We start from the raw sequence: 57,671 nt of genomic DNA, 5'->3' as shown, positions 1-57,671 counted from the left end.
TGATCTTATGATTACTAGAACAAATAAAGAAAATTAAATGTGCTGGCAATGAAGCATCCAATTGTCGGTTGAATAACATAAAAGAAAAGGTGTCGATTATGAAAATTGAACATGTAGCAATTTGGGTGAATGATTTAGAAGGAATGCGTGATTTCTATAAACAGTACTTCGGTGGTGAAGAAAATAGCTTATATCACAATCCGAAAAAGCAGTTTGAATCTTATTTTATAACTTTTGAAGGTGGAGCACGTCTAGAACTTATGAGGCAAGTAGGGATAGACGATAATAGACAAACACAAACAATAGGATATGCGCATATTGCTTTTTCTGTAGGTAGTAAAGAAAAAGTGAATGAATTAACTAATACATTAAGAGAAGCAGGATACCCTGTGTTAAACGGCCCACGTACTACAGGGGATGGTTACTATGAAAGTGTAGTAAGTGATCCTGAAGGAAACCAGATCGAGATAACAATCTAACTATTAAGGTAATAATTAGGATTTACAGTGAAATAAAACAACCTCATTTCTCGTTATAATAACGGGAAATGAGGTTGTTTTAATATGTAATGTTTTTTAATTGGAGTGCTGAAACGCCTTAATAATTCTCTCAATAACAGGAGGGAGATTACTAGGTAATTCATCAAGTGAAAAGAAGCGCAGTTCTTTCGATTCCGTTTGATCGCATACAAGCTCACCGTGGAATTCTCGGCAAATATAAACAGCGAGTACACCGTGTACTTGATCGCCGTTTGGATAGATTTGAAAGAAATCAGGTCCTGAGTATGTACGGAATAGTTCTGGATTTTTAATGATAAGTCCAGTTTCTTCATATACTTCTCGTTGTAAAGCGTCTTCTAACGTTTCGTTATATTCTAAGGCGCCACCAATAATGCCCCAGCGATTAAAATCTGTACGGAGCTGCAGTAATATTTCATTTTTCTCATTTAATATAATGGCGTGTGATCCGATTAAAATGAGTGGATGATTTCCTACTAGATTTCTCATGTCTTCAATATAGCCCATATGTCTTCTCCTTATATTTAATAATAATTAGGCAGTTCTTTTAACATTTTTTCTGTTTTACGTGCTGTAAATGCTAAGTTATGATCATCTTTTGTTCTAAAAAATAATGTGCGTAAAAAGATTTTAATGTTTGCGCATAAAATACAATACTCATTAAGGGAAAGGCGTTTTCTAATTTGAGGCAGCCTTTTTATTTTTTTATAAATAATTGAAATTAACTCATCTTGCGGGAAGTCATGATATAGCATAGATAGTAACGGTGTAACAATTCGTTCATCTTCATTATTATGAAAAAGATCCGATGGGATGAAAATTTTATTTAATAAACAATGAATTAATTCCTCGTACCATTCAAAGGTCGTATAGGAATTGTGAACAATTTCAGAAAAGGCATCAGATACGTGGGCAAGACAATGAGCCCATCCTTTATTTTCAATATAGCCTCGAAAATCCATTTCTAAGTTTGTGTATGTAATGAGTTTGTTTTTTATTTCTTCGATATCCTCCTCTGTAAAAAAGTAGTGCGAGTTAGCGAATTGGAGTATTAATGCAATTAACGAAACAGTATAAGAACGTGTGAAAACCCCATCTGTAAGTGGGGAGTGAATGTCACAATATAAATACTCATCACTTAAACAAGTTTGTAGAAGTAATTTCAGTTGATCGTCCATAAGGAATTCATGATGAATGAAATGTGCAAAACATTTATATATAAGTTGGTAACGAACGTAACTATCAGTTGTTCCGATATACTGAAGCATATTGAGCGTTAACTCATTAATATCTATATGTTGCAGTTGCGTATAGTCATTTTGTTGTATAAGCTCTAACTGTTGTTGCAGCGCTGTAATATCCAATGGAGAACCTCCTCCGCACTTTAAAGATGCAATGTTTTCTAGTATTCTATATATTCAAGGACAATCCTGCTCATGCAAGGAGAACAAGTAGAAATTCGAGTATGACATAGATGAGGGAAGTATATGATGACTATAGAACAGTTAGAAAAACATTTTAAAATAAGAAAAAATGCTTCTTCTATAATAATAAAAGAAAATGATGCAGAGGTTTTTACAGAAGAGCAATTAGAAGAGATAATGCAATATTGCGTTGCTGAAGCTGAAAAAGATGGAATAGAAGAATTGCAATTTGAGATTTCTTCAAAAAGCCCAAATTATGATGTGTATAAGAAATGTTTCGAAACGTATTCATTTGAATATATTACTGAAAACATGATTGTATTTAAGGATATATATGAAGTAGAAGATATAGAAAGTGAAATTGATTTTAAGCTTATTGAAGAGATAGGCGAAGCCGCTTTTTATTCACTGTGGAATGAAGTGACGGGAGAACAAATCGATTATGATCAATTTGTAAATACGATGCTACAAGAAATAGGTGGGCAATGGAAAGAACATTGTTTAACAGCAAGTATCGATGAAGAGCCAATAGGAATTGTAATCCCGCATATTGAAAGAGGTACGTTAGAAGAAGGAAAACTTATGTATTTCGCAGTCGCTCCAAATATGCGAAATAAAGGGTATGAAGCAGCATTCTTTACAGGGGCAATGTTTGTCTTGAAAGAAATAGGTGCATCTTATTATATTGGCGAGACAAATGTACAAAACGAGTGGATGAAGGATGTTTTTGAAAAGAACGGATGTCAGCAGCTGAGCTCTACTGAGCGATATGTGAGAAGGTTTTAGAAGGATGGATGGCTTACTCTCTCGAACTCATTTAGTGGGAGGGTTATATATGCTGGAAAAACAATTTCATTCTTTTGTTTTACTGTATCCAGAAATCTTGTTAGAAGGTTGGAACATCGAAAAAGTTTCAGAGCGTTATGAGGGTGAAAAGTGGGAAACATTTTGGTTTCAAGTTGTTACGCCAACTAGTATGTTTCGGGTAAAAGAGTTTTTCCTCGATATAATGGAGCCGGTATTTCCAGATAGTTGTATTTCTCAAGCAAAAGGATCTTGTTTTCAATATAAAGGGCTTGTGTATTGGAAAGGTGTAAATTATAAGGGAAAAGAAAGTTACGTTACATCTAAATGGAAAACGCAAATTGAAATTTCTATTGATCGTGGAAATGTAAACCAAGATGAAATGGAAAGATTTCTATTTGGGTTACAACCTGTAAATATGGAGTTTGCGAAAACGATATTACATACACCATTTCATTTATTAAGCTTTCAAGCAAAAAGAGGTGGAATTGGTGAAATAGGAAGATGTCGAGAGTGGAATTTTCCACATGACGCATCATATTCGAAATTGCCAATTCATGAAAAGTTAAGTTGGAAGCTCGAATCGATCGGATTAGGAAATGACGAAACGCAGTATGTATACTGGGATGAAAATAGTAAACTATATGCACTTTGGGTTTGTAGGCATAAAAACAAAGCGTACTATCCTGTTTCTTCATGGAAAACGAATTATAGCGTTAAAAAGATGATAAACGGGTTAGAGGTTTATTCGCACCCAGATCGTGGAACAGTTGTATATGAAGATTTAGGTGATGAGCAAATCGCATATGTATTTCGCGGGAATCCATGTACAAATTTTGAACAAGTAAAAGAACTTTTTGCATGTTTGTAAGATAAAAAGAAAAATCGAAACGACAAAGTAAGCTTTCCTATAATACAATAGAGAAGGATTAGACTATACGAAGAAAGCGTTGGTGAAAGTATGAAGCAACAAAGAAATTGGCTACAAGCAACTGTAGAACGAAATGAAGATAATACGTTACATATAAAGTGGGAAAATAATATAGAAGAAGTTCGTATTTACTGGAGTACTTCACCAGATCATATTGAAGAAAATGGAGGATTACTTGCAACAGTAAATGGAGAATCATCATGTACAATTGAAAACCCTAGTGAAAATGAGCGTCCATATTTTAGACTAGTAGGAAGTAATGGACAAGCAGTGACAGTAGCTGAGCGTAGATTGCCATTACAAGGTGCGTTTAACTTCCGTGATATGGGAGGATATGAAACGACTGAAGGCCGTAAAGTAAAATGGGGTAAATTGTATCGTTCTGAAGAATTAGCAGGATTAACAGAATGGGATATCGAGTATTTACAGAAGTCTAGCTTAAAATTAATTTGTGACTACCGTACAGACTTTGAAGTGAAGCATAAGCCGAATCCAGAGATTACAGGTGCTCGTCAAGTGTGTTTACCAGTTATGCAAGATTTAGCGAAAGACTTAAACATAAATGAATTTTTCCAAGTTGGTGACCTTTCTATGTTAGGGAAGCCAGGTGAGTATCTTGTGAAAATGAATCAAGATTTCGTAAGTGGTAATGAAGCATTCGTGAGTTTCTTAAACTTAGCGCAAAATCCAGAAAACTTACCATTAGTAAACCACTGTACAGCTGGAAAAGACCGTACAGGATTTGGATCGGCATTATTATTACTTTTACTAGGTGTACCAGAAAAAACAGTAATGGAAGATTACTTACTAAGTAACGGCTTCCGTGAAAAGTTAAATGAAAAAATGATGGCCTTTTTAGGTGCAAAATTACAAAACGATGAAAGTAGAGCGATATTAGGTGCGATGTTTGAAGCACGCGCTGAATATTTACAAGCTGCGATTGATGAAGTGAAAAAGCAATACGGTTCAGTTGAAGCGTATGCTGAAAAAGCACTTGGCTTTACGAAAGAATCGCTAGAAGAAATGAAAGTGTTATTGCTAGAAGATAAAGTGAAACTTTAATCAGTGGGGGGGTTCATCCCCACTGATTATTAGCCTTCACCAATCAGGCGTTAATGCGGGATAAATAATGAGGAGGGAGGCTAATTGGATTAGCCTCCTTTTATTATTGTTGCTATAATTTTGTTTATGAGGATTGTTGTGCACCGGGGAGAAAATGGATGAAAAAAACTTAAGAATCGGGGGATAAAATGATTCATACACGTGTAAAAGCAGAGGGGTTAAGAGGAAAGCTAGCAACAATACTAAGTCAAGATTATAAGGAACTAGCTGTTCAGGATTTAAAGGTGATTGGAACGGGAGTGCAAAATATTGTTTTTCGCGGAGATTCAGAAAAGGGAGCTTTAGCTTTTCGAGTGCCGTGGGAAAGAGAAGTAGAAAATATAAATGAAGATTTATTTAATAGTCGGATTTCATTGCAAAAGGAAACAGAGCTTTCTAAGTTTTGTTATTCAAAAGGTATTCCAGTGCCAAAGATACATGGATTGCATCTTTCTGCCGAACTTGATTTTTTAATATCGGATTATGTATCTACTGATCATATGCCAATTTCTGCATGTAAAATAGGGAAGTTAGTTAGTGAGCTTCATAGTATACCAATCGATGGTTTACAATATGAGCAGAACATTAGAGAGCCGATTAGTAAGTATATAGCGGAACGCATTGTGAAACGGATAGAAGGTTTTAATACAATTACGAACTGTGGAATTAAACTTCCAGAGACAAAAACAATTGAACATATTCTTAGTACAGCTGATCATATAAAGAGTTTATTGCATATGGACATTCGACCAGCCAATTTAATTGGATATAATGGAGAAATTAAAGCGATAGTGGATTGGGATAACGCTCTAATTGGTCATCCATTATTGGAGCTTATGAGAATAGCTGAAACGAATGAGGTGAATTGGGAAGAATTTGAAGAGGGATATAAGAATGATAGTATCTTTAACGATACCCCGCATATTGTTAGTTTATTTTATAGGTTAGATACTGCGGTCATGCTTGCAAACTTATTTATAGCACATTTGAAAATAGAAGATAAAGGTGTATTCTATAAAGAGCGAGTCAAAGCGCTTTATAATGAAATATATAAAAGCTTATAATTAAGCTATAAGAAGTGTTTAATATAGGAATTGAGGCGAACATCATGAAATACAAAGTAATACTATTCGACGTAGACGATACATTATTAGATTTCCCTGAAACAGAAAGAAACGCATTACATAACGCGTTTGTACAATTTGGCATGCCTACAGGGTATAATGATTATCTTGCAAGTTATAAAGAGATTAGTAATGGATTATGGAGAGATTTAGAGAATAAAATGATAACGCTAAGTGAATTAGCGGTAGATCGATTTAGACAATTATTTGCTCTTCATACTCTAGAAGTAGATGCGCAGCATTTTAGTGACGTATACCTTGAAAACTTAGGGGAAGAAGTACATCTTATAGAAGGTGCAGTGCAATTATGTGAGAATCTTCAAGATTGCAAGTTAGGTATCATTACGAATGGATATACAAAAGTGCAACAATCTAGAATTGGAAATTCGCCTTTATGTAACTTCTTTGATCATATTATTATTTCTGAAGAAGTCGGCCATCAAAAACCAGCGCGTGAGATTTTTGATTATGCGTTTGACAAGCTTGGGATTACTGATAAATCAAGTGTACTAATGGTTGGAGACTCGCTAACTTCTGATATGAAAGGTGGAGAAGATTACGGTATTGATACGTGTTGGTATAATCCGAGTCTGAAAGAAAACAAGACAAGTGTTAAGCCGACCTATGAAGTGGAGAACCTGCTACAAATTTTAGAAATTGCGGAAGTGGCGGAAGAAAAGGTAGTCTCATTTTAATCTTGTTAAGATTTGTCGAATAGTTGATATATTGTAAGTTACGGTAGATGTATTTGAAAATCGTGCATATAATTTCATATACTAAGATATGAGACAAAAAAGATGGCACCAAGTCAAAATAATTTTACTGAAAGAAAACAGAAATAAAATTAGAACCATTTAAACAAGCTGGAATTGAAATTGAGGATTAATGTGGAGAAGGTTTTGGAAAACAGAAATAACACTAAATAATATATTTAGCTGTTTGTAATTGGTCATTACAAACAGCTAAAAAAACGATTGCCTCTTAGGATCCAAGCAATCGTTTTTTTATTTTTTTGGGAGATGAAATTTGTATTTTTATACCCTATCTCCATCAAATTTAAAAAATGTTTGTTCCCCAGTAATGAAAAAAATGAATTTAATTCTCATAAATAACTGTAAAGTGGTAAAAATTTCGTTTTGGGTGTAATTTAAAATCTTAAGTTAATGGGTATGGGGTGGAACCCTTTCCTTGTTTAGACCGGATATCCGCCTGTTGGCGGTGGCCAAGCACTAAATAATCTGCGAATCAGCACAATTTCTCCTAAATGGTAGGAGTTATGAGATGCAATATTCCGTAGAACACCGCCAGGGGTTTCACCAGGCCATTCCTCCAATGTTTTGTCCAATTGAACAGTTTGGGCGATCGTGCATGCCTGTTCAATCCCTTGAAGAAAATACTGAATAATCTGTTGCCACTCTTCCTCACTGCCAGGGCATTCTTCTTCAGGCCAGCTCTCTTTTACATGGGCAGGCAATGTAGGCTTCTTCCCCTGAGCGGATAATAAGAGAAAATCTTGCCAATAGGTCATGTGTTTCACTAATTGATAAATAGAATAAGGCAGTTCCTCTCGGCGCTTTCCCGCAAGCGCCACGTCTATATCCGATAAAGCATTCTTGATGGGAAGATGTCCTCGTTCTCCTCTTAACGATTTTACTAATGCCTGGCTAAACGCTTTATTTGATTGCTCCATAATAACTGACTCCCATCCTGTTTTATTTTCTAATTTGCTGATTTTATGATTCCGTCTTTTTTATATGTACTAAATAAATTATAGAAGCTTTACGACTATTAAGAGAAAGTAAAATAAGGCAAGAATCACTGACTTCTTAACGTACAGGAAATCGTAGGTTTTTATTTGATTAGTACCTTAATGTACAATTGTATTAACAGATAAATCAAAGGTTCGAATGACAACATTCAGGTCTGCGTTAATGTCAGCCACTTTTGATTTTAGCTTTTCCGATCCCTCCTGAATTTTATCCAATTGATTTTATTGTGAATGAACTATGAGTTGATTATAATAATTAGAGTGAACTCTAAGTCAAGAAAAAAATAATAAAAGGATAGTTATTCTATTGTGAGGGAGTTCGCGAAGCAAAAATAGCGCTACTATACTAAGGTCTTTCACGTGTTATAATGCGATAATTAAATATTCATATATACATAGTTTCTCAGAGTGATGCGATGTCATGTATGAGCTGTGTAACAACTAGAGGTGAGTGAAGGATGTTAACGTTTTTATTTGAGTTAGACAAGGCTATCCCGCAGAAGGATGAGCCACGGTATGCCGCTTATGCAAATGGCTTTATTGAAGGGGATTTAACAATTCGCGTGAGTGACAGCGTATTTTTTCAGAAGTCATGCATGAAGGTTGCAGAGCTTGGCATTTATTTAGGACAGTGGATGGAACAAGTGCAACATGGACAGAAAGAACAATTGAATTATGAAACGAGTGACCGTGAGGAAGTAATTCTCGGATTCGTATATGAAGAGGAAGATCAGTGGAGAGTTTTTTCCAGTTGGCAGCAATTTGAACTTCAAGAGCGTATATCAACTACAACATTAGTAGAGAGCGTCGGGCGCTATTTATATGAGCTAAATAAGGAACTGCGCGCGATAGGATATCCTGTGACGTTTGATCAGTACTTAAGAGGAGAGCGAATGATGCAGCTTTCTTATAAACGACTGTGTGATAGTAAAGCGGATACGACTTCAATAGAGGTTTACAATGGAAGCAAACAAGAAGGCGTAGTACGGGGTTATTATAAAAATGCGTTGATGAAAGTGCTAGACTTCATTCCGAAAGTTGGTAGTAATATCAATTACGAAATAAAGGATAGTAAGGATAATATTCGGATCATCGCAAAGGATGTAAGTAGGCGGCGCCAAAGAAAGATTTTAGTAACGTACATCGATAATGATGATGTAGAGCATGAAATAATGGTATGTGACGGAAAATTATTGGATGCAAATTTCTTATTTACCTTTACATATAAGACAGAAGAATATGTTGTTCACAAAAATTCACTTGGGATTGGAAAGCTATTACGAAAGGGCTATGTAATCGCAGATTGGAATATTCGTCTTGAGGAAGATATGTATTACATCGAGATGAATGTATATGATGAGGATTATATAGAGGATCAATACTTACTGTTAGGCGTATTTCATGCGGTTTTGTATGGGTGATAAATGAAAAGTACTGGTATTCTTCATGGGAAGGATACCGGTATTTTTTTATGTGGTTCTGGAAAAAGTACGGTATTTTCGTTGCAACATACTGGTCGCTTTGATGAATGCAGTGATAAAAACCATAAAAAATAGGCGTATCAAGCAAAGTGTTGATACACCTTAAAACTACATTGTTAAACAACATGCGTCGTCTAGTATATATTTAATTACTTTAGATTCAGTATTATGTATTAAACTTGGTGCTCTTTATTAATCCTCAAAAATAAAAACCTCATCAATCGTACTATGTAGTGCCCTCGCTATATCGTGAGCAAGTTGTAAGGAAGGATTATATTTTCCTTTTTCAAGATGGCTAATCGTTTCACGACGTACACCAACCTTTTTCGCTAAATCTTCCTGCGTCATATGTACTTTGGCACGATATTCTTTTATCTTCGTTACGAACGCCATGGTGCATCTTCCATTTCATCAACTGGTTTATCGTAAAAGAACATAGAGAATCCGAATGTAAGAATGAGTGTGCTGAAAATAAGAGCAATATCAATCTCTTGTAGTGTAGGATTCGGAAATAACATTTCAATAAACATAATGATAGCGGTAGTTAATAACGTAACGATAAAGGCGTTGCGGCAAGATTTATTGACGATTTGTTCAAAAAGCTCATCGTGATGAACTTTTCTATACGTCGTGAAAAAGGAGAAAAAACAAAACATAGTAAACAATCCTTTTTCATAAAAAAATCCGAGAAACCCAAAGAAACCGAGAAAACCTAAATATTTTATCCAAGTCGTTTTCATGATAGATTCTCCTTTCGATGTTAGCCTTCACCAATCGGGCGTTTACGGGTAGCAGGGCTCCCACCTAACTTCTTTGCTCCAGCCGAATTTTGAGGTGGGGGTCTTACTGCTCACAAATAGCGGGATAAATCACTATATGTTATAAATATATCACATATGGAAATTCATAGTAATAATAGTTTTACGATTTATTTCATAATAATAGTAAAAAAGGTTAAATATTCTGTAAAATAAAAAGGGAAATATCGTAAAATGGATGTAAGGAGGGGGAGGAAGAAATGTTAACTGGGATAATGATTGTTATATTACTTGTAGTTATTACTGTAATTGGAACGGTGTTAATTGGGCGAAATGGTGATGCGAATTATAGTAAAGCGACAACAGGAAATATTAAACGACTTACGATGATTTATATAATACTAGCCGTTGTTTTAATCGTTGGATTAGGAATTTATATTTATTTTAAAGGTTGAAAAAACTGAAAAATATAAAAATCTAAAAATATAAGTATGCTATAATGTTAATATAGTTAATTGGTAATTAAGGAAAGGATTGGATGTAATGATCGAAATTTTGAATGTGTCAAAAAGTTATAATGGATCTAACTATGCAGTAAAAGATTTAAGTTTATCTGTACCGAGCGGAGAAATCTTTGGGTTTTTAGGACCGAATGGTGCGGGTAAATCAACGACAATTAAGATGATTACTGGTATTCATGGGGTGGACAAAGGAACCATTACAATCAACGGTAAAGATATTATGAAAAATCCGATGGAAGCGAAGAAAACATTTGGCTATGTTCCAGATAGCCCGGATATGTTTTTACGATTAAAAGGGATTGAATATTTAAACTTTATGGCTGATATGTATGAAGTACCGAAGGAAGTAAGACAAGAACGAATAGAGTCATTAGCGAAGAAGTTTGATCTGTACAATGCTTTATCTGATCAAATTCAAAGTTATTCACACGGTATGAGACAAAAGATTGTTATTATCGGTGTGCTCGTACATGAACCAGATGTGTGGATTTTAGATGAACCGTTAACAGGGCTTGATCCGAAATCTGCCTATATTTTAAAAGAAATGATGAGAGAACATGCAGATAAAGGGAAGATTGTATTTTTCTCGACACACGTATTAGAAGTAGCTGAAAAAATATGTGACCGCGTCGCGATTATTAATAAGGGAAATCTTCAGTTTAAAGGGAATTTAAATGAAATGAGAGACCATTTTGAATCCAATGAATCACTTGAAAAAATGTTCTTGGAGATGACGGGAAATGAGTAAAATTTGGACGTTAACGAAAGTATTATTGAAATTAAATTATGCAGATTTCATAACAGATAAAAAGAAAAGATGGGCGTATTTATTTTCATTTGCAGCCATTTTATTTGTAGGTTTTTTAATATTCGGTTCGATGACCCATGGAATATATGAAGGAATGATACACCTCGGACAGGATCCAGGAATTGTTATTGCGATGGGATTAGCAGTTGCTAGTATATGGGTATTTTTGATGAGTATTATGAACATTTTAACAGTGTTTTACTATAGTAATGATGTTGAAATGTTGCTACCGTTACCGTTAAAACCAGCGCAAATTATTTCGGCAAAGTTCTTTACAGTGTTAATTACACAATACGTAATGAGCTCGTTTATTTTATTGCCTATCTTTATTACTTACGGTTTAAAGAGTGGTGCTTTCATTACATATTACATTTATATGATTGTCATTTACTTATTCTTCCCGATCATTCCGCTAGTTTTAGCTTCGTTAATTATGACAATTATTATGAGGTATACGAATATAGCGAAAAATAAAGATCGAGGAAGTATATTTATTGGAATCGTAAGTATACTATTTATCGTCGGAATCAATGTATTTATGCAATGGAGAAATAAAAGTGCAGTATCTGGAGCTGGAGATTCGGTTGCGAATTATCTTGCAAATAATGAATCCTCACTTTTCATACAAATGACAAATTATTTTCCAACTACATATTTTGGAGCGATGGGATTAGTAGAAAATGCATCGTGGAAGGGAATATTATACGTACTAATATACATTCTTATTTCTATCGCATTTTTCGCGCTGTTTTACTACATTGCAGAGCGTACATATTTGAAAGGAGTTATTGGACTTTCAACGAGTACAGCAAAGAAAGAGGTAATTTCAGCAGAAGGTTTACAGAAATCAACGGTACAAAGTTCGCATTTAAAAGCATATGTGAAAAAAGAATTTAAAACGTTATTCCGCACGCCACAATTTTTCTTAAATTGTATTGTGCAAACTTTCGTTATGCCAATTATGCTGTTCTTTGTTTTGTTTGTACAAGATGGAAATTTGAAATGGATTACAGGGTATATTGATAATCCAGAATCAGCAGGTTTCGCAATTGGTGTTGGCCTTTGTGCATCCTTATTTTTAATGGGGAGTAACGTTATTGCAACAACGTCATTCTCACGAGATGGAAGCTCTTGGTTTGTGAATCGTTACTTACCAGTAAAGGCTTCGGATATCTTTTTTGCGAAAGCAATAACTGCTTGGTTAATTAATGTGGTCATTTTAGCAGTATTCGGTATTACGATGGCAGTTGTAGCAGGTATTTCGCCAGTCTTCATGATACTTTGGTTCTTACTAAGTGCGAACGGTTTATTGTTAATTAATTTAATAGGTACACGCTGGGATGCACAAACTGCAGATATTCATTGGGATACAGAACAGAAATTATTTAAAAGTCGATATACAACTTTGTGGAATTTTTTAGCTAATATTTTAATAGCTTTAGTTATTGTAGCAGGTGTAAGTGTATTATACTTCTTCCTTCAAGTAGGACTTTGGATTATGTTTATCGTTTTATTTGTAATGTTTACGATTGTAAATTATATCTTTATTAAAATTTTAAAATTAGGCGCTGAGCGTATATTGTCAAATATTCAATAAGAAGGTAGATCCTCTGTATTCGTGCAGAGGATCTACGTATAGATGGAGGAGAAAAGGTGAGGAAAATAGCAATTGTAACAGGGGCAACTCGTCTGAATGGAATTGGTGCAGCTGTATGCAAGGTGCTTGCTCAAAAGGGGATAGACGTCTTTTTCACGTACTGGCCTCGGTATGATAAAGCGATGCCATGGGGAATGAATGATCAAGAGCCCTTTTTGTTGAAAAAGGAAATTGAAAGTTACGGCGTTCGATGTGAAATGGCAGAAATCAACTTATCGCAGTCTTATTCGCCTAATCGTGTATTGTTTATGGTATCAGAACGTTTAGGTGATCCATCTATTCTTATTAATAATGCGGCGTATTCTACTCCTACGAAAATTGAAGAGTTAGATGTAGAACAGCTAGATAAACATTATACGGTTAATGTTCGTGCTCCTATACTATTAAGTTCATTATTTATGAAATATTTTTCACTCAAAACAAGTGGTAGTATTATCAATCTTACTTCTGGGCAGTCACTAGCGCCAATGCCAGATGAACTGGCATATGTAGCGACAAAGGGAGCAATAGAAGCATTTACTAAGTCAGTTGCACCAGTAGCTATGGAGAAGGGGATTACAGTCAATGCTGTTGATCCAGGACCGACGAATACAGGATGGATTACAGAGGAATTACAGCATCATTTAGTATGGAAATTCCCGCAAGGTAGAGCTGGAGAATCGGTGGATGCGGCACGTTTAATTGCTTTTTTAGTAAGTGAAGAGGCGAAGTGGGTTACTGGGCAAGTCATTCATTCGAACGGTGGTTATTCATAAAAATATTATGTTAACAAGTGTTGAGAAATAAAAAAATTAGTAATTATTTTGTTTTTTTTATAAATAAAATGTCAAGAAAGATAAAAAATTGATAGGGGAGTATGTTGTCATTTGTAGATTGTAAATCTTCATGTGACAACATACTCTTTTTCTTTTGCTACAGAGGAGGAAAATGTAGTAGAAAAAACTCGAATATTAAAATGAATTTATCGTTTTTTGTACGTATTATTATGAAGATTACTGTCGGAAAGATGGTGATTCGTATGAAAAGGGATTTTTTAAGGGGAAATAGAATCGTAAAGAGGAGGATAAAGTGAAACTTTAATTAGTGAGGGGGTGTTTATTCCCCACTGATTATTAGCCTTCACCAATCGGGCGTTTACGGGCAGTTGATCTCGCACCTAACTTCCTTGCACTATCCGACTTCTGAGGTGGGAGTCTTACTGCCCGTTAATGCGGGATAAATTATATAAACATAGGGGGATTTATATGAAAATGAAAAAGGTCGCTATCGCATCAGTAGCAATTGGTACAATGCTTACAATGGCAGCTTGTAGTACCTCCACAGATAAAGATGCAGCAAAGAAGGATCAGGCAACTGCACAAAATGAAGAGCAATCGAAAACGACAAGTGCAGATGAAGCGTCAAAAACAACGAAAGATACTGAAAAAGACACAAATACTTCTTCGAATGAAAAAACAGATAAGGATGCAAAAAATACAAAGGAATCATCAGGAACAGAAAGTAACGGCAAAACAACAAAAGAAAAAGAAACGACAGGAAAAACGAATGATCAAACTACTAGCGGGAAAACAACAGATCAAAGCACAAGTACAAACAATAACGGAAAGACAGCAGATCAAAGTACAAGTACAAACAATAACGGAAAGACAACGAAAGATCCGAAGAAAAGCGTTGCTGTGAAAACAAATGTAAAAGAAGTCGTTACATTAATTGAAAGCTTGGACAAGCAATTAGCTGCAAATCCTAAGTTAGAAACAGTTAATAAAATCGGAAAACAAATTAATGAGAAGTGGGATGTCATTGAAAAAGAGTTAGAAGCATCACATCCGACTGAATATAAAACAATTGGCCAAAGTATGTATCCGTTAATTGTAGGAGCGGAGAAAGAAAAGATAGATGTTAATAAAATGAAGTCATTAACGACGAAAACGAAAAAGGATTTAAATCAATTATTGACGAAGCTTTCATAGTTTCAAAAGCCTACTCGTGTGAGTAGGCCTTTTTAGTTTGTTGAGGTAGTATGTGAGGCTAAAGTTGTTTCAAAACAAATTAAACATGATGAAACGGTGAATGAAGATGGAAGGCAAAAATTAAATAGCGCCATTTCAAAGTTAGAGGTACTGATAAAAAACGCTATAAAATAGTTATTTAATAAAAAGTAGTTAGCTGTTGCTAACTGCTTTGCTCCCTGAAGAGTCCTCGTTATGTAATTTAGATGAAGATATTAGCTATTAAAAATATAGCTCCTATCAAAATTAGAGATTCAAATAAAATCAAAAATTGGTTTTTCTTTGGCTTTTGAAATTCCTTTATTAAGCCAAATACTGCACTTATACCGAAAACAATATATAGACAGATTATTATGGTTTCTAACATTTTAAACACTCCTAATATATAGATATTTTAATTATACACCAAAAATAAAATTTATGTAAGATTTTAACAAAAACCTTATTTGAGGGTCATTTAAAAGGGATTAGGGATATAAAAAGGCTGTAGAGGATAAGCCAACTACAGCCTGAATATGAAAAATTTCATAAATAATCCACTTTAATTCAATATTCATAGTATGAAACATGAAGACAAAAATATATGCAGAGGTGAGGTGAATAAAGAATGTTTTTCAATTATTTTTACAATGAAACGCAAATGCGCCCTTTAGGAGGGCAGGGTCCTGCGCAAAGCACTATTCAAGCTGTTCATCATGCTATACAAGCACAGCAACAAGCATTACAAGCGCAACAAATGCAACAAAGTTATTATCCACCACAGGTGTATTACCCATCACAATCATATTACCCGATGTAGATTACACAAGAATGGAATTTGTTTTCGATCGTTACCGTATGAAACTGTATATGTTTTATAGCGAACAATGACAAAACAAAAATAGCTCTTTGATGGGGATAGGCTGCAAAAACATAAATTTCATATTTAAAAAAAGAAAAAAGATTGCCTGTATCCTAAGAGGCAATCTTTTTTGAGTTGTTTGTAATGGCTAATTACAGGTTTTAAATACTATTTAGTGTTATTTCTACTTTCCAAAACCTGCTCCATATTATTGGTCGCCCATTCCATCATTAAAAGGATAATTGGACGTAGTGACTCACCGAGTTCGGTTAGCGAATATTCTACTTTAGGAGGCACTTCACGATATACCTCCCGATGTACGATGCCATCTGCTTCAAGTTCTCTAAGTTGAAGTGTTAACATTCTCTGGGTGATATTAGGTTTCAACCTTTTTAATTCATTAAATCGTTTTTTACCATCTAACAAATGATAAAGAATAACCCCTTTCCATTTCCCACCAATAACCTCGACGATAGCTTCTACGGGACAAGAATATTTATTTAAAAATGGATAATTTATATCATCTTCTTTTGAACTAATCATAAAAAGACTCTCCCTTAACAATAGTATCTTTTTTGATACTATAGCACATAAATGTGCGTACTTGTAACGTTGATACTTAAAAAATATAATTTAGTTGAGTAATAAATTAATGAAAAGAGGATTTTTTATGACTAACACAAAACAAAAAATTATTGAGGCTTTTAACTTTAGACATGCATGTAAAGAATTTGATCCTATGAAGAAAATTTCAGAAGATGATTTTAAATTTATTTTAGAAACAGGAAGATTATCTCCTTCTTCTTTTGGATATGAGCCTTGGAAATTTATTGTGGTTCAAAATAAAGAATTAAGAGAAAAACTATTACCATATTCATGGGGAGCAGGTGGGCAACTTTCAACAGCAAGTCATTTTGTCATTGTTCTTTCAAGAAACATCAAAGATATGCACTATGATGCAGAGTATATTCAGCACATGATGAAAGATATTATTGGATTGCCTGAAGAAGGCCAACAAATGAGATATGAATTCTTCAAAAAATTCCAAGAATCGGATTTTAAATTGTTAGACTCCGAACGTGCTGTATTTGATTGGTCATCAAAGCAATCTTATATTGCTTTAGCTAATATGATGACTAGTGCAGCTCAAATCGGTATTGATTCTTGTCCAATGGAAGGATTCGATAAAGAAAAAGTAGATTCTTTACTTCGTCAAGAAGGAATTTTAAAAGATGATAATCTTGAGGTGTCAGTTATGGTTGCATTCGGATACCGTAAAGGAGAACCAAAATTTAATAAAACAAGACAAACTATGGATACTATTGTTGAATGGATTTAATAAGATAAATTTGTATCCATATAACGAAAAAAACGCTACCCTTTCTATAGAAAGGATAGCGTTTTTTTATGTCTGTTTTTAAATTTAGCGAGAATGCTTTGTGAATAGTTGAATTGCTTTTTCAGGGACATAGAATTTCCCGTTGCTTTCTACAACGATGCCTCCTAATTCATAATCTTTCCCACCAATATAGATAATGTTTTTATTAACAAACAATTTGGCCGCCGTATTATTGCGTTTTACTACAAGCACCGGGTTTCGTACATCTTTTTTGTCAATCGTTACAGTTGCACCAATTTGTTTAAAGGATGTTTCAGCATCTAAGAATAATTTCTTAGATAATTCTCCTAATTGAAAGCCCATTGCTTTGGCCATTATTTTCGCAACGTCTGTATTTTGGACTAAACCGTATGGCTTTTGAGGACCGTAAGAGTATAAGAATACATCTTCACCCGTATGACCACCAGTTGTAAAACCGATGTTCGCACGGTTGGCCAATAATTTAGTAAGGATTGGACCTACATCAGCTTTCTTATGTGCAGCGTTTAACTTTTCTCTTTCATCCTCAGTTAGGTTGTCTAAACCGTAAAGAGCAGCGACCTCTTTTATATTAGATAAATCATCTTTTAGTTTATTTGTAGCACCCTCAAGTGTCATTTCCGCCTTTTTCAGTGGAGCAATGTAAGCTGATACTGGTGTGGTATCATATCCTTTTGTGGTATTGCTGTTGCCAATGGAAATACCGCTATTACCATGATCCGCTAAAGCAATGACCATAGTGTTACCGTCTTTCTTCGCAAATTCTAATGCTTCTGTAACTGCATCATCAAACGCCAATATATCGCTAATCATCCCGATTGGGTCATTTGCATGTGCTGCCCAATCTGCCTTACTGCCTTCTACGAATAAGAAGAAACCATCTTTATCTTTTGATAATGTTTGAATGGCTTTTCTCGTCATCTGGGAAAGAGTTGGCTGATTAGGATTGGTTATTCTACGATCCATATCGAACGCAAGGGCAGTATTAGAGAAAGAACCCCAGATTTTATTTGATTTGGAGTTTAATAACGCATCTTTTGTTTCGACAAAGTCGTACCCTTTGTCTTGAATCACTTTTACTAAATCTTCGTTGTCTTTACGAATTCCGTTGCTTGTCGTAGGCTGAAGTGATGCCTTTCCACCACCTAATACAACTTCTATATTTTGATAAACTTGCTGTTCACCAAGTACTTCGAAATTTTTACGGTTAGCATGGTGGGCAGAGAAACTAGCTGGAGTAGCATGTTGAATTTCTGATGTAGCAATGATTCCTGTCGCGCGGCCGGAACGTTTTGCGCCTTCTAAGACGTTGGCAACTGGACGAAACTTGCATTCTTCTTTAATGGGTTCTAAGCCAGGTGAATTTACAACAGAAGGTAATACGCCCACGTAACCTGAATTTGATTTGTTTCCTGTCGCTAAAGCTGTGGCTGCTGGTGCAGAGTCCGTAATAGCTGATTCTGCCGAATACGTACGAACACCTCCGGATACAATTTGATCTAGTGCAAGAGGTGAGCCTTTATACCAACGGGCTAATGTTGTAGCCGAAGAACTTGTCCCATCTATAACCATGAAAATTACATTTTTAGGTTGCTTTCCTGCTTTTTTTACCTCAGCTTTTACCTCGTTATCGTTCATTATGATTCCTGTTGCTAATGTAAATAGTGCTATCGTTCCCGCTAATGTTAGTCCCATTATTTTTTTTCGAAGAGTAGTCATTGTGGTTCCTCCATAGGTCGTTTTCGATATCCAAATCTAACGTTCGTATGTAAACAAGATTTATTATTAGTAGTACCCTATTGCAACGAAACTAACAATAACTATGGAGTCAAAAAGTTAAATTTAAGCTACTTACTCAGCAATCGCTTCTCCTCATATAAAACCTCTGTGCACCCTTAGTTGTACGGTCTTTCTTATAAAAAGAATCTTCTTTTTATTTTATGGGAAACATTTAAAAAAGGATGGTGGGGACATGACAATTGATCGAGTTTGTACAATTGGGCCAGCGAGTAATAATGAAGAAACGTTAGCGCAGTTAATAAACAATGGTATGAAAATTGTTCGGTTAAATTTATCACATGGTACGCATGAAAGTCATAAAGACATCATGCGTTTAGTAAAATCGTTAGACGATTCTATTAAAATTCTAGGGGATGTACAAGGTCCTAAAATAAGATTGGGTGAAATGAAAGAAGAACAAATTACACTTGAAGCAGGAGAGTTATTTACTTTACATACCAATCCAGTTCAAGGGAATAAAGAAGAAGCAAGTGTTGATTATGTGGGGATTGCGAATGACGTGAAAGTTGGAAGTAGAATTCTTATTAATGATGGAGAAGTTGAGTTAATCGTTGAAAAGATAAGTTCGGAAAAAATAGAAACGAGAATAAAAACAGGAGGCAATATTTTCTCTCATAAAGGGGTGAACTTACCAGGTACAATTGTTAGTTTGCCAGCTATTACGGAGAAAGATAAAAAAGATATTCAATTTCTTCTAGAAGAGGAAGTTGATTTTATTGCGTGTTCTTTCGTTCGAAAACCTAGTCATATAAAGGAAATACGAAGTTTTATACATGAACATAAAGAAACATCTCCTAATTTAATTGCAAAAATAGAAACGATGGGAGCAATCGAGAATTTTCAAGACATATGCAACGAAGCGGATGGCATTATGATCGCAAGGGGAGATTTAGGTGTGGAATTACCGTATCAATTTATTCCACTGTTACAAAAAATGATGATTCGTGAATGTAATCGAACGAATACATATGTCATTACAGCGACACAAATGCTTCAATCTATGGTAGATCATTCTATTCCTACAAGAGCTGAGGTGACAGATGTATTTCAAGCTGTATTGGACGGGACGAATGCTGTTATGCTTTCTGCTGAAAGTGCGTCAGGGGAGCATCCAATCGAAAGTGTGAAAACGTTACGTCTCGTTTCGGAATTCGCTGAGCATGTGAAAAAAGATGGGCCTTTTGCGATGAAAGATGTACTGGAATTGCTGCATAAGTCTCTTTAGTTTATATAGAAGGATTTATCTCTCATCCTAAAAACGTACGGAAAGGAATCAGGATAGGAGGTGCTATTTTAGTATTTACTTACAGATTGAAAGGTGGCATTCCAGCTGCTTATATGAAAGAATCATTATGGGACATGGAGGTCTTTCGGAAATCTAAAGAAGGATTTTAAATTAATTAATCCAATTATCTCATTTAAAATATGTTCATTCCTATTCATAAATGATATCCTTATAGTTGAATACTTTTGCTGAATCAGCAAAAATTTGTTGTTCTTTCTGTATGAATTCAACTTTTTTATGGAAAGATATGTTAGTAAGTGTGCAATTTGAACGTTTTATTTTTTAGAGTATGATAGGAGGAGAATGAATATGGAAGCAATTGAAGTAGGCGAAATTTTTAGTCTTACCGATGAGAATAATGAAGAACAGGAAGTTGAAGTGCTTGGAGCGATGGATGTCGAAGGTGCAGAATACATTGCGGTTGCCTTTGTAGAAGACATTCAAACAGAAACTGAGGAAGACATTGATATCTTCTTTTTAAAAATAGAAGAAGATAATGAATTCTCATACATAGAGAATGACGAGGAATTTGAAAAAGTATCTGCGGCGTTCGAGAAGATTATGGACGAGCAAGAACAAGAATAATAATAAAAAGAGTTAGACAAAAAGAGGGAGATGCATATTTGCCCTCTTTTTTTATATGGTTGAAAATCATATTTATATCAATCGATAATTATATTATGTAAACTAAATGGTTTTTAATCCCGCTATTTGTGGGCAGTAAAACTCCCACCTCAAAATTCGGCTGGAGCAAAGAAGTTAGGTGGGAGATCAACTGCCCGTAAAAGCCCGATTGGTGAAGGCTAATAATCAGTGGGGGATGAACAACCCCCCACTGATTATAGTTTCACTTTATTTCTTCACTAGAAAAACCACCCAAATGAGGGTGGCGCTTATTATATATAGTTATTAAATGTGTTATTTTCCAAGGAAGAGAGGGGAATCTTCACTTCAGTACCTTCCTTCATATTACGCAATACAACTGTTTCTGTAGATAGTTCCTCTTCGCCAATAATAAGTACATACGGGATATTTTCTTTATTTGCATAATTAAGGGCACGTTTCAATTTACGTCCGGCTAGTTCAAGTTCGATTTTTAAGGAAGTAGTAGAACGCAATTGCTGGGCAATTTGTAAGCATTGTAATTCTGTCCCGAGTGGAATGATAAAAAGATCTGCTGTAGATGATGTTGTTGCTTTCTGTGATAGAGCTGTATAAATGACATCTAATCCGAATGAAATACCGACTGTTGGATAGTTCATATTATCACCACGGAATGCTCCGATAATATTATCGTATCGACCACCGCTACCGATGCTAGATGTAATCGTGCCATCTTTTAGAAAGATTTCATACACAGTGCCTGTATACATCGTGAGTCCTCTTGCTAAAAATGGATTGAATATCGTATTTTCATTTATTCCGAGAGCGAGTAAGTATTGCTGTAATTGTTGCAATTCGTTTACTCCATCGTCAACAAGTGTATTATTGAAAGTGTCTTTAAAGTCGGCAATAGTAAGTTTTAGGCAAGATAAAACAGTATTACATATTGTATCGGCCATTTCTACGGTAATCCCGCGCTCCAATACATCTTTTCGTACACCATCAATCCCAATCTTTTCGATTTTGTCTAATGATAAAATTACGTCACTCGTTAGTTCAGTAGGGATGTTAATCGCCTGAAGAATACCGTTTAACAATTTTCGGTTATTATATTGTATCGTTACTTCTAAGTTTAACGTTCGGAATAGTTCAAACGCCATGCTCATGAGTTCAGCTTCTGCCATGACAGATTCTACACCAACTATATCAACATCGCATTGAATGAACTCACGGAATCTTCCTTGTTTAATTGGCCCATCTCGAAATACTTTACCAATTTCATAGCGTTTAAAGGGTAGGCGGATGTTCGGATTCATCGCCACGACTTTTGCGAATGGAATTGTTAAATCATAACGTAAGGCAAGATCGCGTTTTCCTTGATCCTTAAGTGTATATATTTCTTTTAAAATTTCATCGCCACCACCGTACTTGTAAGACATAAGCTCATACATATTTAACGTTGGTGTCTCTAACGGTTTACAGCCATAACGTTCAAACGTATCTTCACATGCTCTTTTAATTTTGTTTCGCAATACTTGCTCCTCTGGTAAATAGTCTTTTGTCCCTTTTACATTTTTCATTTCCACTATAATCACTCCTCTTTTAAATTAAAAAAAGCTATGCAGGTATAAAAATACCCACATAGCTTTATGAACGCTTCGTGGGTCAACAGGAAAAGCCCTGTACCCACGAAGAAAAATTTTTCTTCGGATACACGGCGTTACGTATGATGATGAAGTTGGAAAGAAGTATTGAAAGTCCACATATGAAATCTCTCCTTAATAAGTTTTTTTCAAAGTATAACAGATGATTTTCGAAATATCAATATTTTCAGTTTTAAAGGAAAGCCTTTTAATTCCACAGTAGCTACAAGATATCTTCTGTTCGTGCCATTTTTACCGCCTCTTCACGATTGCTGACACCTAGCTTTGAATAGAGATTTGAACAGTAATTACGGATCGTTCCTTCAGATAAAAATAGCTTAGCAGCAATAGATTTATAGCGTAATCCTTTTGATAGATGCTCTAAAATTTCCATTTCGCGTTTTGTAAGTCCGTACGGGTAAGTTTGTTTAGTCGATCCGATTTTTTCCAATTGCTCACGTTGAAGTTTCATTTCCTCGAAAACTCGTGTAGCAACCGATTGATCGATCCAAGTCCCACCATTATAAATAAGCTTCAAGGCTTCCTTCATTTCTTGTGGATGAATAGACTTCAACATGTAACCTTCAGCCCCATGCTCTAGTGCAGTTGCTGCTTGTAAGGAATCTTCAAATGTTGTCATAAGAACAATTTTCATATTAGGCCAACGTCGCTTCATTTCTAGTAAAGCTTCAATACCATTCATTTCTGGCATTTGAATGTCCATTAGTACAATGCCAGGCTGTAATTGTTCACATAGTTTTAAAGCTTCAGCTCCATCGTGTGCTTTACCAACAACAGTAAAATCAGTGTGATGCTCTAAAATTTGCTCTAAACTATTTGTAATGAGTTCCTGATCATCAACGACCAATAAGCGAATTATGTTATGTACAAACTCTGTTTGTAATGGAATATTACAAACGATGAATGTTCCTTGCTCAGTACTAGAATGAACAGATAATGTACCGTGAAATTGTTCAAGTCGTTCTTTCATTCCGCTGAGGCCAAAGCCAAATTGAATTTCTTCCATTCCAATACCGTTATCTTCAATTTGCAATCGAAGTTGTTGTCCGTCGAAATGCAGTTGAACGGATATGGCGCTCGCTTTACCGTGCCGAACAGCGTTTGTTAACGACTCCTGAAGACAACGATATAGGCAGAAATTCACTTTTTGCATCACAAGAGTTTCATTGCCAATCGTACGAAATGTAACGGTTGTACCTGTAGATTTTATAAATTCTTCTGTTAATTGTTGCAGTGATTCACTTAATGAATTACTAAGTGGATTATGAGATAGCTCGTGTAGATGCTTTCGAATGTCATCTAGACTATGCTGAGCAATGCTGATAAGTGAATCAATTCTTTCAAACTGTGAATTCGGTACTGATGATTTTAGTGATGTGACGCCAGCGATGAGAGAAGTAAGTGTATGACCAATTGTGTCATGTAGCTCATGTGACAATCGATTACGCTCTTCTATGAGAGTAAGCTCTTCAATCCTTTTAATATGTTGTTCTAATAGTAGTTTTTGCTCTTCAATAATTCGAGATTGTTTATGATACTGAATTAATATATTAAAAGAAACGCCAATGGCAAAACCGATACTACAACTAACAATCATTTCGTATGGCGACCGCCCGGCAATCAAGGCGTTCAATAATGGGAATACAAATCCACAAAAAATACCGCTCCATATATAATTATTTTGATTACTACATAGGCCAATAGTGATTACGAGTAAAATGAAAGGCCAAAGTAAATTTGGGGCTACGGATGCTAAATAAAGATAAAAACAACCTGCGGTGATAATATCGAATGCAGGGTACCATTTTGTTTTCTTATATCGAATAATTAATGGTACAAGGTAAACGACAAAAGCGAGAGCAAGTACGATTATACTTGACGTATGAATGAATGATGGAAACATAAAATTAGTACCGATGATAATGAATAGCCAAAACGTTCGTACTAATATAAATATCCAATCATACCAAAACCATTTTTTTGTGAATGAGAACATAAATTATGCACCTACTTATATTTTAAGATTAATTATCTAATGATTCAGATTCATCATGTAACATATCTTTTAAATCGTCAATAGAAAGACAGACAACAAAGCATGTCATATGAAGCAGTTGACAGTTTATCACATGTTTTATGTGACAGAGGTGTACATAGTGTCACGAGTAAATTAAAGCATTTTGTCACTATGTTATTTAACAATATTGAAGTTAAGGTGAGGGAGTGAGGCAACAGAAAAATTCAAAATAATAGGAGCGATGTATAATGAAGTTATTTTTCTTAAAAAAAGGAACGGCCCTTACTTTAACAGGGACTATATTGGTTGGAGCGTTAGCGATACCTTCTCATGGAAACATACATGCGGTAAACAAAAAGATATCAACTGAGCAAGTTGTCGATAAAGCTGCCGATACAAAAAATATTCCAGGAGTCATTGTTACTGTGAAAAATGGAGAAGCTAGTTGGTCATATGCTTCTGGTGAAGCAAATATTGAGAGGAATCATAAGGTAGATGTTGACTCTGCTTTCAGGATCGGGAGCACAACGAAGACGTTTGTAGCTACAGTTGCATTGCAGCTTGCTGGAGAGAAGAAACTAAGTCTAGATGATACGGTAGAGAAATGGTTGCCGGGACTTATAAAAGGGAAAGGCTATGATGGTAACAAAATTACGATTCGTCAATTATTAAATCATACAAGCGGAATTGCAGATTACTTGACTCCAAATCTTAAAGCGAAATTAATAGAGAATCCAAGTAAGAATTATAGACCGGAACAATTAATTTCCCGTGCCTTAGAATTAGAACCGGTAAAAGGCTGGTCATACTCGAATACGAATATGGTTATTGTAGGATTGATTATTCAGAAGATAACAGGGGAATCATATACCGAGCAGATAAAAAAACGAATTATTGAACCTCTTAGTTTAAAAGAAACAGTCCTTCCTGGAAGTTCGATGGATATTCCGAAAAAAAATGCCCGTGGCTACTTGAATACGGGAGATAAATTAGTAGATATTACTTTGTTTAATCCATCAGTTGCTAATGCTAGTGGTGAAATGATTTCGACAGGAGAAAATATGACAACGTTCTTCCGTGCCTTATTAAGTGGTAAACTACTGACACCGGAGATACAGAAGGAAATGGTGACTAACACAGTTGATACCCCATTAGGAAAGTATGGGCTTGGCATTCACGCAACAAAATTGCCAGACGGTACTGAAGTATGGGGACATGGTGGTGGTATTCCTGGTTTTACTAACTTTGCTGGTGGAACGGAAAATGGTCAACATGTTATCTCGATAAACATTAATGTATTAGGAGCAGAAAAACAGATTAACAATATATTAGCTTCAGAATTTGCAGAAAAATCAAAAAAGGAACCTGCGGATAAGGAAAAGAAAAGTAAGCATAGAGAAGAAGTAAAATACGTAATGGATCGAGTAGTAACGAATAAAAAAATCCCAAGTGTTATAGCTGGCGGATTAAAGGATGGAAAGCGGTGGTCTTATGCTACAGGGACGGCAAGTTATGAAATACCACGCCCAGTGGAACCGAATTTTTCATTCCGTATCGGAAGTATCACTAAGGCATTCACAGCTTCTGTTGTACTGCAATTGGCTGAAGAGAAACAATTAAACCTTGATGATTCAGTCGAAAAATGGTTGCCAGGAGTCGTACAGGGTAACGGATATGATGGAAATAAAATTACAATTCGTCAGTTGTTGAATCATACAAGTGGAATTGCAACCAATATAGATAAGGATATGCGAGATCTTACACTGCCCCAAAACCCATTTCGGTACTATAGTACCGATGAACTTATCAGTTTAGCACTTGCAAAGCCGCCTGTATTTGCACCAGGGGAGGGCTGGGACTATTCGAACACAAATACTGTTATAGCTGGGAAGATTATTCAAAAGGTAACAGGAGATACGTATGCGGAGCAAATTAGAAAAAGATTCATTGAGCCACTGGGGTTAAAAGAGACATTCGTAATGGAAGCAAGTCCGCACATACCAGGTGAACATGCTACAGGATATAGTATGGATAGATCGGGTCGTTTATATGATTTGACAGAAATAAATCAGTCATGGGCGAATGCAGCTGGAGATATGGTTTCAACAGTGAAAGATTTGACTACCTTCTTCAGTGCACTGTTGGGTGGAAAGCTTCTAAATCAAGAGCTAATGGATCAGATGTTCAAAACAGTAGATTCACCTATAGGTAAGGTTGGACTAGGAATTTATGAAGAAAAAACACCGGACGGACAATCATATTGGGGGCATGCTGGTGGGACTTATGGATTTGAAACGAGGGTCGGTGGACCTATTGGAGGAGAGCATATTTTAGTAACTGCTATCAATGCAGTAGGTCCAGAGGTTATTGAGGGGAGGGATAAAATATTTAATAAGGAGTTTGGACGTTAAATGTAAAACCGACATCAAGCCTTTTATTTGAAGGTGAGAGTCGGTTTTCTTTTTGCTCTCTTAGTACCTTTAAGTTGAGGATGAATAATTAAAGTTTTACTTTAAATTGAACAATATGTGAAGTTTTGTAGGAGAATTTGAAAAAGGTGTATAATAAAAGGAAAATTAATGATGTGAAATAAATTTCTATGTATTAAAAGGAGAAGCTCATGAAAAAAGATAAAACAAATGCGATGCGAATATTAGATAAAGAAAAAATTGAATATTCCATGATGTCATACGATCCAAACGATGGGAAAATTGATGGCGTATCAGTTGCTGGGAAAATTGGTAGAGAAGTGAGAGAGGTATATAAAACGCTTGTCGCTCAAGGGAATAGTAAAGATTATCATGTTTTTATAATCCCAGTAGATGAGGAACTAAATTTAAAAGCAGCTGCAAAAGCAGTCGGTGAAAAAAAGATAGAAATGATTCCTGTTAAAGATATTACGAAAGTGTCAGGGTATATTCGCGGTGGTTGTTCACCAGTAGGAATGAAGAAGTTATTTTCTACATGTATTGATGTGAGTGCCCAATCGCTTGAAACGATCATTGTAAGTGGCGGGAAAATTGGCGTGCAAATTGAGCTGAAAGTTGATGACTTGGCGAAAGTGACGAGAGCGCAGTTTGGTGAAGTAACGAAGTAAATATACATAGGGAAAGAAGTCCTAGTTTTATTAAATTCAGATAATAATTTATAGGATAGTTAGTCCATTATGAGGGCGGATTATCCTTTTTTATTTACATAATGAATGAAATTAAAAGAGATTGAATTTTTAGTTTAATCAGTATAATATGGATGTGTAATTTTAATCATTTGTTTGGCTTTAGGAGGAGTACAATGCCTCGTTGCAAGGACTTTAAATAAACAAGCAGAGTTACTCTTAAAGATAGACAAAGGACGGGAGAGTGTTTTAATGAGGGTTCAAGAAATATCCATAAGAAAGCACATATTGGGGGATGCCAGTATTTTGGAAAACCCCCACGCTAAGAGCATACAAGATTTTATACAGTTTTTTGGCTAATCCAGTAACAAACAAGAGCCCTAAAACCATGCCAGGATAGGAATGTATAAAAAAATGTATAGATTCATAGAACTAAAAAGAAGGTTCCCTTGTGAGAGCAGGGTTATCCTTTTTCCTTGCTACCGATAATGAGATGTTACGTTAACTGATCATGTATACAATATGCAACTAAAATCAAACAACATATCACCTCTCTCAAATGGTAAAATTGGGAAAAGGGATATTCTAAATAATACCTTTAGAAACCACTATTTATCACATAGAAGTTACCGAAAAAAGAGATGAAAAAGAAAAAAAGTAAGAGGGGGGCATAAGTGAAATATATTAATGGATTGTACATATCACTTATATTGATGATGTTCATTAATTTACTTAATATTACAATGTTTGATAATAAATACTCAGGGATAACAATGTATATCTCTTCCGTTATATTCACAATTGGAAGCGCATTTTTCATAAATGCAAAACGACTTAAAATTAGTGAGAAAAAATAAAACCTCTTGCAACTCAAAATCACTTAAGTCCTTCAGTTAAATAATCTGAAGGACTTTTAATAGTTTTCTAAATACATTGAGTCCCGATAATAGGACGTTATGTTAATTAGGGATGTATGGAATGTACATGTCACTTTTTATATCTACAACATGATATACTGGGAAAAAAGGGAAAGAAGTGATTGGATTGAAGATTAAAACATATATGTTAAACGCCTTCACTAAAAATACAAAAGGTGGGAATCCAGCTGGGGTTGTTTTAGACACAAAGGATCTTACAACAAAAGATATGCAAGCTATTGCAAACAAACTAAATTTCTCCGAAACTGCCTTTGTACTTCCTTCTGTAAATTCAGATTACGAAATTAAATATTTTACACCAAATGAAGAAGTTGCTATATGTGGACATGCTACAATTGCTACTTTTTCCTTATTAGCCCAAATGAAAGAAATAAATTCAAAAGTGTATACAATAAAGACTAAAGCGGGGATGCTTAACGTAAAAATTGACGAAAATAAAATGATATCTTTACAACAAAATCTCCCTAATTTCCTTACAACACTTCCTTGTAAAGAAATTATTGAATCTTTAAATCTAGATGAAGAACAACTAATACCTGATATGCCTATTCAAATCGTATCTACAGGTTTACACGATATTATTATACCTGTCAGAAAACTTTCAGACCTGTTAAAGATTATTCCTGATATGAAGAGGATTGCTGAAATAAGTAAGAAATATAATGTAATTGGTTATCATGTATTTACACTGGAAACACTATATAATTCTACAGCTCATTGCAGAAACTTTGCACCTTTGTTTAATGTTCCAGAAGAAAGTGCCACTGGTACATCAAATGCAGCACTAGCATGTTATTTAATAAAACAAAATAAAAATTTAAAAAAACATAATACCTTCACTTTTGAGCAAGGATATGTAATGGATCAGCCTTCAGAGATTATTGTAAATGTATCAACTGATTTTAATAATATTACAGATGTTCACGTAGGAGGCTTTACTTCTAATTTTCAAGAAAAATATATTATTATTTAAGAAAAATACCTTCCACTTTCGGAAATTATGTAAATAAGCTGTTCACTGGATTCTCATAGAAAACTGTGGTGAGATGAAATTTTTGATTTTGAAGCACTTCAAAATCTTAGCTAGATGGCTATGTATCGGTACCCCACAATAAAAAGGCAGGAACATATTAAATATGTTCCTGCCTTTGGTTTTATCCCGCATTAACGGGCAGTAAGACCCCCACCTCAAAATTCAGCGGAAGTAAAGAAGTTAGGTGGGGGATCAACTGCCCGTAAAAGCCCGATTGGTGAAGGCTAATAATCAGTGTGGGATGAACAAAACCCCCACTGATTAAAGTTTCACTTTATTAAGTTTAATATCTATGACCTAAATATAATAAAATTTGGAGCTTCTTTTATTTTAGAGAGATGTTTCCTAACAGTTGATTTTGTTAACGAAAGTCGACTCTAAATCCATATTCTGTATAGAATATAGTACATATAATAAAAGTATGAGGTGATACAGTGAGAGAGATTCATATTCATAAAATCATTGCGGATAAGAGAAAAGAAAAGGGAATTACACAGGAAGAGTTAGCGGCGTATATCGGTATTACGAAGGCATCTGTTTCCAAATGGGAGACGGGGCAGAGTTATCCGGATATTACATTTTTACCACTGTTAGCATCGTACTTTAACATAAGTATAGATGAATTAATCTGTTATACACCACAAATGGAACAGGAAGATATTAAAAATTTATATCATAGACTAGCGGAAGCTTTTAGTGAAGAACCGTTTGATGAAGTAATGATGGAGTGCAGAGAAATGATTAAAAAATATTATTCTTGTTTTCCATTATTACTTCAAATGGGGCTACTTTTTATTAACCACCATATGTTAACAGAGGATACGGATAAAAGAACTGAAATTTTAGAAGAGGCAATGTATCTCTTTAGCCGAGTGCAGGAAGAAAGTGAAGATGTTTCTCTTGTGAAAGAGGCGGTATCGTTTCAAGCAACTTGCTATCTTATACTCAATAGACCAAATGAGGTGCTTCAATTACTTGGTGAAACGATACGTCCGAACTTTCCAGAGGAAGATCTAATCGCGAAGGCGTATCAAATGCTTGGAAATACTGAGAAGGCGAATGAAATGATGCAAATTAGTATGTATCAACATTTAATACAACTCGTTGCGACAATACCGAATTATGTAGTAGTAAATGCCTCAAACGCTGAAAAGGTAGAGGTAATTTTAAATAGAGCTTTCATGTTAATAGACATGTATGAAATAGAAAAACTACATCCTAATATGACTTTAAAAGTATACTATGCTGCTGCACAAGTATATTGCATGCAAAAAAATTTTGAAGGTTCATTAGAAATGCTACGGAAATATGCAGCTGTTTGTACGGATAGCTTCACAGTAAATAGTCTGCATTTACACGGCGATTCATATTTTGATGCGATTGATGGATGGTTTGCAGAATTTCCGCTTGGCGCTAAAACGGTTAGAAATGAGGATATTATAAAGCGAAGCATGCTACAAGGTATTGCAGAGAACCCAATTTTCGCATCGATGAAAGATGTAAGAGAGTACAAAAATATAATAGCGAGTTTGAAGTTTAAATTGGATATAAAAGAATAGAGGGAGGATAAATATAATGACTTTTGATGAATATGAAGTATCGATAAATAGTGAATTTACTTTGTGCGGTACGATTACAAAGCCAAAAGCTGACGGGAAGTATGCAGCGGCTATCATTATCGCTGGATCTGGAGAAGTTGATCGTGATGGAACGATAGTACCACTGAATATGAAAGGGAATATGTATAAAGACTTGGCACATCTGATTACAAACCTCGGAGTAGTTACATTACGTTTTGATAAACGTGGTGTTGGAGCAAGTAGGGGTGAATTTATGAAAGCTGGGATGTGGGATTTAGTATCCGATATAGAAGCTGTTATTGCGTATTTGAAAGAGCAACCATTTGTTGATCCGGAAAATATCATTTTAGCTGGTCATAGTGAAGGGTGTATGTTAGCGACTGTAGTAAACGCAAGAACGCCAGTTAATGGACTCATACTTCTTACAGGAGCTGCGGAATCGCTAGAAGAAGCTACTAAAAGACAAAGAGAGATTATTTATAAAGAGTTAAAAGAGCAAAAAGGAATAAAAGGAAAATTAATGCGTCTTCTCAATATTGAGAAACGGGGAGAAAAGCAGGCGCAAAAAGTAACAGAGAAAATGATAAACTCCAAAAAAGATATTGTTAAAATTGGTTTTAAGCCAATGAATGCAAAATGGCTTAGAGAGCATTTTCAGCATGACATTTATAAAGATTTAATGAAAGTAAAATGTCCACTACTAGCAATTGCTGGTGATAAAGACTTTCAGACAGATCCTGAAAAAGCGAAGCGAATTGGTGATTATGTTAAAGGTGATTCCGAAGTACATGTAATAAAAAATATGGATCATACGTTAAAATATTTTGAAGGTGATTTTAAAGCGTTAGAATTTAAAAAGATTTATGCGGAAGGTGCAGATAAGCCGCTTCATCCGAAGCTGGAAGAAATTATTGTGAATTGGATGGATGCGAATTTTACTTCGCAATATGCGGGCAGTAAGACTCGCAGCTCAATATTAGGCGAAGGTGAGGAAGTTGGAAGGGAGAGTAATTGTCCGTAAAAGATCGGTGGTTGTAGGTTAATCTAGTTTAGCATAGGGATTATAAGTTTTTTATCGTCGTTTCCCATTTAAGAATGATAAATCCTAACTATTTAAGTTGTAAAAACGAACATTTTTATTCTTTTTATCAAAAATGTTCACTTTTAGATTGCGTATAAACTAAAAGTTTGTTATATTACCAATATAATAATTTTAAATAACATCACTCGTATATACTCGGTAATATGGTCCGAGCGTTTCTACCTAGTTCCCAATGAAAGAACTGGACTACGGGTTAAAGTATTCGGTCGTGTGGTGTAGTGAGCCGCTACCGTTCTATAATTTAGCAATGGCCTCATCTTTTGCTTAATTAACTTTGACTACCGTAGTTCTAGAAAGTAGAGATTTTTCTACAATTTCTAGAGCTTTTTTCTTTGGACCAAAACCTCGAGTATAGAAAACAACAAGAGAAAGAGGAGAGATTATTTATGAAGAAAAATCTGTTGAAAAAATATGGTGCCCTAGCAACTACTATCGCATTATCATTCTCAATACTTGCAGGATGTAATGCTAGTTCAAAACAAGTAGCTGAGGCAAAAAGCACTCAAAACCCTATCTTAATTCAAGGCCCAATGCCAATAGAAGCTGAAAAATTTGCAAAAAGGTTAAAAAATGTGAAAGAAGAAAAATCTGGGAGTTTCGTATTTTATAAAGGAACTGTAGACAATTATCCTGTAATCGTTGCGAAAACAGGTAAAGGAATGGAAAATACAGCAGCCGCTACAGCAGTGGCTATTGAAAAATATAAGCCTATAGCAATTATTAACCAAGGAACATCAGGTGGACATGATCCTAATTTAAACGTATTTGATATTGTTTTAGGAAAACAAGTCGCGAATATAGGGTCATTAAAAACAACAAATATGGATGAGAACCAAGGGATTGAACCGGCAAAATGGATATCTATGGACTTAATGGCTTCTGAAGGAAGTGCAGGAGAAGATCCAAATGCTGAGAAAATCCGATACTATGAGGGAGATAAGGATTTACTTGCAGCAGCTAATGCAGTGAAAGATAAATATACAAAAGGTAAAGTGGTGGAAGGTACTATAGGTTCAGCAGACGTTTGGAATAATGAAGTTGATAGAATTAAGTGGTTCCATACAAAATACGGTACATCTGTAGAAGAAATGGAAGGCGCTGCCGCAGCGCAAATCGCAAAAGCTTATGACGTACCATTCTTAGGAATTCGAGTATTATCTAACAATAAAACAAACGGCGGAAAATACAACCCGAATACAGCAGCGGCAAATCAAGAATATGTATATGAAGTAGTTAAAAAGTATATAGATTCGATGCCGAATAAATAAAGTGAAACTATAATCAGTGGGGGTTTTGTTCATCCCCCACTGATTATTAGCCTTCACCAATCGGGCGTTTACGGGCAATTGATCTCCCACCTAACTTCTTTGCTCCAGACGAATTTTGAGGTGGGAGTCTTACTGCCCGTTAATGCGGGGTAAAGGTAGTTCAATTCTTAACATAAACGTCAAATAACTCAAAAATATACGACAAAAGTTGTATATCTTTGATTACTTGACGTTTCTTTCATTTTTCGTAGTGCTAGTCTATTTACTGGAGTGATTAGACCTGTTTAATAAAGCAATTTGATCTTCTTATCTCTCATTCTCATATAACTTTCACCGCACATACAAATTGTTGCAATATTAGACAGGGAAACGAAAAAAATCCAAGAATATGTAATGTAAAAGGAAAAGAAAAGAGGGAAAGAGATGTGGAAAACTACGGATCTATGTGATGAATTTGAAAAGGAATTACAAATATGTCGCCAGTCTTTTCGGTCTTTCGGGAAGAAAAAACAATTCTATGGGAAAATCGCAACGGTAAAAGTGAAGGATGATAATGTACTAGTAAAAGAGGGGTTACAAACACTACCGGAAGGTACAGTATTAGTTGTTGATGGCGGAGCTTCTAAAAATTGTGCGTTACTCGGTGATAATTTGGCAGCTATTGCGGAAGAGAGAAACTTAGCAGGAATTATTGTAAATGGGTATGTTCGTGATTCTAGTGAATTAAAAAATATTAATATTGGTATTGTAGCGTTAGGGACAATGCCAAATAGAAGTGTAAAAGAAGGAAAAGGAGAGCAAAATATTTCATTGCAATTTGGTGAAGTTGAATGGAAACCGAATGAATATGTTTATGTAGATGAAGATGGAATTATTGTTAGTGATAAAAGCTTACATAGTGAGGGATGACTTCTATTAATGGAAGGCTATTAAGCTATTATTCTTAGAAAATAAATCCGATAAAGCATGGACAAAATTCTTTGTCAATAGTAAAATAATACAGAATTTAAAAATTACAGAATGTATAGGTTTATCGATTTACGATAAAGTGAAACTTTAATCAGTGGGGATTTTGTTCATCCCCACTGATTATTAGCCTTCACCAATCGGGCATTTACGGGCAGTTGATCCCCACCTAACTTCTTTGCTTTCGCTGAATTTGAGGTGGGGGTCTTACTGCTCGGCGAATAGCGGGATAACTTGAAAAGGGAGTAAATTTTGCCTAGAAAAGTGAATGTTATCACAATGGTGCGTTCATAAACGAAATTATTTTTCCTATACAAATATAGCCGCGAATAATGTGGGTAGGAGGTGTTGTACATTTTTGTTCGACACTTACAAAAAGAGAGTGTCAACCGCATACCCTTAAAGGGTCTTTTTTTGTGTGAATGTTAGTAAAGGGAGGGAATTTTGGGATGGCAATGTTAAAGAAATGGCTGCTTACATCATTAATGGCAGTGGCACTTGTATTTGTTTCTTTTGCGAATACAGTACATATTGCGTTTGCTGAAGGAAAGACAGCGAAACTTGCAATTATTGGTGAATCACAAAAAGGAATTATGTTATGTCCGAAAGAAGTTTCCATTGAAGATGGAGAAACAGCTTTTAGTTTGCTACAAAAAGTTATGGGTGACAAAGTAACATCTGAAAGTATGTCATTTGGAACGTATATAAAGGGCATCGATGGATTAATGGCCGGAGCAACGAGCGGTTGGTTGTATGATGTAAATGATAAATCTGCAGAAGTTGGTGCGGATAGTTATAAATTAGAGTCTGGGGATGTTGTTGCATTTCGTTACGTTGCAGACTGGAGCAATATGAGTCAACAAACGTTGCAACAAACGTTAGATAAATTTGGCACTTGTAAAACTGTAGAAGAGCCAAAACCAGAAGAACCGAAAACAGAAAAACCAGAGGAACCGAAAACAGAAAAGCCAGATGGTAAACCAGAAGAACCGAAAACAGAAAAGCCAGATGGTAAACCAGAAGAACCGAAAACAGAAAAGCCAGATGGTAAGCCAGAAGAACCGAAAACAGAAAAACCAGATGGTAAACCAGAAGATAAAGTAACAGAACAACCAAAGCAAGAGAAAGTCGAAATTCCAGCAGCACAATTAAACGAAGCGATTTCTAAAACATCAGAAAAGATGTTACAAGATGGAATTGGTAGTGATTGGGTTGCGATTGGACTTGCTCGTTCAGGTGTAAATGTTCCGCTTGAAACGAAAATAAACTATGTTAAGCCAGTAGCTGAAAAGGTTAAGAAGCGTTTAAATCGTTTTTCAGCAACAGATTTAGCTAGAACGATTATTATGATGAATGCAATGAATGTTGATCCTACAAAGGTAGAGGGACAAAATTTAGTGCAAAATTTATTTGAATCAGATAAAGTGAATTCCGTTACAGGATACGCATTTACATTACTTGCATTAGATACAAAGAAATATGAGATTCCGGCCGAAGCAAAATGGAATCGAGCTGCTTTAGTACAAGCACTTTTACAAGCGCAGCATACAGACGGTGGCTGGACATATGATAGTTCAAGTAGTAAAGAAAGTGCTAGTAACGTTGATGTAACAAGTATGGTATTAGCAGCATTAGCTCCTTATCAAGATCAAGCAGATGTAAAGCCAGCTATTCAAAAAGCTGTTGATTATTTATACAAGCAGCAGCTAGGTAATGGTGGTTTTGCCGCTGATGGACAAGAGAATTCTAATAGTACTGCACAAGCAATTATTGGACTATCGCTAGTTAAAGATGTAGATCACGATCGTCTTAATAAAGCAGTACAAAATTTAATGTCATACCAGCTTCCAAATGGTGAGTTCAAATGGTTACCAAGTGATCAAAAAGGTAGCGGAATGGCTACAGAGCAAGCATTTTTAGCGTTACTTCAGTTTAAAGATCTTGGGAAATCGATTTATGATTGGTCAAATGTAGTAGAAAATGAAATTGATACGAAACCAATTGTAGAGCCAGAGACAACTGTAGAAGAAAAAGAAGTTGTAGAACAGCCGAAACAACAAGAAGAGTTACAAAAACAACCAAAAGATGAAAATCTAAAAGTTGTTGTAGATAACGAACGAGTTAATAAAGAAACAAACAAGAATAAGAATCAATTACCACAAACAGGAGCATCTTCTCATAGTGCAGCAACACAAGTAGGTATGGGTGTATTATGTATCGCTTCTGCATATGTATTATGGAGACGTAAAGCAGCTTAACAAAAATTAGGAGCAATCATTTGCTCCTAATTTTATTATGAAAGGTGAGGACAGCATGAGTAAGATGAAATGGTTCATTTCTTTAGTTCTTTCATTGGGATTATTAGCCGGATGTGAAGAAACGGCTGTAAAACCTGAGAAGAAGGCAGAACCGAAGCAAGAAGAGCAAAAAGAAGTAGCGAAGCAAGAAGAACAAAAAGATGTACCGAGACTGGAAGAGAAGCAAGCTGAACCGGAACAAAAGCCACAAGAAGAGCAGAAAGATAAACAAGAACAAAAAGTAGAAGAGAAACCGAAAGAAGAAAAAGCGCAGGAACAGCCTGAAGTAAAGAAAGAAGAGGAACCAAAGGAACAGCCTGCTGCAAATAAACAACCGGAACAAAAAGTACAAGAAGAGAAACCTCAGCCGCCGAAAGCGCCAGAAGTAAAAGAAGAAGCAAAGGTTGTTAATCAGCCAAAAGAAACACCAAAGCAGGAGCAAAAGAAAAATCCAGAAGAGAACAATAATCTACCAGCTCCGCCACCACCGGTACCACCACCAGATGTAGTACCAGTGCCAGTACCTAAAGCAAAACAAGTTACTATCTCCGTAAAAGGAAATGAAGGGTACTTATTAGGTGCGAAAAAGGTTGATGTACAAGAAGGCGACACAGTTTACAGTGTGCTCACGGGCACAGGATTAGATGTTGATGCGAGTGGTTCTAAAGGTGATATTTATGTAAAAGGTATTAATGATTTATACGAGAAAGATATTACTGCTACTAGTGGCTGGAAATATCGTGTGAACGGTGCTTTTCCAAACTATAGTGCTGGTGTAGTTAAAGTAAAACCAGGCGATACAATCGAGTGGGTGTTTGTATTAAAATAGGAAAGGATCTTCGGTAAAGGACTATGAAAATAAGCTTTTCTTCTTTACATCCTTTTGTTAATTTTTTCTATTATATTGGGGTGATGATACTATGTATGATGTGTCTTCATCCTCTTTTTTTAATTGGAGCGATTATACTAATAGTAATCTTAAATATAGTACAGGGAAATGGTGAGAAAATCAGAAAGATGCTACCTAGTACTATCGTATTCTTTTTGATGGTTATTTTATTTAATTCTTTATTAACACATAGAGGAGCGACTACGTTATTTTATTTAGGAGATAGCCGGATTAAGCTTGAGGCTTGTATGTATGGACTTGTTATGGGATTATTATTAGTTGCAATTATGTTTACATTTGCTTCTTATAACGATATTATTTCGAGTCATAAATTTTTATATTTGTTTTCAAGAATTTCACCGAAAGTTGCATTGCTAACGATGATTACAGTGCGATTTGTTCCTTTGTTTATTAGGCGGTTAAAGAAAATTACACTCGTCCAAAAAACGAAAGGTGTACAATTAGATTCAGGTTCACTCATTGAGCGTATAAAAAATGGAATGAAATTACTGCAAGTGTTATTAGTTTGTTCGTTAGAAGATGCACTACAAACAGCGGATTCTATGCAAGCTCGCGGATTTGGTGTAACGAAACGTACGACTTATATTCGGTATAGAATGGAAAGACGCGATTGGTACACGCTAAGTTATTTAAGTATTCTATTTATAGCCTCATTCATATTTAGTTATTATGGCGGAGGGAAATTGATCATTTATCCGAAAGTGGAATCAATACTATTCCAGCAATATGATGGAATGATGTTTTTCCTATTTATGATGTTTATTAGTTTACCGATTGTAATGGAAGGAAGGGAATGGATATGGTGGCGCATGCAGAAATAAAAAATTTATCATTTATATATGCTGATGAAAATGAAGAAGCGTTACAGCATATTTCTCTTTCTGTTCAAAAAGGAGAATTTATAGTACTTGCTGGTGGTTCAGGTTCTGGGAAGACAACTTTATTAAAACATTTTAAAAAGGAGTTACTTCCAATTGGCACGCGTTCTGGACATACATATTATGATGGTGCTTTATTAGAAGAAGTACCAAATTTATTATCTGCCCAAGAAATTGGTATGGTGTTTCAAAACCCAGAAAATCAGCTCGTAATGGATACAGTTATTCAAGAATTAGCATTCTCTTTAGAAAATATTGGGTTACCATCACATATTATTCAAAAAAGAATAGCGGAACTCATTAGCTTTTTAGGATTTCAAGATTTGTTACATCAATCTGTTCATACTTTATCTGGTGGTCAAAAACAACTAGTAAATTTAGCAGCAGTATTAGTCATGCAGCCGAAGCTACTATTACTGGATGAACCGACAGCGCAGCTAGATCCGATTGCTGCAAAAGAGTTTTTAGGATTATTAAAACGTATTAATGAAGAACTTGGAATTACGATTATTTTAAGTGAACATCGTTTAGATGAAGTTATACCGCTCGCAACACGCGTTGTTTGTATGGATAATGGCAGAATCATTTATGATGGTACTTCTAAAAGTGTGATAGCGAACATGTGGGAAGTAGAAAAGTTTCGTCCATTCATTCCGCAAATTCCAAGATTGTTTTTAGAGTGGAATGTGAAAGAGATTCCATTTACAGTGCGAGAGGCACAAATGAAAATGAATGATTTTTCAGCGATATCATATAGGAATGGGCAAGTAGAACAATGGGAAAAGCAAGAAGTAATTTTAAGTGCAGAACATATATCTTTTCAATATGAAAAAAGTAGTCCACTTATTTTACGCGATTTAACAGTGAACATCGAAAAGGGAAAATGGACAGCTCTAGTTGGGAAAAACGGAACCGGGAAGTCTACGCTGTTAACGATTTTAGCAGGATTACAAAAAGCTAGAAGAGGTAAGGTAAAGTGGAATGGAAAAATGATACATAAAATTGATTCGAAAGAACGATTTAAAAGTATAGGGTACGTATCACAACACCCGTATTATCATTTTACATTTGGTACAGTGTGGGAAGAAGTGTATGAACGTGCAAGTGAATTATACGGAGAACAAGGAAAAGAAATAGCAGAAAATATGCTAAAACAGTTTTGGTTATATTCGCTTAAAGAACGTCATCCGCATGATTGTAGCGGCGGGGAACAACAACTACTTGCATTATGTACAACGTTATTATCAAAGCCAACTTTATTATTACTGGATGAGCCGACAAAGGGATTAGATCCATGGAAAAAGGAAAGAGTAGGAGAGCTATTTAAACAGTTGCAAAAAGAAGGTACAACAATTGTAATGGCAACGCATGATATTGAGTTTGCAGCGAAATACGTTGATCAGTGCATGATGTTATTTGACGGGAAAGTCATTATGAATGATGCACCGAAAGAGTTCTTTAGTGGTAACTTCTTTTATACAACATCTATTAATCGATTCATCCGTAGAGAGTTGCCATTTGCATTAACGTGGGAGGATGTGTACGAAGCGTGTCCAAACGATATGTTGCATTCATAATATTTATTTTTGCTGTTGTAATATGTACACTACTCTTTACGACTTTTATTATGGACGGGTATTACATGGTAAGTAGTTTGTTTTTATTAGCTGTCATTATGTTACCTTTCTATGTTCGTTTTGAAAGGAAGGCGTTTGTTTCACGTGAAATTGTTATCGTTGCGGTGTTAGCGGCGATTGCAGCGGTTAGCCGGGTACCATTTTCTATTTTACCAAGTGTACAACCGACTTCTTTTGTCATTATCGTTTCTGCAATTGTTTTTGGAAGTGAAACTGGCTTTATGATTGGGGCAACGGCTGCCATTGTATCTAATATTTTTTTAGGACAAGGTCCGTGGACTCCGTGGCAAATGTTCTCTTGGGGTATGATCGGGTTTATAGCTGGACTATTACGTAATACATTTTTAATGAAAAAACTGTGGGGAAGACTGTTGTACGGATTTGCCGTTGGATTTCTATTTGGCTGGATTATGAATTTTTGGGGTCTGCTTGGTTTTATACAGGAAGCAACGTGGGAAACAGTTATTGCTTACTATGTCGCAAGTTTTTCTTTCGATCTTAGTCATGCGATATCGAATGTTATTTTCCTTCTGCTATTTAGTACGTCATGGATTACGATCCTCACAAGATTTAAAAAGAAATACGGTATATTAGATGAGCATAAGGTGACATAGAAAAGCATACTCATATAAGGTAGGGTCGCGACTTACATATTCGTTTGCCTCTTTCATGCTTCTTACATATTGTAAGAAGCATTTTTTATTGTCAAAAAATAGATTCAATATATATCCGTTATTATATGAAATTATTTGTATAATAGTAGGTGAGAATTATTTTCAAGAGGGAGGTGTATAGTTAATGAAGTTAGTTATTCCGAAGCAACATGGAGCATGGGCGATGCTTGTCATACCATTTCTATTAAGTGTATTACTTGGTAAACCTACTTTTTATCATATCCCACTGTTTTTAGCCTGGTTTTTTATCTATCTAGCCACTTATCCATTTCTCATGTACATAAGGCAAAGACGAAAAAAAGAATTTCTACACGCTGCAATTGTTTATTTTATCATTGCATTTGTATTTGGGATGATTTCTTTATTATATGAATGGCGAATTCTTTTATTCGCAGTATTAATGATTCCATTGTTTATTGTAAATATGCATTACGCTCGTCGGAAAGATGAACGAGCATTACTAAATGATGTTTGTGCGATTATAGTGTTTTGTATAGGTGGTTTAATCAGTTATTATTTCTCCATGAAATTCATAGATAAAACAGCATTATTCATTGCGCTTATTTCATTTCTATATTTTTTAGGAAGTACGTTTTATGTGAAAACGATGATTCGTGAAAAAAACAATCCGAAGTATCGTTTTATATCTTGGGGATACCATATTGTATTAACGGTAATTGTATTTGCTATAAATCCATGGTGTTCACTCATATTTGTACCAAGTGTAATTCGGGCCATTATGTTGTATGGCAAAAAGATTTCTATATTAAAAGTAGGGATTTTAGAAATTGTTAATTCTGTATATTTTTTAATAATAACGGTAATAATGATGAAGTATGCCATTTGAAAAAACTTCCCATCTTTTGATGGGAAGTTTTCATTCTTGTTCTAAAATGTGAACGGTATAATCACATCTTTGTAATGCTTGCTCTACAGCGTAAAGGGATTGTTCAATACGTGCGCGATTAAAATCTTCTTCAACAGTCTGTAATGCATCTTCTAAACAATGTTTCGCTTCTTGTAAGGAATGAAAAGAATCTTGTACGTATCCACGAGCATTCTTTTTCAAAGTAGTAGCCTCCTTTTGTACATCTTTTTGTAGTATGAACAATAAATAAGAAAATATAATTTTTTATATTTATTTGACAATTATAATAAAATTACGTATAGTTAAATTTAAAGTGAATATTTTCTTATCCAGAGAGGTGGAGGGACTGGCCCGATGAAACCCAGCAACCGCGATGCAGGTGCTAATTCCAGCAGAACATATTTGTTCTGGGAGATAAGACGAAGATATACGTAACTTCTTCTTATCGGAGAGGTTTTTTTGTTGCAAAAAAACCGATTACGAAAATTTATAATAAGAAGAAAGGGGTTGCGAAGTACTGTGACACTCGAAAAATACGTAAAACTGCGTAGTACAGTTTATGAATATATGATAGAGCAAGATAAGCCAATATCATTGTTAGATATTCAAGAACATATCGTTTCGCATCATGAAGGAAAATTCACTAAAAAAATGTTACATCAATTTTATTTATCAAGACTATTAGATGAACTCAAACTGGATGGGAAAATTACTTTAGCTGATGATGAATATCGCTATGCTGAAAAAGGGGTATTTTATAAAGCGGGAAAAGGGAGCTAGGCTCTCTTTTTTTCTTGAAATAACGAAGTATGTAGCGTAAAAGACTGCTAAAGCAGCCTGATACAAGGGAATGGTGTTGAGTGTGTAGTGTCAAAGATTGAATGTGCCTGAAAGAGGCACTTCATATCGGCTGCAAATGAAAAGAGACACCTTCGCCGAATAGGTGTCAGTCGTTTGTCACGTAGACTCGCTACTTGACAGTTATTAGAATAACATGCAGGATTTTGGAAGTCAAAAGGGAATTAAAGGAAGAGGTGTTGTTATGTACGCATATTTATTAAAAGAACTACATAGGTATATTCCGAAATATATTGTTGATAGAGGTTATGAATATTATGAAGAGGGACATGTAGAAGATGTTGAAGTACATGATAATAAAGTATTTGCTTTTGTGACTGGTAATGCAGGAAATTATGAAGTGGTTATTGATCTTGAAGATTTTGCAGAAAGTAGTTGCGAGTGTCCGTACGAAAATTATTGTAAACATATGGCGGCAGTTGTGTATGAAATTCAAGGTGCTGGTGAGAGTACGGTTAAAGAGAAACTGAACGGTTTAGAAAAAGAAGAGTTACTAACAGTATTAAATCGTTTGTTACAAAGTTCGAAAAATGTGCAAATTGTAGAGAAGATGTTAAAGAAGGGGAAACTTTAACTAAAGAGGGAGTTGTTTTGTAGTGAACGTACTAATTATATACGCTCATCCTAATCCTTCAAGCTTTAATTGGGCAATTTTAGAGCATGTGCAAAAAGGATTACAAGAAACAAATCATTCGCTTACGGTACTTGATTTATATAAGGAACAATTTGATCCAGTCCTTGTATTTAATGAAGAGAAGAAAAGACGTGATTTAGTAAATGAAGAAGAAACAGCTCGGTACAGAACGTTAGTGGAAGAAGCGGATACGCTTCTCTTTATATATCCGATATGGTGGTGGGGGATGCCTGCTATTTTAAAAGGATTTATCGATCGTATTTTTGTAGCTGGATTTGCTTATAAATATGAGGGGGCATTACCGACAGGCTTATTTAAAGGTAAGAAGGCGTGGGTTATTAATACGTTAGACTCACCGTTATGGTACGTAGCACTACTATATCGATCAGCGGATTGGATTATGATGAAAAGAGGGGTTTTACGTTTTTGTGGTATTCGCGATATAAAACGTTCTACTTTTCAATCTGTGAAAACGAGTAAACTAGAGAAGCGTGAAAAGTGGCTATTACAAATAGAAGAAAAGGCTCGTACATTATGAATGAAATCGATCGTATTATAAAGTGTTGCAATTGTGATGACGAACTTTTTCGTACGTATATTAATTGTTTAGTCCAATTAAAGAAGTGTAGTGAAACGTTAAAACAAATTCAGATACAATTAAGAAATGATTATTTAATAAGAGGGATTTGTGAAAGAGAAGTTGATGAGGTGATAAGGGGAAGTAAAGAATATGAAACATATTTTCTTCCTAAAGTATTGCAGTGGAATTTCCTTAAGAACAATCCTCATATGATTGAAAAAGTATGTGAAGATTTGTTTACATATGAAGCATTAAATCATGCAGAGGTAGAGTGGAGGAAGGTAATAAGCTGTATAGATAACGAATGATTTATTATATAAAAAAGCTAGTATAAAACTAGCTTTTCGTTTAAATAAATAAGAAACATAGACTAATGATAAATCCTGCATATAGTAAGTTAACAACACAAAATCCCATAATATCACGAGCGCCTAAACCAGCTATCGCTAATGCCGGTAATGCCCAGAAAGGTTGAATTAAATTTGTCCAAGCATCGCCCCATGCAATTGCCATCGCTGTTTTCGCGGCAGGTACACCAAGTTCAGCGCCAGCTGGAATCATAATTGGTGCTTGCACTGCCCATTGACCGCCTCCAGATGGAACGAAAATATTTACAATGCCAGCACTTAAAAATGTAAAGAGCGGGAATGTGGTTTCATTTGAAATACTAATAAAGAAAGTAGAAATAGCTCCTCCAAGCGAAAGCCCTTCACTATTTACTCCAATCATCATCCCCATAATTCCAGCATAGAACGGAAACTGAAGTAAAATGCCTGAAGCACTCTTAGTTGAGTCAGAGAAAGCGCGAATATATTGAATCGGAGTACGGTGGAAAATAAGACCCGCAATCAATAACATGAAAATAACGATATCAAGTGTAAGGTTAAAGCCTTTCGTATAAAAGTAGTTGAAAATATAAATAAGACCTAATAATCCAATACAAAGTGTAATAATTATGCTATTTTCCATTTTTTCAGCGAACGTATTTTGCGCCACTTCTTGAGCGGCAGCCTCTTCATGGAACACGATAGGGTCTACAGTAATTGTATGCTTTTCATCTGGATGCATTGCTCGGTTAATAAGAGGCATCGTAACGAGAAAGATAATAACCGGAACGAGAGCGTATGGCGAGAATAACGTTTCTGTTATTGGAATCGCTTCGTTAATACTCCCAGCGGTCGTTTTGATTAACGTTTCGCCGCCTGTTGCTAACGTAAGAGGGATAGAAGCAGAAAGACCGGCATGCCAAATGAGAAATCCAGAGTAGGAAGAAGCAATTGCTAACCTATAATCTAATCCTTCTAACTGTCTGGCCACTTCTTTTGCATATAAAACCGATACAACAATACCAAATCCCCAGTTTATGTATGCTCCTAGTAAACTTACGATTGAAATAGCAATAATACCTTGTCCATTTGTTTTCGGTAATTTCGCTGCTCTCGTTAATCCTTTTTTAATAAGAGGAGCGTTTGCTAATGCAGATCCTGTCACGAGTACAAGAGCCATTTGCATAGAAAAGGCGAGAAGCCCCCAAATTCCATTGCCCCAATGCGTAATCATTTCGACCGGTGTTTGGTGCGTTGCAAACATGCCGAAGAAGATAACGAAAACAGTTAATAAACATGATAAAATAAACGGTTCTGGTAAGAAACGCTGCACAAGGGCAACACATCCATTTGTAAATGAACGAAACAAAATAGCTCAACCTCCTTATGTTATGTATGTTTATTACAATATTCGAGGTTGTTTAGGTGATAACCTTTAATGTATAGAAAATTCAGATATCTAAGGTGGTTGTCATAATGTCTAGGTAGATTGATAGTCTATGTTGAAATGTTATTTCATTTTGAACTGAAATATTTCAAAGAGGGGTAGTATCTATGCAAATCAACTTAAGCAAAGCAAATAGCCCAAAACGTTAAAAATATAGTTTGTATATATAAATCGAAATAGTGTAAAAATATGTGTTTTCGTTTATATCTCTGTTAATTAGATTTGACGAAAACAGAAATTGAAAAGAATGCTCTATATACAAGGGAAAGAGATGGTCATAGACGAATATGTCCATCAAATGGCAGTTTATGTAAGAATCAGATTATTGAAAAAGGATATTAGCTATTTTTAACGAACTCTGAATTACAAACAAACTTTATCAAAAGTGGTGAGATAATATAGAGAATAAAACAAATTTATTTTTGGATATGAAAATGGAAAAATATATAGTTAGCAAGCTTCGAAGTGCCGGTTGTGTTTTTGCAGAAGATGAGACCCGGTTACTTATGTCAGAGGCACTAACTCCAGAGGACCTTATGAAAATGGTAGAAATGCGAGTCAACGGTTTACCTCTGGAATACGTTGTTGGATACACGGAGTTTTGTGGTCTACGAATAGAAGTGGATCGAGGCGTTTTTGTACCGCGTAAACGTACCGAGTTCCTTGTTCATCAAACAGAGGCTCTGTCACGTTCTAGCGATATCATTGTTGACCTATGTTGTGGATCAGGTGCGGTGGGCGCAGCACTGGCAGCAGCTTTGGGACGAGTTGAATTGTATTCTGTTGACATTGACCCTATCGCAGTACAATGCGCTAGCCGCAATGTAACGAATTTTGGCGGTCATGCTTTTGAAGGTGACTTGTATAAAGCTCTACCAGACTCACTTAAGGGCCATGTAAATATCCTAGTTGCGAACGTACCTTACGTTCCTACTGAAATAATAAAGTTTCTCCCCCGGGAGGCACGCCTATATGAACCAAATGTAACGCTTGACGGAGGAGAAGATGGTCTTAACATTCTGCGAAGAGTAGCAGAAGAAGCTTTACTCTGGTTAGCTTTGGATGGACATCTTTTGATAGAGACGAGCGAAGTTCAGGCACCCCAGGCCTTTGAAATCTTTGCTGGTGCTGGGCTTAGCACAAAAGTCGCTAGAAACAAGGAACTGGACGCTACTGTCATTATCGGTTCTAATTCTAGCTTTTAGAGTATTACTAGTGTTACGTACGTTTCAAATGTTATGACAATCCAAAGAGAATATAGTGTTTACTGATAGGTGGTAATAGATCAATGAAAAAAGAATGTGGAATAATCATATTGGTTTTGTTTTTTATTTTGAGTGCTTGTTCTAGTAAAAATAATATTAATTTTAAACAAGCAGATGTTGAAAATGGAATAGTGTATGAATTAATTTCTAAAAATACAAATACGAACACTGAAATATCTTATAAAATAAAAATGACTAATAATACCGATTATATTATTGTACAAAATAATGTTATGTTTTCATTTCCTAAATCACCTACTGTTTCTGGCCAAACAACAAATCCATTTAGAGTGTTAGCTAAAGGTAATAAGTTAAATATTAAACCTGGGGATAGTATTGTTTTAAAAGTATCATTTTCTCCTGATTTTTATTCTGAGTTTAAGAATACAGAAGTATCTAAAGCAAATCTGTATATAACAGGTTATATCGATAAATTAGCTGATGAAAATCATTTTGATTTTATTAAAAGTATTAATTTAGATTAAAAAAGTGCACCTCCGATTGTTAGACTGTGTCTAATAAACGGAGGTGCACTTTTTTTATTTACCTTATTGAACTAAAGCATCTGTTAGCTTAATAGCAAATGATTACAACCGGCTATTTCTCCCAAAGCTCGATCAATCGCCCTTCAGGATCTTTAATCCAAATAAACTTTCCAAATTCACTAATCTCTTCTTTCTTTTCAAGAGGTACACCAATATGTTCAAGATGCTGAATAGTCTCGTTTAGATTATGTACTTGGAAATTTAACATCACTTGTTGTTCTGTTGGAAAATAACTGTCATTCTCAGTAAAGAAAGAAAAGATAGTCTCTGTTCCTAATTCGGGTTTAATCACAGTCCCATTCCAATTTTCTATTTCAATCTTCAACACTTCACTGTACCATTTTTTTATAACATCAAGATTTTTAGTTCTCCAAAATATTCCTCCGAAACCTTTTATCATTGTATTTAACTCCTGTCTGTCTTTAAATTTTTAATGACATAAGTTCAACCTTCAATAAAACGCAGTGCACAACGGGAATGGTAATCGGTTAGATCTTTTGCAAATTGTTGATTCGGAAATCCTCTGTGAAGCAATCTCAACCCGCCTGAAGTTAAGGATATATGATGATGGAATCGATAGAATAACATCCTGTTGGGGTCGAGAGTATCATTCTTTAAATATCGATAATAATCCCCAAATCGAAACTGCAAAAAACTGTGCTCATACTCAATATCAAAGAACTCGGCTCCTTCGATATCAATCAAATAAGGTTCTAGTTTGTCATTAATTAATACATGATCGGGGCCGAGTTCCCCATGTATAAATCCATAACGACTTCTTATTTCAATTTTTGATTCAAGCTCGTACAATGTATCGAGTAGATTGCTATGACTAGCCCTGATGCTGTCAATATGTTGGCATGCGTAATCTAAATCTCTTTTTGCATTCTTCATTTGCAAGTGATGACATTTTTCCGTGTTGATCCCACTTTGATTCACTTTCCCATGAGTAAGTCTCTCGTTGGCATGCATGTCTGCCAGCATATCTCCTATCCGCTGAAACACTTTATCTTTAACATATGAATCGGAATGTTGAAAATAAACTTCTGCCTTTTGTCCATTTACATATTCAACGAGAGCATAATCATAAGGATGACGGTTTCTTTCCTTATTCAGATCATATAGAAGGGGAGTTTGAATTCCTTGTTGAATTAAATACTTGTTATTTGATTCAAATAAATCACTACTATAGGAGTGCTCATGTATATCTCGGTTTGCTATTTCTTCTTGAAAATAATTCATGGTAAGATCCCAAACATACAGAACGCAGGAAAATCCATTGCTGCAATCAATCTTATAGACTACCTTTTGTGCACCGCCATGCATTTTCGTTACACTAGAAACCAAATAACTGGTACCAAAGACTTTTTGCATATACTCCTGCAAATCAGATTGATCAAGGTGACAAGTGCTTCTCAATGAATAACACCCCTTTTCTTAGGTTTTGCTGTCAATCAAACTATATAAAAAATCTAACCAAAAGTATAGAATGTTTATTTGTAATTTGTGATGTTAAATTGGGTCTGGAAAAATAGTCATATAAAAACCCGTTGGAGCTTCAATGTTTTTTTGATGAAATCATTCTTACTTCTCAAATACCTCGCCACACAAAAACTTAAAATGTATTACAATGAATGAATCTATACGATTTTCAATCCTTCTTCTTTTCGCTAACTTTACCATTATTTTTAATTGAGTATTACTGCCCCGTCAGTTTAAGTAAAAAACCTTCATAATCTCAATGATATATTCAAACTCGAATAATCTAATTTCCTGAAAACGTTCCTCAACAATCTGGCCCTTTAGTGGAGTAACTTTATTGCTACTCAGCAGTTTCTTAATCCGCCTTTCAGTTCAGATCTTCTTTTCACTATAAAAACATCTCTTTAGATAAACAGATCCAAAGGGGCAAAACATCGCGCTTTTAAATAAAAACAGTGATTTTATTTAAAAGCGATATTAAAAATATTCTTCAAATCCTGGAAGCATATTTTTGCCGCAAACAAAAAGAACCATAAGCTTGCCAAACGGCAAAATTATAATTTTGATAGCTGTCGTCATTTTTTATTCATATATTGGAAATGAATTTCATAATGCGGAAAAATAGGGGGATTTATATGTCAAAGTGGCAATCTAAAGAACAATTGGTTCAATTATTAAGCAATCTTGTTGAAATTCCTAGTATTACAGGTTCAGAAGCTGAAGTTATATTGCCAGACTTTGTTGTAGAACAACTATCTGACTTACAGTATTTCAAACAAAATCCGCATCATTTGCAAAAAAATCTGACGGGGGATGGACGATATTTTGTTACAGCTCTAGTAAAGAAAAGTGATAGTACAAAAAATACTGTAATTCTTGTTAGTCACTTTGATGTTGTAGATGTACAAGATTACGGAGTGTGGAAAGAAGATGCATTTAACCCTAAAAAATTAACATCTATGTTTTATTCTCATAAAGATGAGCTACCAGATCATGTACGTGAAGATATTGAACAAGGAGATTGGCTCTTTGGTAGAGGAACGATGGACATGAAATGTGGTCTAGCCTTACAAATGGCGATGGTTGAGCAAGCTTGTGAAGGAAGATTTGATGGGAATGTTCTTTTATTGGCTGTTCCAGATGAAGAAGTGAACTCTGTAGGGATGAGAGCCGCTGTTCCAAGATTATTAGACTTAGCAAAAGAACATGACTTAGAGTATAAAACGGTCCTAAATTCAGAGCCTATGTTTTCAAGGCATCCTGGTGACCAAAATAAGTATATTTATACTGGTTCTATTGGTAAGGTGTTACCTGGTTTCCTTTGCTATGGAAAAGAGACACATGTAGGCGAACCTTTTGCAGGATTAAATGGGAGCTATATGGCTGCATTATTAACAGCTGAATTAGAGTTGAATACTGACCTTTGCGATATTGTAGATGGTGAAGCGAGTCCTCCACCAACTAACTTGCTTCAAAGAGACTTAAAGGAGGATTATTCTGTACAAATTCCTCATCGTGCAGTCACATTATTTAATTTGTTTTTACTAGAAAAAACGATGACAGATGTAGTTTCATTGTTACGCCAAAAAGTAACGAAAGTAGCAGAGAAAATTGAAGAATCGTATGAGGAGCGAGCGTATCATTTTTCTAAGCATAATCCGTTCATACCGCCTAATCTTAAAGTAAATGTATTAACGTATGAAGAGCTTATTGCTTATGCAATTGAACAACATGGAAGAGAAAAAATAGATGAAATTCAATCCGATATTATAAAAAATAGAGAAGATAAAGATGATCGTGCAGTAACTATTGATTTAGTAGACAAATTAGCTATCTTATGTAAAGAAAAGGCTCCAATGATTGTACTTTTCTTTGCGCCGCCATACTATCCAGCTGTGAGTTCACGCAACAATCCTTTAATTAAAGAGGTAGTTGTAGAAATGGAAAAGTATGCCCACTATAATCATAGCATTACATTTGAAAACCAAAATTATTTTGGAGGAATTTCAGATTTAAGCTATGTGGGCTTACAAAACCCATTGGATTCAATGAGTTCTCTCGTAGACAATATGCCATTATGGGATAAAGGTTATTCGATTCCACTAGAGGAATTAGAAGAGTTTGACGTTCCAGTATTAAATATGGGACCAGTAGGAAAAGATGCACATCAATGGACGGAGCGTCTGGACGTAAATTACGCATTTGAAACGTTATTAGATATGTTACCTATATGTATTGAAAAACTACTTGTTTCTAATAAAGTTACACAGTCATAGTGTTTGCATAAGAGCGAGAAAAGGACCGTAGTGATACGGTCTTTTTTTCGTAATGAATAGTTTGAAACCTTAGATTTATGAAATTGTGATGTAAGAATTCTCCTTAAAATAGATTCGCAATAAACTATTTAGAGAGAGTAGATATGGCTTGTACACTTTTTGTAACGGTATTTGCTGAGTTTTTGTATAATATAATCATGTGAAGTTAACATAACTTATTGTATCAATAATATATATTTGCGTAGAATATCCATTTTAAGGTTTTGAAGTACCCCCCTAAATGAAAATTTTATTTCGCTAAAGTTAGTTACTTAGTGAAGTCTGCTCATTTTTTTCGTATTAGGAAAGAAGGTACTTTTTAACTTGGTGGGTATGGGGTAGTACCCCTTGTAGCAAAACCGGAGTGGAAATGATGAGTATAAATAGTTTTGTGAGATTGATAAAGGACGAATTATTAAAAGAGGTAAGCATAAGAAGTGAGGATGAATTCGAGCCTATAGTAGTTAAAGATATTCCTAGACTTTGGAAGTGTTTAGGGACAGGTAATTATGCCGCAGTATTTATGCACAAAGAATACAAAGATTGGGTAGTGAAAGTTTACGCGCGAGAAGGAGAAGGAATTGAAAAAGAGTCAGAAGTATACCGAAGAATCGGAAATCATCCTTCTTATTCGAAGCTTATGTATAAAGGAGAGAATTTCATAGTATTGAAACGTTTAAAAGAGATTACCTTATACGATGCTATTCATAAGGGGATTAAAATTCCTAAGCAGGTAATCCTTGATATCAATGAAGCTATAGAGTATGCAAGGGAGCAAGGATTAACTCCTTGTGATGTTCACGGAAAAAATGTGATGATGGAAAACGGAAGGGGATATGTAGTCGATGTATCTGATTTCTTAAAAACAAAAGAAGATAGTAAGTGGAGAGACTTAGAAAAGGCATATTTCACCTTTTACTTGCCTTTCATTTATAAATTGCCTTTCCCTGTTAAAATACCGTATTTCATGTTAAACATTGTTAGACGTTCATATAGAAAATATAAGAAGCTTACAAAGAAATTCAAATTGTAAAAGGAGCACATACTTATCTTTAGGTTAGATAAGTACTAGTAAACAAAAGGACCGTACATATTTCTAATATGTACGGTCCTAATTTCATAACTTCATGAAGTAATTTATTTATAAAATGATTGTAACATTTGTATATAATACTGATGTTATTAATATGAGAAGTAAATCTTCTTGTTTTAATAGAATATACCAGTTCAGTACATTTCATTTTAAACATATTGATGTACTATAGTTCTAAACAAATCATAATAACGGATTAGAAGGGGAATAAACTGTGTAAACATACTCAATTGAGTATTAAACTTTTAATCTAATTTATCTTTGCATAGATGCAGGTATCAGTTAGTTTTTTACTGTCAGCTGAAAGATCTTCATTACTTGACACTCCCACCCCTAAAGGGGCCAGCTGACTAACGTCAGTGGGATTCTTGCTACCAAAGGCGAAGTCCATTTCTGGTATCGCTGACGTGCAAGATTGCGGTGTGCCATCACCACTCCCACAACAGACCATATAGGTTCGTGGGCTACGGTACTGTGACCATACCGTACAGATTGTTCGTTCTCAAATGTTTTTACGTCTTTTGCATGACGACTTAATACATTTTACGGAGTAGAAGAATTGGCTACCCCAACCTCATATGTATTCTATTTTCAGAGAACAGTCGTTTTAGAGTCTTTTGCATGACTATGAATAAAGTATACCATGTTTTACTATGCAAAAACGATGCTTTCATCCCACGTCTAAAGACGGACTAAAGTCCTGCGTGGGCTTTCCCGTATCGTAAATTCTGTAATATCCCTTCAAGCTCAAAACCTAGTTTTTCAGGGATCGTACGACTTTTAGTGTTAGTAGATTCACATCTTATTTCAATCCTTCTAAATTTGAGTAACTGAAATCCAAGGTTTGTTAACTCACTTACTACCTCTGTCATATATCCATTGCCACTAAATTGCGTGTTAATCCAGTATCCAATTTCACATTTAGAAATCTTCCAATTAATTCCGTGAAGGCTAGCAGTTCCAATAAAATCATTAGTATCCTTATGATAGATAAGATAGCGAAAGCTTTCTCTTTTTAAAAAATCTATATGGGCATTTCTCAGGATAATTTCCGTTTCTTCAACAGTAGGGATTGACTGGAATAAAAGCAACCATTGTTTTAACTCATTAATTGAATCCTTAATAGCTTGGTGTACGACATTCCCGTCACAGCATCACTATAAATTATTATAGAACCGTGCGAAACTCCTAGTCTTTCTTCATTAAGAACTTGATAGCAATACAGTAAAGCTTATCTCCCATAAAGGGACCTCCTAAAAATTAGTAAACAATAAATGTATATTCAATTAATTACTTGGAAATCCCTTTTCACATATTGAAAACTAAACTGCCAGTTGGTACAAAAATGGCTACCGAAGCAGCCTTAGGTTATTCAACTAATGATTGTAGAAGGAATGAGTGTCGCATTTTATTAATCCCGATTTATTTGATTTAAAAATTTACTTCTATGCAGATGGTGAAACAGAATTAATGAGAAGGTCTAGCCGCGATATTGCTGAAAGGAGAGCCGATATCAATTATTTAAGGCGGTCTCATGCAGAACGTCGGATTCAGTACGAAGTGTTTATGCATCCATACAGTCAATGTTTTGATATTATTATCAAAAATTCCGATGAAGCAATATGTCTAGAAAAAAATACATTTGAGTTTTATAGAGTTTAAATGCAAATACTCTATTTGTTATGTTTATTATGAGGGTTCATTTTCATTATTTGGCTCCCAAATGAAGCAATTTTAGTATTCACTCAAAAATCCATTGTCTATGAAACAACTAGATTTTTAAACGGCTTTAATAGACAGATGTCTATTGTATTTTTGGCGGCAAGATTAAATAGCTTTTTTGTTACTTTACAATAAAGTATACTTAATATCAGTAATTCATGTAATTAGGAGTGATTTCTATATTTAGGGAAAATGCAAAAAGGTTACTTCTGTCATTAGTAACAAATCCAATACTAATAATTGTATACGGCATTTTTTGTTATGAGTTAGCCTTATACTGTAAGTACGGAAGGATGAATTATAATATTTATATTTTGTTATTATGTATAGTACTTTTTATATCCATGACTACATTTACTACAATGCGGGTGATAAAAAATAGAGAATATGAATCTAAAAAATTAACTAATTCAATAGCATGGAGATCCATTTCTATTATCATTATTGTTGCAATTACATCATTTTATGGGATGCAGATTTATAAAAGTGCAATAAATTACAATGGTAAATTGGCATGGTTTATAGAAAGGTTAAAACATGAAAGGTCAGTTAAACTTAAACATAATAATATATATAAATCTGGAGTAGAAGGTATTTTTGAAGATATCAATAAAAAATATCCTTTGCCAAAGAAATTGTATATGGCAACTGATTTTGATCTTACATTTCATTCAGATGGAACAATCACAGCGTTTGATACATTTATTTATGGAAAAAATGTTGATGGGAAAGAAGAAACTTATTTAATCTCTTATAATGAGAAGAAATCAAAAGATATTACTATAATACGAGACGGATATGCAAAGCCTGATTATGATGATGATAAATTAGTAGAACCTTTAATTAAAACGGTTAAGGCGATTCCAGTTAAGCAAACGGTTAGAAAGTGGAATGAAAGTAAGTATGGGTTGATTTATTATGGAAAAAGAAATTGGGGATCCAATACAGAGGGAATTATTAATATTACTGAGGATGGTAAGGGGCAGAGTCTTAAAGAAGCAGCTTCTGAAATCATTGGATATACTGTATCTATATTTGTCCCTGGAAAAGAGAAAGAGCTAGTACCTGCTAGATATAACTTAATATGTGACGCAAGTTGGAGTAAATCAAAGACGCCTCCAAATGAAGATAGGCTTAAAGAGAAGAAACAACAAGATTTAAAGAATGAAAAAGAACAGTTTTTCCTATCAAAAGAAGTTGGTTATAAACTAAATATGACAGATAAAGCATTAGGGAGCGCCTTTTATTCATTAAGCAAGACTAGTGATGAAGGGGAAACATGGGAGGTTATCAATCCAGACCCATTTAATAGGGGGATTGGTAGTGTATCAGGAATCACTTTTATAAATGATAAACTTGGGTTTTTAGGAGCAGTTAGACCTTCTGGTAATGAGGGAGAGTTATATCGCACAGATGATGGGGGGGTATCTTTCAAAAAGGTAGAATATCCGCCGCATGAAGTCAAATTAGATCATACACAGTCCACAATAAGTCCTTTTGATTCTCCTAGTATGCCATATGAGAAAGATGGGGTTTTTAATATGTTAGTTGGACAAGGGGCAGATGGAGACTACAATGGCGATAGTAGTGTACTTTATCAATCAAAAGATAACGGAGAGACATGGGAAATTGTAGAAGAAGTGAAAAAGAAATAGTCAGAATGTTTTTTTGAAAAATAAGGTAACTACTCAGCTATACATTTCATTTAGAAGTTTGGTAAGGAGTATAATTCCAGCCATGAAGATAAAAATGGACCTACACCTCGCTGCCTTTCTTTGTTTTAAAGCTTTACGCGTGGCAGGAAAAGGCCCTGACCGCTTCTATGCATGGCCAGTCCCTCTCGCCCATTTAAAAAGATGCTTTTCTGGCTTTTTTTTCATAGAGGGGCTGAGTAGTTACTAAAAGTAAATAATTTAAATCGAACCATAAGCTTGCCGGCAAATTTATGGTTCGATTTTTTTTAGGGCAAAGATATCGTTCTAAACTGGTATTACCACATCGCTATCAAGTTTAAATTTTATAATGTCCCCAAAATGAAAAATTTGTGTCATTTATAGAAAGAAGTTTATTTTTATCATTTTGGGGATACTTCAAAATATTAAGTTGATGGTGGTGGGGTAGCACCATCCAAACACAAATTTCGTACGCTACGACAGCGTAACGATTTTATGCTGCCCGTAAAAAACTGATTAGTGAGAGCTCATAATCTGCGGGGGAGGGAAACCCCCGCGAATTTAAGTTTCACTTTATAAAAAAGTAAGGATCGACCGGTACCGCTCGTTATTGGACTATTACTTTTCCATCCATTCCTTTCAAGTAGTGGAACCGACATATTAGTTCATATGTACCGGGAGTTTCAGGTTTTACGGTAATTGTTATTTCTTTTCCTGACGGGACTTCGGCGTCAATTCCGAGTTTTTTCACCGTAAAGGTATGTTCTCTATTTCCTTTGTTTTTCAATAGCAACGTCGTCGTTTTCCCAACCGGAACAGTGATGATACTCGGATTAAAGTAATCATCATTCAATTCAACCTCAATAGGCTGTCTCACAACGTCGGATTCGGCAAATACACGGAGCGAACCTAAAGTAGTCATAACTACAATCATCGCAAGTGAAATGATTAATCCAGTTAATAGCTTTTTCACAGACATTCGTAATCCCTCCTTTCCTAAGCACTAGTGTTTTCAAATTACTAAAATATTATCAATATAAATGGGGTTTAGGCGTGGCTTAAATAGTAATTCTTTCGGCAACTCCTACTAACCAAGTACTAACTGGAATAGGATTTGGGTAAATAAAAAAAGCCTCCACTACTGTGGAAGCTTCTCCAAATGATGTGCAATATCAATATACATATCGGAATAAACCGAATGGATTTCATTACTAGGCGCAGCGTTAGAAGAGAAGTGGACGATTACCATACTTGCTTTCGGATCGATGTAAAGAGTTTGTCCGTAACTGCCTAACACTTCGAAAGCACCTTGTTCATTGTGCGGAATCCACCATTGATTATGATAAGAAATGGAAGCACCACGACCAATTGCGAGCTCACCTTCTTGTACATTTTTCACACCTTCTGTAATAGAAGAAGGGACGATTTGTTTTCCATTATATTGACCATTATTTAAAAGTAATTGCCCGAACCTCGCCATATCTCTAGCAGTTGCATTTAAACCAGCGCTTGCTTGTTCTACTTTTGTTTCATCTGTAACGTAATAAGCGTCTTCTTCCATACCAATTTGAGACCAAATTCGCTCGCTTACATTTTCAGCTAATGATTTTCCTGTGATTGTTCGGATAATCCAAGCGAGTGTTTCTGTTGATCCGTTATTGTAAGAAAAAGAGGAACCGGGTGGTGCAGTTTCTTCTGCTTCTAGTAACATATCATAAATTTTCATAGGCCCCTCGTAATTTTTACCTCGGGGTAAAATATTACTAGCTAAATATAGTTGTGCATCTTGATTTTCTAGTCCTAGCTGCATATATCCGTGAGTAGGGTATTCAGCGGAAACTTGCATGTCCATTAATTGTTGAAGTGTTGCTTTACCAAACGGTGTATTTTTTAATTCTTTTATGTAAGTGTCAGCTGTTTTTTCTACATCAATTCGATTTTCTTCAGCGAGAGATTGTATAATTGCACCAGTA

55 protein-coding genes, 2 pseudogenes and 2 riboswitches (2 of these 59 only partly in view) are annotated in these 57,671 nt (G+C 35.1%); of the genes and pseudogenes, 41 read left to right on the top strand and 16 right to left on the bottom strand.

Features of this window, described 5'->3' with window-relative positions; genetic code table 11:
* Both DET63_RS04090 and DET63_RS04085 read left to right on the top strand, forming a co-directional pair.
* Positions 1-37: the 3' portion of an ROK family transcriptional regulator gene (locus DET63_RS04090; RefSeq protein ID WP_113935936.1), read on the top strand. Its footprint begins 1,004 nt before the window's first position; 37 of the gene's 1,041 nt are visible here — the last part of the coding sequence; the start codon falls outside the window, past its left edge; it ends in the stop codon at positions 35-37.
* Between the two features lie 61 nt (positions 38-98).
* On the top strand, positions 99-479 hold the full coding sequence (locus DET63_RS04085; protein ID WP_098636524.1) for a VOC family protein: 381 nt from the start codon (positions 99-101) through the stop codon (positions 477-479).
* Between the two features lie 96 nt (positions 480-575).
* On the opposite strand, the gene DET63_RS04080 is transcribed toward DET63_RS04085, so the two are convergent.
* Positions 576-1,025, bottom strand: a complete 450-nt coding sequence (locus DET63_RS04080) for an NUDIX hydrolase (protein WP_113935935.1) — start codon at positions 1,023-1,025, stop codon at positions 576-578.
* A 17-nt stretch (positions 1,026-1,042) separates the two neighbouring features.
* Entirely contained in the window at positions 1,043-1,882 is an 840-nt protein-coding gene (locus tag DET63_RS04075) for a DUF2785 domain-containing protein (protein ID WP_113770438.1), read from the bottom strand.
* Between the two features lie 123 nt (positions 1,883-2,005).
* Here DET63_RS04075 and DET63_RS04070 point away from each other — a divergent pair, with 123 nt between their 5' ends.
* From DET63_RS04070 to DET63_RS04050, 5 genes are all read left to right on the top strand, one after another.
* A complete protein-coding gene (locus DET63_RS04070; protein ID WP_002084403.1) occupies positions 2,006-2,728 on the top strand; it encodes a GNAT family N-acetyltransferase in 723 nt (240 codons plus the stop codon).
* Between the two features lie 4 nt (positions 2,729-2,732).
* A complete protein-coding gene (locus DET63_RS04065; RefSeq protein WP_113935934.1) occupies positions 2,733-3,617 on the top strand; it encodes a hypothetical protein in 885 nt (294 codons plus the stop codon).
* A 90-nt stretch (positions 3,618-3,707) separates the two neighbouring features.
* Complete coding sequence (locus tag DET63_RS04060) at positions 3,708-4,739, top strand: tyrosine-protein phosphatase (RefSeq protein ID WP_113935933.1); 1,032 nt, start codon at positions 3,708-3,710, stop codon at positions 4,737-4,739.
* Between the two features lie 188 nt (positions 4,740-4,927).
* Complete coding sequence (locus DET63_RS04055) at positions 4,928-5,842, top strand: phosphotransferase family protein (protein WP_113935932.1); 915 nt, start codon at positions 4,928-4,930, stop codon at positions 5,840-5,842.
* Positions 5,843-5,886: 44 nt separating this feature from the next.
* Complete coding sequence (locus tag DET63_RS04050; protein ID WP_113935931.1) at positions 5,887-6,597, top strand: YjjG family noncanonical pyrimidine nucleotidase; 711 nt, start codon at positions 5,887-5,889, stop codon at positions 6,595-6,597.
* A 497-nt stretch (positions 6,598-7,094) separates the two neighbouring features.
* Here the strand turns inward: DET63_RS04050 and DET63_RS04045 are convergent, their stop codons facing one another.
* Positions 7,095-7,592 (bottom strand): DinB family protein, encoded by a 498-nt coding sequence (locus DET63_RS04045; RefSeq protein WP_002128293.1) that lies wholly within the window; start codon positions 7,590-7,592, stop codon positions 7,095-7,097.
* 536 nt (positions 7,593-8,128) lie between these two features.
* Here DET63_RS04045 and DET63_RS04040 point away from each other — a divergent pair.
* A complete protein-coding gene (locus DET63_RS04040) occupies positions 8,129-9,091 on the top strand; it encodes a tubby C-terminal domain-like protein (RefSeq protein ID WP_113935930.1) in 963 nt (320 codons plus the stop codon).
* A gap of 252 nt (positions 9,092-9,343) precedes the next feature.
* Here the strand turns inward: DET63_RS04040 and DET63_RS04035 are convergent, their stop codons facing one another.
* Together DET63_RS04035 and DET63_RS04030 are read right to left on the bottom strand one after the other, a co-directional pair.
* Positions 9,344-9,544, bottom strand: a complete 201-nt coding sequence (locus tag DET63_RS04035; RefSeq protein ID WP_002084410.1) for a helix-turn-helix transcriptional regulator — start codon at positions 9,542-9,544, stop codon at positions 9,344-9,346.
* A complete protein-coding gene (locus tag DET63_RS04030; protein ID WP_113935929.1) occupies positions 9,532-9,891 on the bottom strand; it encodes a DUF3796 domain-containing protein in 360 nt (119 codons plus the stop codon). Before DET63_RS04030 ends, DET63_RS04035 begins: the two co-directional genes overlap by 13 nt.
* Before the next feature lie 278 nt (positions 9,892-10,169).
* On the opposite strand from DET63_RS04030, the gene DET63_RS04025 reads away from it, so the two are divergent.
* The 6 genes from DET63_RS04025 (at position 10,170) to DET63_RS04000 (ending at position 15,703) form a co-directional block, all read left to right on the top strand.
* Entirely contained in the window at positions 10,170-10,364 is a 195-nt protein-coding gene (locus DET63_RS04025) for a hypothetical protein (protein ID WP_002066080.1), read from the top strand.
* A gap of 88 nt (positions 10,365-10,452) precedes the next feature.
* Complete coding sequence (locus DET63_RS04020) at positions 10,453-11,178, top strand: ABC transporter ATP-binding protein (protein WP_002066081.1); 726 nt, start codon at positions 10,453-10,455, stop codon at positions 11,176-11,178.
* Positions 11,171-12,835 carry a putative ABC transporter permease subunit gene (locus DET63_RS04015; protein ID WP_113935928.1) on the top strand — a complete coding sequence of 555 codons (1,665 nt, stop codon included), beginning with the start codon at positions 11,171-11,173 and terminating at the stop codon, positions 12,833-12,835. Before DET63_RS04020 ends, DET63_RS04015 begins: the two co-directional genes overlap by 8 nt.
* Positions 12,836-12,891: 56 nt before the next feature.
* On the top strand, positions 12,892-13,650 hold the full coding sequence (locus tag DET63_RS04010; RefSeq protein WP_113935927.1) for an SDR family oxidoreductase: 759 nt from the start codon (positions 12,892-12,894) through the stop codon (positions 13,648-13,650).
* Positions 13,651-14,139: 489 nt separating this feature from the next.
* On the top strand, positions 14,140-14,865 hold the full coding sequence (locus DET63_RS04005; RefSeq protein WP_016091803.1) for a hypothetical protein: 726 nt from the start codon (positions 14,140-14,142) through the stop codon (positions 14,863-14,865).
* Positions 14,866-15,511: 646 nt separating this feature from the next.
* Positions 15,512-15,703, top strand: coding sequence for a DUF3947 family protein (locus tag DET63_RS04000; protein WP_113935926.1), 192 nt, complete (start codon positions 15,512-15,514; stop codon positions 15,701-15,703).
* Positions 15,704-15,913: 210 nt separating this feature from the next.
* Here the strand turns inward: DET63_RS04000 and DET63_RS03995 are convergent, their stop codons facing one another.
* On the bottom strand, positions 15,914-16,288 hold the full coding sequence (locus DET63_RS03995) for a winged helix-turn-helix transcriptional regulator (protein WP_000625800.1): 375 nt from the start codon (positions 16,286-16,288) through the stop codon (positions 15,914-15,916).
* Positions 16,289-16,397: 109 nt separating this feature from the next.
* Between DET63_RS03995 and DET63_RS03990 the strand changes: the two genes are divergently transcribed.
* A complete protein-coding gene (locus DET63_RS03990; RefSeq protein WP_395921515.1) occupies positions 16,398-17,084 on the top strand; it encodes an NAD(P)H-dependent oxidoreductase in 687 nt (228 codons plus the stop codon).
* An 84-nt stretch (positions 17,085-17,168) separates the two neighbouring features.
* On the opposite strand, the gene DET63_RS03985 is transcribed toward DET63_RS03990, so the two are convergent.
* On the bottom strand, positions 17,169-18,842 hold the full coding sequence (locus DET63_RS03985; RefSeq protein ID WP_113935924.1) for an alkaline phosphatase: 1,674 nt from the start codon (positions 18,840-18,842) through the stop codon (positions 17,169-17,171).
* Positions 18,843-19,095: 253 nt separating this feature from the next.
* Between DET63_RS03985 and DET63_RS03980 the strand changes: the two genes are divergently transcribed.
* Together DET63_RS03980 and DET63_RS03975 are read left to right on the top strand one after the other, a co-directional pair.
* On the top strand, positions 19,096-20,148 hold the full coding sequence (locus DET63_RS03980; RefSeq protein ID WP_113935923.1) for a pyruvate kinase: 1,053 nt from the start codon (positions 19,096-19,098) through the stop codon (positions 20,146-20,148).
* Positions 20,149-20,511: 363 nt separating this feature from the next.
* Complete coding sequence (locus DET63_RS03975; RefSeq protein WP_003190466.1) at positions 20,512-20,793, top strand: DUF1292 domain-containing protein; 282 nt, start codon at positions 20,512-20,514, stop codon at positions 20,791-20,793.
* Between the two features lie 311 nt (positions 20,794-21,104).
* Here DET63_RS03975 and DET63_RS03970 read toward each other — a convergent pair whose 3' ends face one another.
* Both DET63_RS03970 and DET63_RS03965 read right to left on the bottom strand, forming a co-directional pair.
* Positions 21,105-22,400 (bottom strand): histidine--tRNA ligase, encoded by a 1,296-nt coding sequence (locus DET63_RS03970; RefSeq protein WP_113936102.1) that lies wholly within the window; start codon positions 22,398-22,400, stop codon positions 21,105-21,107.
* A 277-nt stretch (positions 22,401-22,677) separates the two neighbouring features.
* A complete protein-coding gene (locus DET63_RS03965) occupies positions 22,678-24,471 on the bottom strand; it encodes a helix-turn-helix transcriptional regulator (protein ID WP_113935922.1) in 1,794 nt (597 codons plus the stop codon).
* A gap of 269 nt (positions 24,472-24,740) precedes the next feature.
* Here DET63_RS03965 and DET63_RS03960 point away from each other — a divergent pair, with 269 nt between their 5' ends.
* The 14 genes from DET63_RS03960 (at position 24,741) to DET63_RS03890 (ending at position 41,737) form a co-directional block, all read left to right on the top strand.
* Positions 24,741-26,903: a serine hydrolase domain-containing protein gene (locus tag DET63_RS03960; RefSeq protein WP_113935921.1), complete on the top strand. Its 2,163-nt coding sequence runs from the start codon at positions 24,741-24,743 to the stop codon at positions 26,901-26,903.
* Between the two features lie 209 nt (positions 26,904-27,112).
* The gene (gene ybaK, locus DET63_RS03955) at positions 27,113-27,589 is read left to right on the top strand and encodes a Cys-tRNA(Pro) deacylase (RefSeq protein ID WP_113935920.1); all 477 of its coding nucleotides are present in this window, start codon (positions 27,113-27,115) and stop codon (positions 27,587-27,589) included.
* Positions 27,590-28,281: 692 nt separating this feature from the next.
* Positions 28,282-28,464: a hypothetical protein gene (locus tag DET63_RS03945; RefSeq protein WP_000875167.1), complete on the top strand. Its 183-nt coding sequence runs from the start codon at positions 28,282-28,284 to the stop codon at positions 28,462-28,464.
* A 187-nt stretch (positions 28,465-28,651) separates the two neighbouring features.
* The gene (locus DET63_RS03940; protein ID WP_113936101.1) at positions 28,652-29,518 is read left to right on the top strand and encodes a PhzF family phenazine biosynthesis protein; all 867 of its coding nucleotides are present in this window, start codon (positions 28,652-28,654) and stop codon (positions 29,516-29,518) included.
* A 494-nt stretch (positions 29,519-30,012) separates the two neighbouring features.
* Positions 30,013-31,137 carry a helix-turn-helix domain-containing protein gene (locus tag DET63_RS03935; RefSeq protein WP_113935918.1) on the top strand — a complete coding sequence of 375 codons (1,125 nt, stop codon included), beginning with the start codon at positions 30,013-30,015 and terminating at the stop codon, positions 31,135-31,137.
* A gap of 16 nt (positions 31,138-31,153) precedes the next feature.
* A complete protein-coding gene (locus DET63_RS03930; RefSeq protein WP_113935917.1) occupies positions 31,154-32,179 on the top strand; it encodes an alpha/beta hydrolase family protein in 1,026 nt (341 codons plus the stop codon).
* Between the two features lie 186 nt (positions 32,180-32,365).
* A riboswitch (purine riboswitch) is annotated at positions 32,366-32,469 on the top strand.
* Between the two features lie 177 nt (positions 32,470-32,646).
* Positions 32,647-33,528, top strand: a complete 882-nt coding sequence (locus DET63_RS03925; RefSeq protein WP_113935916.1) for a 5'-methylthioadenosine/S-adenosylhomocysteine nucleosidase — start codon at positions 32,647-32,649, stop codon at positions 33,526-33,528.
* Positions 33,529-33,951: 423 nt separating this feature from the next.
* Positions 33,952-34,437, top strand: coding sequence for a ribonuclease E activity regulator RraA (rraA, locus tag DET63_RS03920; protein ID WP_113935915.1), 486 nt, complete (start codon positions 33,952-33,954; stop codon positions 34,435-34,437).
* Between the two features lie 506 nt (positions 34,438-34,943).
* Entirely contained in the window at positions 34,944-36,752 is a 1,809-nt protein-coding gene (locus DET63_RS03915; protein ID WP_113935914.1) for a DUF4430 domain-containing protein, read from the top strand.
* Between the two features lie 55 nt (positions 36,753-36,807).
* Positions 36,808-37,620 carry a DUF4430 domain-containing protein gene (locus DET63_RS03910; protein ID WP_113935913.1) on the top strand — a complete coding sequence of 271 codons (813 nt, stop codon included), beginning with the start codon at positions 36,808-36,810 and terminating at the stop codon, positions 37,618-37,620.
* A 23-nt stretch (positions 37,621-37,643) separates the two neighbouring features.
* The gene (locus DET63_RS03905) at positions 37,644-38,522 is read left to right on the top strand and encodes an energy-coupling factor transporter transmembrane component T (protein ID WP_113935912.1); all 879 of its coding nucleotides are present in this window, start codon (positions 37,644-37,646) and stop codon (positions 38,520-38,522) included.
* A complete protein-coding gene (locus DET63_RS03900; protein WP_113935911.1) occupies positions 38,495-40,156 on the top strand; it encodes an ABC transporter ATP-binding protein in 1,662 nt (553 codons plus the stop codon). Before DET63_RS03905 ends, DET63_RS03900 begins: the two co-directional genes overlap by 28 nt.
* A complete protein-coding gene (locus tag DET63_RS03895) occupies positions 40,129-40,830 on the top strand; it encodes an ECF transporter S component (protein WP_002084445.1) in 702 nt (233 codons plus the stop codon). Before DET63_RS03900 ends, DET63_RS03895 begins: the two co-directional genes overlap by 28 nt.
* Positions 40,831-41,014: 184 nt before the next feature.
* Positions 41,015-41,737 carry a YwiC-like family protein gene (locus DET63_RS03890; protein WP_113935910.1) on the top strand — a complete coding sequence of 241 codons (723 nt, stop codon included), beginning with the start codon at positions 41,015-41,017 and terminating at the stop codon, positions 41,735-41,737.
* Positions 41,738-41,767: 30 nt separating this feature from the next.
* On the opposite strand, the gene DET63_RS03885 is transcribed toward DET63_RS03890, so the two are convergent.
* Positions 41,768-41,959 (bottom strand): hypothetical protein, encoded by a 192-nt coding sequence (locus DET63_RS03885; protein WP_002084448.1) that lies wholly within the window; start codon positions 41,957-41,959, stop codon positions 41,768-41,770.
* A 121-nt stretch (positions 41,960-42,080) separates the two neighbouring features.
* Positions 42,081-42,179: riboswitch (SAM riboswitch) on the top strand.
* Positions 42,180-42,217: 38 nt separating this feature from the next.
* On the opposite strand from DET63_RS03885, the gene DET63_RS03880 reads away from it, so the two are divergent.
* The 4 genes from DET63_RS03880 to DET63_RS03865 all read left to right on the top strand — a co-directional run bounded on the left by DET63_RS03880 (position 42,218) and on the right by DET63_RS03865 (position 44,138).
* Positions 42,218-42,538: a hypothetical protein gene (locus DET63_RS03880; protein ID WP_235661777.1), complete on the top strand. Its 321-nt coding sequence runs from the start codon at positions 42,218-42,220 to the stop codon at positions 42,536-42,538.
* Between the two features lie 262 nt (positions 42,539-42,800).
* Positions 42,801-43,190: an SWIM zinc finger family protein gene (locus tag DET63_RS03875; protein ID WP_002165383.1), complete on the top strand. Its 390-nt coding sequence runs from the start codon at positions 42,801-42,803 to the stop codon at positions 43,188-43,190.
* A 22-nt stretch (positions 43,191-43,212) separates the two neighbouring features.
* Positions 43,213-43,788 (top strand): NAD(P)H-dependent oxidoreductase, encoded by a 576-nt coding sequence (locus DET63_RS03870; RefSeq protein ID WP_113935909.1) that lies wholly within the window; start codon positions 43,213-43,215, stop codon positions 43,786-43,788.
* Positions 43,785-44,138, top strand: coding sequence for a group-specific protein (locus DET63_RS03865; RefSeq protein WP_113935908.1), 354 nt, complete (start codon positions 43,785-43,787; stop codon positions 44,136-44,138). Before DET63_RS03870 ends, DET63_RS03865 begins: the two co-directional genes overlap by 4 nt.
* Positions 44,139-44,178: 40 nt before the next feature.
* Here the strand turns inward: DET63_RS03865 and DET63_RS03860 are convergent, their stop codons facing one another.
* A complete protein-coding gene (locus tag DET63_RS03860; protein WP_113935907.1) occupies positions 44,179-45,525 on the bottom strand; it encodes a short-chain fatty acid transporter in 1,347 nt (448 codons plus the stop codon).
* A gap of 512 nt (positions 45,526-46,037) precedes the next feature.
* Here DET63_RS03860 and DET63_RS03855 point away from each other — a divergent pair.
* On the top strand, positions 46,038-46,808 hold the full coding sequence (locus DET63_RS03855; protein WP_113936100.1) for a putative protein N(5)-glutamine methyltransferase: 771 nt from the start codon (positions 46,038-46,040) through the stop codon (positions 46,806-46,808).
* 83 nt (positions 46,809-46,891) lie between these two features.
* Positions 46,892-47,353 carry a hypothetical protein gene (locus DET63_RS03850; RefSeq protein WP_113935906.1) on the top strand — a complete coding sequence of 154 codons (462 nt, stop codon included), beginning with the start codon at positions 46,892-46,894 and terminating at the stop codon, positions 47,351-47,353.
* Positions 47,354-47,465: 112 nt separating this feature from the next.
* On the opposite strand, the gene DET63_RS03845 is transcribed toward DET63_RS03850, so the two are convergent.
* Both DET63_RS03845 and DET63_RS03840 read right to left on the bottom strand, forming a co-directional pair.
* Positions 47,466-47,813, bottom strand: coding sequence for a VOC family protein (locus tag DET63_RS03845; protein ID WP_000589586.1), 348 nt, complete (start codon positions 47,811-47,813; stop codon positions 47,466-47,468).
* A gap of 44 nt (positions 47,814-47,857) precedes the next feature.
* On the bottom strand, positions 47,858-48,787 hold the full coding sequence (locus DET63_RS03840) for a phosphotransferase (protein ID WP_113936099.1): 930 nt from the start codon (positions 48,785-48,787) through the stop codon (positions 47,858-47,860).
* 743 nt (positions 48,788-49,530) lie between these two features.
* Between DET63_RS03840 and DET63_RS03835 the strand changes: the two genes are divergently transcribed.
* Both DET63_RS03835 and DET63_RS03830 read left to right on the top strand, forming a co-directional pair.
* A complete protein-coding gene (locus DET63_RS03835) occupies positions 49,531-51,171 on the top strand; it encodes a M20/M25/M40 family metallo-hydrolase (RefSeq protein WP_113935905.1) in 1,641 nt (546 codons plus the stop codon).
* A gap of 403 nt (positions 51,172-51,574) precedes the next feature.
* A complete protein-coding gene (locus DET63_RS03830; RefSeq protein WP_113935904.1) occupies positions 51,575-52,243 on the top strand; it encodes a protein kinase family protein in 669 nt (222 codons plus the stop codon).
* Positions 52,244-52,995: 752 nt separating this feature from the next.
* Here the strand turns inward: DET63_RS03830 and DET63_RS03820 are convergent.
* Positions 52,996-53,451: pseudogene (locus DET63_RS03820) on the bottom strand (GNAT family N-acetyltransferase); the annotation flags it as partial.
* Between the two features lie 225 nt (positions 53,452-53,676).
* Here DET63_RS03820 and DET63_RS03815 point away from each other — a divergent pair.
* Both DET63_RS03815 and DET63_RS03805 read left to right on the top strand, forming a co-directional pair.
* Positions 53,677-53,965 (top strand): annotated as a pseudogene (locus DET63_RS03815) (uridine kinase); the annotation flags it as partial.
* A gap of 230 nt (positions 53,966-54,195) precedes the next feature.
* Complete coding sequence (locus DET63_RS03805) at positions 54,196-55,680, top strand: WD40/YVTN/BNR-like repeat-containing protein (protein WP_309473007.1); 1,485 nt, start codon at positions 54,196-54,198, stop codon at positions 55,678-55,680.
* Positions 55,681-56,305: 625 nt separating this feature from the next.
* Here the strand turns inward: DET63_RS03805 and DET63_RS03800 are convergent.
* Both DET63_RS03800 and DET63_RS03795 read right to left on the bottom strand, forming a co-directional pair.
* Positions 56,306-56,677, bottom strand: coding sequence for a cupredoxin domain-containing protein (locus tag DET63_RS03800; protein ID WP_002084529.1), 372 nt, complete (start codon positions 56,675-56,677; stop codon positions 56,306-56,308).
* 159 nt (positions 56,678-56,836) lie between these two features.
* Positions 56,837-57,671 carry the 3' portion of a serine hydrolase domain-containing protein gene (locus tag DET63_RS03795; RefSeq protein WP_113935903.1) on the bottom strand. 425 nt of this gene lie beyond the right edge of the window, so 835 of the gene's 1,260 nt are visible here — the last part of the coding sequence; its start codon lies off the right edge, out of view; the stop codon is at positions 56,837-56,839.

This window comes from Bacillus sp. DB-2 (assembly GCF_003315125.1).
Taxonomy (GTDB): Bacteria; Bacillota; Bacilli; order Bacillales; family Bacillaceae_G; genus Bacillus_A; species Bacillus_A mycoides.
This window is presented reverse-complemented; position numbering and strand designations above follow the sequence as displayed.

Excerpts from the sequence above, each read along its gene's own strand:
- DET63_RS04085 (WP_098636524.1), top strand. The coding sequence starts at position 99 with ATGAAAATTGAACATGTAGCAATTTGGGTGAATGATTTAGAAGGAATG.
- DET63_RS04080 (WP_113935935.1), bottom strand. The coding sequence starts at position 1,025 with ATGGGCTATATTGAAGACATGAGAAATCTAGTAGGAAATCATCCACTC.
- DET63_RS04070 (WP_002084403.1), top strand. The coding sequence starts at position 2,006 with ATGATGACTATAGAACAGTTAGAAAAACATTTTAAAATAAGAAAAAAT.
- DET63_RS04065 (WP_113935934.1), top strand. The coding sequence starts at position 2,733 with ATGGATGGCTTACTCTCTCGAACTCATTTAGTGGGAGGGTTATATATG.
- DET63_RS04060 (WP_113935933.1), top strand. The coding sequence starts at position 3,708 with ATGAAGCAACAAAGAAATTGGCTACAAGCAACTGTAGAACGAAATGAA.
- DET63_RS04055 (WP_113935932.1), top strand. The coding sequence starts at position 4,928 with ATGATTCATACACGTGTAAAAGCAGAGGGGTTAAGAGGAAAGCTAGCA.
- DET63_RS04050 (WP_113935931.1), top strand. The coding sequence starts at position 5,887 with ATGAAATACAAAGTAATACTATTCGACGTAGACGATACATTATTAGAT.
- DET63_RS04045 (WP_002128293.1), bottom strand. The coding sequence starts at position 7,592 with ATGGAGCAATCAAATAAAGCGTTTAGCCAGGCATTAGTAAAATCGTTA.
- DET63_RS04040 (WP_113935930.1), top strand. The coding sequence starts at position 8,129 with ATGTTAACGTTTTTATTTGAGTTAGACAAGGCTATCCCGCAGAAGGAT.
- DET63_RS04035 (WP_002084410.1), bottom strand. The coding sequence starts at position 9,544 with ATGGCGTTCGTAACGAAGATAAAAGAATATCGTGCCAAAGTACATATG.
- DET63_RS04030 (WP_113935929.1), bottom strand. The coding sequence starts at position 9,891 with ATGAAAACGACTTGGATAAAATATTTAGGTTTTCTCGGTTTCTTTGGG.
- DET63_RS04025 (WP_002066080.1), top strand. The coding sequence starts at position 10,170 with ATGTTAACTGGGATAATGATTGTTATATTACTTGTAGTTATTACTGTA.
- DET63_RS04020 (WP_002066081.1), top strand. The coding sequence starts at position 10,453 with ATGATCGAAATTTTGAATGTGTCAAAAAGTTATAATGGATCTAACTAT.
- DET63_RS04015 (WP_113935928.1), top strand. The coding sequence starts at position 11,171 with ATGAGTAAAATTTGGACGTTAACGAAAGTATTATTGAAATTAAATTAT.
- DET63_RS04005 (WP_016091803.1), top strand. The coding sequence starts at position 14,140 with ATGAAAATGAAAAAGGTCGCTATCGCATCAGTAGCAATTGGTACAATG.
- DET63_RS04000 (WP_113935926.1), top strand. The coding sequence starts at position 15,512 with ATGTTTTTCAATTATTTTTACAATGAAACGCAAATGCGCCCTTTAGGA.
- DET63_RS03995 (WP_000625800.1), bottom strand. The coding sequence starts at position 16,288 with ATGATTAGTTCAAAAGAAGATGATATAAATTATCCATTTTTAAATAAA.
- DET63_RS03990 (WP_395921515.1), top strand. The coding sequence starts at position 16,398 with ATGAAAAGAGGATTTTTTATGACTAACACAAAACAAAAAATTATTGAG.
- DET63_RS03985 (WP_113935924.1), bottom strand. The coding sequence starts at position 18,842 with ATGACTACTCTTCGAAAAAAAATAATGGGACTAACATTAGCGGGAACG.
- DET63_RS03980 (WP_113935923.1), top strand. The coding sequence starts at position 19,096 with ATGACAATTGATCGAGTTTGTACAATTGGGCCAGCGAGTAATAATGAA.
- DET63_RS03975 (WP_003190466.1), top strand. The coding sequence starts at position 20,512 with ATGAATATGGAAGCAATTGAAGTAGGCGAAATTTTTAGTCTTACCGAT.
- DET63_RS03965 (WP_113935922.1), bottom strand. The coding sequence starts at position 24,471 with ATGTTCTCATTCACAAAAAAATGGTTTTGGTATGATTGGATATTTATA.
- DET63_RS03960 (WP_113935921.1), top strand. The coding sequence starts at position 24,741 with ATGAAGTTATTTTTCTTAAAAAAAGGAACGGCCCTTACTTTAACAGGG.
- ybaK (WP_113935920.1), top strand. The coding sequence starts at position 27,113 with ATGAAAAAAGATAAAACAAATGCGATGCGAATATTAGATAAAGAAAAA.
- DET63_RS03930 (WP_113935917.1), top strand. The coding sequence starts at position 31,154 with ATGACTTTTGATGAATATGAAGTATCGATAAATAGTGAATTTACTTTG.
- DET63_RS03925 (WP_113935916.1), top strand. The coding sequence starts at position 32,647 with ATGAAGAAAAATCTGTTGAAAAAATATGGTGCCCTAGCAACTACTATC.
- rraA (WP_113935915.1), top strand. The coding sequence starts at position 33,952 with ATGTGGAAAACTACGGATCTATGTGATGAATTTGAAAAGGAATTACAA.
- DET63_RS03915 (WP_113935914.1), top strand. The coding sequence starts at position 34,944 with ATGGCAATGTTAAAGAAATGGCTGCTTACATCATTAATGGCAGTGGCA.
- DET63_RS03910 (WP_113935913.1), top strand. The coding sequence starts at position 36,808 with ATGAGTAAGATGAAATGGTTCATTTCTTTAGTTCTTTCATTGGGATTA.
- DET63_RS03905 (WP_113935912.1), top strand. The coding sequence starts at position 37,644 with ATGAAAATAAGCTTTTCTTCTTTACATCCTTTTGTTAATTTTTTCTAT.
- DET63_RS03900 (WP_113935911.1), top strand. The coding sequence starts at position 38,495 with ATGGATATGGTGGCGCATGCAGAAATAAAAAATTTATCATTTATATAT.
- DET63_RS03890 (WP_113935910.1), top strand. The coding sequence starts at position 41,015 with ATGAAGTTAGTTATTCCGAAGCAACATGGAGCATGGGCGATGCTTGTC.
- DET63_RS03875 (WP_002165383.1), top strand. The coding sequence starts at position 42,801 with ATGTACGCATATTTATTAAAAGAACTACATAGGTATATTCCGAAATAT.
- DET63_RS03865 (WP_113935908.1), top strand. The coding sequence starts at position 43,785 with ATGAATGAAATCGATCGTATTATAAAGTGTTGCAATTGTGATGACGAA.
- DET63_RS03855 (WP_113936100.1), top strand. The coding sequence starts at position 46,038 with ATGGAAAAATATATAGTTAGCAAGCTTCGAAGTGCCGGTTGTGTTTTT.
- DET63_RS03850 (WP_113935906.1), top strand. The coding sequence starts at position 46,892 with ATGAAAAAAGAATGTGGAATAATCATATTGGTTTTGTTTTTTATTTTG.
- DET63_RS03845 (WP_000589586.1), bottom strand. The coding sequence starts at position 47,813 with ATGATAAAAGGTTTCGGAGGAATATTTTGGAGAACTAAAAATCTTGAT.
- DET63_RS03840 (WP_113936099.1), bottom strand. The coding sequence starts at position 48,787 with ATGCAAAAAGTCTTTGGTACCAGTTATTTGGTTTCTAGTGTAACGAAA.
- DET63_RS03835 (WP_113935905.1), top strand. The coding sequence starts at position 49,531 with ATGTCAAAGTGGCAATCTAAAGAACAATTGGTTCAATTATTAAGCAAT.
- DET63_RS03800 (WP_002084529.1), bottom strand. The coding sequence starts at position 56,677 with ATGTCTGTGAAAAAGCTATTAACTGGATTAATCATTTCACTTGCGATG.